Annotated in this window: 55 protein-coding genes and 1 tRNA gene (1 of these 56 only partly in view); 20 read left to right on the top strand and 36 right to left on the bottom strand. The window is 62.2% G+C overall.

Features of this window, described 5'->3' with window-relative positions:
- Positions 1-72: 72 nt before the first annotated feature.
- Positions 73-1,194, bottom strand: a complete 1,122-nt coding sequence (locus tag O3306_RS10280; protein ID WP_272006609.1) for an MmgE/PrpD family protein — start codon at positions 1,192-1,194, stop codon at positions 73-75.
- 119 nt (positions 1,195-1,313) lie between these two features.
- Between O3306_RS10280 and O3306_RS10285 the strand changes: the two genes are divergently transcribed.
- Positions 1,314-1,601 carry a VPLPA-CTERM sorting domain-containing protein gene (locus O3306_RS10285; protein ID WP_272006612.1) on the top strand — a complete coding sequence of 96 codons (288 nt, stop codon included), beginning with the start codon at positions 1,314-1,316 and terminating at the stop codon, positions 1,599-1,601.
- Positions 1,602-1,793: 192 nt separating this feature from the next.
- On the opposite strand, the gene O3306_RS10290 is transcribed toward O3306_RS10285, so the two are convergent.
- Positions 1,794-2,999 carry a methionine gamma-lyase gene (locus O3306_RS10290; protein WP_272006614.1) on the bottom strand — a complete coding sequence of 402 codons (1,206 nt, stop codon included), beginning with the start codon at positions 2,997-2,999 and terminating at the stop codon, positions 1,794-1,796.
- Positions 3,000-3,110: 111 nt separating this feature from the next.
- On the opposite strand from O3306_RS10290, the gene O3306_RS10295 reads away from it, so the two are divergent.
- Entirely contained in the window at positions 3,111-3,569 is a 459-nt protein-coding gene (locus tag O3306_RS10295) for an Lrp/AsnC family transcriptional regulator (RefSeq protein ID WP_272006617.1), read from the top strand.
- 133 nt (positions 3,570-3,702) lie between these two features.
- On the opposite strand, the gene O3306_RS10300 is transcribed toward O3306_RS10295, so the two are convergent.
- A complete protein-coding gene (locus tag O3306_RS10300; RefSeq protein ID WP_272007050.1) occupies positions 3,703-4,254 on the bottom strand; it encodes a 2OG-Fe(II) oxygenase in 552 nt (183 codons plus the stop codon).
- A gap of 165 nt (positions 4,255-4,419) precedes the next feature.
- Between O3306_RS10300 and O3306_RS10305 the strand changes: the two genes are divergently transcribed.
- Entirely contained in the window at positions 4,420-4,782 is a 363-nt protein-coding gene (locus O3306_RS10305; RefSeq protein ID WP_272006620.1) for a hypothetical protein, read from the top strand.
- A gap of 1 nt (position 4,783) precedes the next feature.
- On the opposite strand, the gene O3306_RS10310 is transcribed toward O3306_RS10305, so the two are convergent.
- Together O3306_RS10310 and recJ are read right to left on the bottom strand one after the other, a co-directional pair.
- A tRNA-Glu gene (locus O3306_RS10310) sits at positions 4,784-4,858 on the bottom strand.
- Positions 4,859-4,977: 119 nt separating this feature from the next.
- Positions 4,978-6,723, bottom strand: a complete 1,746-nt coding sequence (gene recJ / locus O3306_RS10315) for a single-stranded-DNA-specific exonuclease RecJ (protein WP_272006623.1) — start codon at positions 6,721-6,723, stop codon at positions 4,978-4,980.
- A 402-nt stretch (positions 6,724-7,125) separates the two neighbouring features.
- Between recJ and O3306_RS10320 the strand changes: the two genes are divergently transcribed.
- The gene (locus O3306_RS10320) at positions 7,126-8,706 is read left to right on the top strand and encodes a hypothetical protein (RefSeq protein ID WP_272006626.1); all 1,581 of its coding nucleotides are present in this window, start codon (positions 7,126-7,128) and stop codon (positions 8,704-8,706) included.
- Positions 8,707-8,893: 187 nt separating this feature from the next.
- On the opposite strand, the gene glpX is transcribed toward O3306_RS10320, so the two are convergent.
- From glpX to O3306_RS10335, 3 genes are all read right to left on the bottom strand, one after another.
- Positions 8,894-9,859, bottom strand: coding sequence for a class II fructose-bisphosphatase (gene glpX / locus O3306_RS10325; RefSeq protein ID WP_272006628.1), 966 nt, complete (start codon positions 9,857-9,859; stop codon positions 8,894-8,896).
- A 100-nt stretch (positions 9,860-9,959) separates the two neighbouring features.
- Positions 9,960-11,246 carry a homoserine dehydrogenase gene (locus O3306_RS10330; protein ID WP_272006630.1) on the bottom strand — a complete coding sequence of 429 codons (1,287 nt, stop codon included), beginning with the start codon at positions 11,244-11,246 and terminating at the stop codon, positions 9,960-9,962.
- Between the two features lie 83 nt (positions 11,247-11,329).
- Positions 11,330-11,629 carry a hypothetical protein gene (locus tag O3306_RS10335; protein WP_272006633.1) on the bottom strand — a complete coding sequence of 100 codons (300 nt, stop codon included), beginning with the start codon at positions 11,627-11,629 and terminating at the stop codon, positions 11,330-11,332.
- Positions 11,630-11,748: 119 nt separating this feature from the next.
- Between O3306_RS10335 and O3306_RS10340 the strand changes: the two genes are divergently transcribed.
- Positions 11,749-12,336, top strand: a complete 588-nt coding sequence (locus tag O3306_RS10340) for a TetR/AcrR family transcriptional regulator (protein WP_272006635.1) — start codon at positions 11,749-11,751, stop codon at positions 12,334-12,336.
- Between the two features lie 137 nt (positions 12,337-12,473).
- Positions 12,474-13,418 (top strand): NAD(P)-dependent oxidoreductase, encoded by a 945-nt coding sequence (locus tag O3306_RS10345; RefSeq protein WP_272006638.1) that lies wholly within the window; start codon positions 12,474-12,476, stop codon positions 13,416-13,418.
- An 80-nt stretch (positions 13,419-13,498) separates the two neighbouring features.
- Here O3306_RS10345 and ribD read toward each other — a convergent pair whose 3' ends face one another.
- Both ribD and nrdR read right to left on the bottom strand, forming a co-directional pair.
- On the bottom strand, positions 13,499-14,593 hold the full coding sequence (ribD, locus tag O3306_RS10350) for a bifunctional diaminohydroxyphosphoribosylaminopyrimidine deaminase/5-amino-6-(5-phosphoribosylamino)uracil reductase RibD (protein WP_272006639.1): 1,095 nt from the start codon (positions 14,591-14,593) through the stop codon (positions 13,499-13,501).
- Positions 14,590-15,072 carry a transcriptional regulator NrdR gene (gene nrdR / locus O3306_RS10355; RefSeq protein WP_272006644.1) on the bottom strand — a complete coding sequence of 161 codons (483 nt, stop codon included), beginning with the start codon at positions 15,070-15,072 and terminating at the stop codon, positions 14,590-14,592. The genes ribD and nrdR overlap by 4 nt, the downstream gene beginning before the upstream one ends.
- Before the next feature lie 179 nt (positions 15,073-15,251).
- Here nrdR and O3306_RS10360 point away from each other — a divergent pair, with 179 nt between their 5' ends.
- Positions 15,252-15,929, top strand: a complete 678-nt coding sequence (locus O3306_RS10360; RefSeq protein WP_272006646.1) for an SDR family oxidoreductase — start codon at positions 15,252-15,254, stop codon at positions 15,927-15,929.
- Here O3306_RS10360 and O3306_RS10365 read toward each other — a convergent pair.
- From O3306_RS10365 to O3306_RS10410, 10 genes are all read right to left on the bottom strand, one after another.
- Positions 15,926-16,348 carry a secondary thiamine-phosphate synthase enzyme YjbQ gene (locus O3306_RS10365; RefSeq protein ID WP_272006648.1) on the bottom strand — a complete coding sequence of 141 codons (423 nt, stop codon included), beginning with the start codon at positions 16,346-16,348 and terminating at the stop codon, positions 15,926-15,928. The genes O3306_RS10360 and O3306_RS10365 overlap by 4 nt on opposite strands.
- 31 nt (positions 16,349-16,379) lie before the next feature.
- Positions 16,380-16,619: a hypothetical protein gene (locus O3306_RS10370; RefSeq protein ID WP_272006650.1), complete on the bottom strand. Its 240-nt coding sequence runs from the start codon at positions 16,617-16,619 to the stop codon at positions 16,380-16,382.
- 198 nt (positions 16,620-16,817) lie between these two features.
- A complete protein-coding gene (gene rpoD / locus O3306_RS10375; protein WP_272006652.1) occupies positions 16,818-18,800 on the bottom strand; it encodes an RNA polymerase sigma factor RpoD in 1,983 nt (660 codons plus the stop codon).
- A gap of 116 nt (positions 18,801-18,916) precedes the next feature.
- A complete protein-coding gene (dnaG, locus tag O3306_RS10380; protein ID WP_272006655.1) occupies positions 18,917-20,878 on the bottom strand; it encodes a DNA primase in 1,962 nt (653 codons plus the stop codon).
- Between the two features lie 151 nt (positions 20,879-21,029).
- Entirely contained in the window at positions 21,030-21,335 is a 306-nt protein-coding gene (locus O3306_RS10385; protein ID WP_272006657.1) for a hypothetical protein, read from the bottom strand.
- 42 nt (positions 21,336-21,377) lie between these two features.
- Complete coding sequence (locus tag O3306_RS10390) at positions 21,378-21,929, bottom strand: sarcosine oxidase subunit gamma (protein WP_272006660.1); 552 nt, start codon at positions 21,927-21,929, stop codon at positions 21,378-21,380.
- Complete coding sequence (locus O3306_RS10395) at positions 21,922-24,846, bottom strand: sarcosine oxidase subunit alpha family protein (protein ID WP_272006661.1); 2,925 nt, start codon at positions 24,844-24,846, stop codon at positions 21,922-21,924. The genes O3306_RS10390 and O3306_RS10395 overlap by 8 nt, the downstream gene beginning before the upstream one ends.
- Positions 24,843-25,115, bottom strand: a complete 273-nt coding sequence (locus O3306_RS10400) for a sarcosine oxidase subunit delta (protein ID WP_272006664.1) — start codon at positions 25,113-25,115, stop codon at positions 24,843-24,845. Before O3306_RS10400 ends, O3306_RS10395 begins: the two co-directional genes overlap by 4 nt.
- Positions 25,116-25,178: 63 nt before the next feature.
- Entirely contained in the window at positions 25,179-26,432 is a 1,254-nt protein-coding gene (locus O3306_RS10405; protein ID WP_272007052.1) for a sarcosine oxidase subunit beta family protein, read from the bottom strand.
- 260 nt (positions 26,433-26,692) lie between these two features.
- Entirely contained in the window at positions 26,693-28,123 is a 1,431-nt protein-coding gene (locus O3306_RS10410) for a Glu/Leu/Phe/Val family dehydrogenase (RefSeq protein WP_272006667.1), read from the bottom strand.
- Positions 28,124-28,445: 322 nt separating this feature from the next.
- Here O3306_RS10410 and O3306_RS10415 point away from each other — a divergent pair, with 322 nt between their 5' ends.
- From O3306_RS10415 to O3306_RS10425, 3 genes are read left to right on the top strand one after another with little or no spacing between them, the layout of a single operon-like run.
- Entirely contained in the window at positions 28,446-30,188 is a 1,743-nt protein-coding gene (locus tag O3306_RS10415; RefSeq protein WP_272006670.1) for a TadE/TadG family type IV pilus assembly protein, read from the top strand.
- On the top strand, positions 30,185-30,721 hold the full coding sequence (locus tag O3306_RS10420) for a TadE/TadG family type IV pilus assembly protein (protein ID WP_272006673.1): 537 nt from the start codon (positions 30,185-30,187) through the stop codon (positions 30,719-30,721). The genes O3306_RS10415 and O3306_RS10420 overlap by 4 nt, the downstream gene beginning before the upstream one ends.
- A complete protein-coding gene (locus O3306_RS10425; RefSeq protein ID WP_272006675.1) occupies positions 30,721-31,284 on the top strand; it encodes a TadE/TadG family type IV pilus assembly protein in 564 nt (187 codons plus the stop codon). The genes O3306_RS10420 and O3306_RS10425 overlap by 1 nt, the downstream gene beginning before the upstream one ends.
- Before the next feature lie 125 nt (positions 31,285-31,409).
- Here O3306_RS10425 and O3306_RS10430 read toward each other — a convergent pair whose 3' ends face one another.
- The 4 genes from O3306_RS10430 to O3306_RS10445 all read right to left on the bottom strand — a co-directional run bounded on the left by O3306_RS10430 (position 31,410) and on the right by O3306_RS10445 (position 36,685).
- On the bottom strand, positions 31,410-31,883 hold the full coding sequence (locus O3306_RS10430; protein WP_272006677.1) for a hypothetical protein: 474 nt from the start codon (positions 31,881-31,883) through the stop codon (positions 31,410-31,412).
- 225 nt (positions 31,884-32,108) lie between these two features.
- Complete coding sequence (locus O3306_RS10435; RefSeq protein WP_272006678.1) at positions 32,109-34,127, bottom strand: capsular polysaccharide biosynthesis protein; 2,019 nt, start codon at positions 34,125-34,127, stop codon at positions 32,109-32,111.
- Positions 34,127-35,275, bottom strand: coding sequence for a polysaccharide biosynthesis/export family protein (locus tag O3306_RS10440; RefSeq protein ID WP_442969991.1), 1,149 nt, complete (start codon positions 35,273-35,275; stop codon positions 34,127-34,129). The genes O3306_RS10435 and O3306_RS10440 overlap by 1 nt, the downstream gene beginning before the upstream one ends.
- Positions 35,276-35,392: 117 nt before the next feature.
- Positions 35,393-36,685, bottom strand: coding sequence for a capsule biosynthesis protein (locus O3306_RS10445; protein WP_272006680.1), 1,293 nt, complete (start codon positions 36,683-36,685; stop codon positions 35,393-35,395).
- A 126-nt stretch (positions 36,686-36,811) separates the two neighbouring features.
- Here O3306_RS10445 and O3306_RS10450 point away from each other — a divergent pair, with 126 nt between their 5' ends.
- A complete protein-coding gene (locus O3306_RS10450) occupies positions 36,812-37,399 on the top strand; it encodes a riboflavin synthase (protein ID WP_272006681.1) in 588 nt (195 codons plus the stop codon).
- A gap of 27 nt (positions 37,400-37,426) precedes the next feature.
- Here the strand turns inward: O3306_RS10450 and O3306_RS10455 are convergent, their stop codons facing one another.
- The 5 genes from O3306_RS10455 to O3306_RS10475 form a co-directional block, all read right to left on the bottom strand.
- Complete coding sequence (locus O3306_RS10455; protein ID WP_272006682.1) at positions 37,427-38,047, bottom strand: DUF3726 domain-containing protein; 621 nt, start codon at positions 38,045-38,047, stop codon at positions 37,427-37,429.
- Positions 38,044-39,741: a hypothetical protein gene (locus O3306_RS10460; RefSeq protein ID WP_272006684.1), complete on the bottom strand. Its 1,698-nt coding sequence runs from the start codon at positions 39,739-39,741 to the stop codon at positions 38,044-38,046. The genes O3306_RS10455 and O3306_RS10460 overlap by 4 nt, the downstream gene beginning before the upstream one ends.
- A gap of 24 nt (positions 39,742-39,765) precedes the next feature.
- Positions 39,766-40,752, bottom strand: coding sequence for a membrane dipeptidase (locus O3306_RS10465; RefSeq protein WP_272006685.1), 987 nt, complete (start codon positions 40,750-40,752; stop codon positions 39,766-39,768).
- Positions 40,749-42,200 carry an aldehyde dehydrogenase family protein gene (locus tag O3306_RS10470; protein WP_272006687.1) on the bottom strand — a complete coding sequence of 484 codons (1,452 nt, stop codon included), beginning with the start codon at positions 42,198-42,200 and terminating at the stop codon, positions 40,749-40,751. Before O3306_RS10470 ends, O3306_RS10465 begins: the two co-directional genes overlap by 4 nt.
- A gap of 90 nt (positions 42,201-42,290) precedes the next feature.
- Positions 42,291-43,166: a LysR family transcriptional regulator gene (locus O3306_RS10475; protein ID WP_272006689.1), complete on the bottom strand. Its 876-nt coding sequence runs from the start codon at positions 43,164-43,166 to the stop codon at positions 42,291-42,293.
- Between the two features lie 186 nt (positions 43,167-43,352).
- On the opposite strand from O3306_RS10475, the gene O3306_RS10480 reads away from it, so the two are divergent.
- The 3 genes from O3306_RS10480 (at position 43,353) to O3306_RS10490 (ending at position 46,198) form a co-directional block, all read left to right on the top strand.
- Positions 43,353-43,664: an ETC complex I subunit gene (locus O3306_RS10480; protein WP_272006690.1), complete on the top strand. Its 312-nt coding sequence runs from the start codon at positions 43,353-43,355 to the stop codon at positions 43,662-43,664.
- Between the two features lie 112 nt (positions 43,665-43,776).
- Positions 43,777-44,745: a polyphosphate kinase 2 gene (ppk2, locus tag O3306_RS10485; RefSeq protein WP_442969992.1), complete on the top strand. Its 969-nt coding sequence runs from the start codon at positions 43,777-43,779 to the stop codon at positions 44,743-44,745.
- Positions 44,746-44,824: 79 nt separating this feature from the next.
- Entirely contained in the window at positions 44,825-46,198 is a 1,374-nt protein-coding gene (locus O3306_RS10490) for an MATE family efflux transporter (RefSeq protein ID WP_272006692.1), read from the top strand.
- 116 nt (positions 46,199-46,314) lie between these two features.
- On the opposite strand, the gene O3306_RS10495 is transcribed toward O3306_RS10490, so the two are convergent.
- From O3306_RS10495 to O3306_RS10505, 3 genes are all read right to left on the bottom strand, one after another.
- Complete coding sequence (locus tag O3306_RS10495; protein WP_272006693.1) at positions 46,315-46,737, bottom strand: hypothetical protein; 423 nt, start codon at positions 46,735-46,737, stop codon at positions 46,315-46,317.
- Between the two features lie 115 nt (positions 46,738-46,852).
- Positions 46,853-48,595, bottom strand: coding sequence for an ASKHA domain-containing protein (locus O3306_RS10500; protein WP_272006695.1), 1,743 nt, complete (start codon positions 48,593-48,595; stop codon positions 46,853-46,855).
- A gap of 302 nt (positions 48,596-48,897) precedes the next feature.
- Complete coding sequence (locus O3306_RS10505; protein WP_272006696.1) at positions 48,898-50,100, bottom strand: pyridoxal phosphate-dependent aminotransferase; 1,203 nt, start codon at positions 50,098-50,100, stop codon at positions 48,898-48,900.
- Between the two features lie 82 nt (positions 50,101-50,182).
- On the opposite strand from O3306_RS10505, the gene O3306_RS10510 reads away from it, so the two are divergent.
- From O3306_RS10510 to O3306_RS10520, 3 genes are all read left to right on the top strand, one after another.
- Entirely contained in the window at positions 50,183-50,587 is a 405-nt protein-coding gene (locus tag O3306_RS10510; RefSeq protein WP_334312349.1) for a helix-turn-helix domain-containing protein, read from the top strand.
- A gap of 34 nt (positions 50,588-50,621) precedes the next feature.
- Positions 50,622-50,846 (top strand): succinate dehydrogenase assembly factor 2, encoded by a 225-nt coding sequence (locus O3306_RS10515; protein WP_272006698.1) that lies wholly within the window; start codon positions 50,622-50,624, stop codon positions 50,844-50,846.
- A gap of 92 nt (positions 50,847-50,938) precedes the next feature.
- The gene (locus O3306_RS10520; protein WP_272006700.1) at positions 50,939-51,439 is read left to right on the top strand and encodes a MarR family winged helix-turn-helix transcriptional regulator; all 501 of its coding nucleotides are present in this window, start codon (positions 50,939-50,941) and stop codon (positions 51,437-51,439) included.
- 5 nt (positions 51,440-51,444) lie between these two features.
- Here O3306_RS10520 and O3306_RS10525 read toward each other — a convergent pair whose 3' ends face one another.
- From O3306_RS10525 to O3306_RS10535, 3 genes are read right to left on the bottom strand one after another with little or no spacing between them, the layout of a single operon-like run.
- On the bottom strand, positions 51,445-52,173 hold the full coding sequence (locus tag O3306_RS10525) for a DUF1194 domain-containing protein (RefSeq protein WP_272006702.1): 729 nt from the start codon (positions 52,171-52,173) through the stop codon (positions 51,445-51,447).
- The gene (locus O3306_RS10530; protein ID WP_272006703.1) at positions 52,170-52,880 is read right to left on the bottom strand and encodes a DUF1194 domain-containing protein; all 711 of its coding nucleotides are present in this window, start codon (positions 52,878-52,880) and stop codon (positions 52,170-52,172) included. The genes O3306_RS10525 and O3306_RS10530 overlap by 4 nt, the downstream gene beginning before the upstream one ends.
- On the bottom strand, positions 52,874-53,302 hold the full coding sequence (locus tag O3306_RS10535) for a VOC family protein (RefSeq protein WP_272006704.1): 429 nt from the start codon (positions 53,300-53,302) through the stop codon (positions 52,874-52,876). Before O3306_RS10535 ends, O3306_RS10530 begins: the two co-directional genes overlap by 7 nt.
- 146 nt (positions 53,303-53,448) lie before the next feature.
- Between O3306_RS10535 and O3306_RS10540 the strand changes: the two genes are divergently transcribed.
- The 3 genes from O3306_RS10540 (at position 53,449) to O3306_RS10550 (ending at position 55,477) form a co-directional block, all read left to right on the top strand.
- On the top strand, positions 53,449-54,282 hold the full coding sequence (locus O3306_RS10540; protein ID WP_272006706.1) for a thymidylate synthase: 834 nt from the start codon (positions 53,449-53,451) through the stop codon (positions 54,280-54,282).
- Positions 54,282-54,761: a dihydrofolate reductase gene (locus tag O3306_RS10545; RefSeq protein WP_272006707.1), complete on the top strand. Its 480-nt coding sequence runs from the start codon at positions 54,282-54,284 to the stop codon at positions 54,759-54,761. Before O3306_RS10540 ends, O3306_RS10545 begins: the two co-directional genes overlap by 1 nt.
- Before the next feature lie 131 nt (positions 54,762-54,892).
- The gene (locus O3306_RS10550) at positions 54,893-55,477 is read left to right on the top strand and encodes an invasion associated locus B family protein (protein WP_272006709.1); all 585 of its coding nucleotides are present in this window, start codon (positions 54,893-54,895) and stop codon (positions 55,475-55,477) included.
- Positions 55,478-55,486: 9 nt separating this feature from the next.
- On the opposite strand, the gene O3306_RS10555 is transcribed toward O3306_RS10550, so the two are convergent.
- Positions 55,487-56,076 carry the 3' portion of an alpha/beta fold hydrolase gene (locus tag O3306_RS10555; protein ID WP_272007062.1) on the bottom strand. 175 nt of this gene lie beyond the right edge of the window, so only the last 590 of its 765 coding nucleotides appear in the window; its start codon lies off the right edge, out of view — the gene reads right to left on this strand; its stop codon occupies positions 55,487-55,489.

The raw sequence follows: 56,076 nt of genomic DNA on the forward strand, positions 1-56,076 counted from the left end.
GAAACGAATTATCAGGGGGGTCACTTTTGGACGCCGATTACCCCAATACAGGGGTCAATCTTGCATGCCGGTTCACACATTCATCTCATTGAGCTCCACGACAGTAATCCTGCGGGCCAGATCAACCACGCTCGCATCGCCAAGGGCAGAGGCCGTCAATGGCATCAAGCTGATTTCGCCGCGCACCGCTGCAAGCGCCATACAGAAGGGTACGCTATATTGAGCGCTTTCCAGGGTTTGCGGATCAGTCTGATTGTTCAAACTTTTGGCCTGGTGGAATGTCTCGACCCGAATGGCGTCAATCCCGGCGGGCTCCAGATCGTGGGCCGCCATTAGATGCATCAAGGCTTCGGTCGCGCTGTGTATCCAGCGACAGCAACTATATTTCTTGAAGTACGTCCGCATGATGGCGGGCTCGGACCGAAGCGCGGCGGTGAGGGAAGCCCCATCGATCCTCTCTTCGATGTCGAGCGCATCCCGACTGCCGGTAAATCCAGCCTCTGCCAAATCAGCAGCGATCATCCCGGCGACCACAGACCATGCCATGCTTTCCTTGACGTTGCTGCCCATTTCAGTGCTGAGCGTCAGGTCGGAAACGCGGGGGCCGTGATAGGCGCAGATCGCCAGAGCATGCTGAATGCGCGCGGAGTCGAGGCCCTTCAAGAGCGCCGCAGCGGCGGTCACACCAAAGGACGTGTAGTTGCCGGAATGGTACGAGGGCCGCTGTTCCGAGGCACCGATACAGACGGCCACTTCATACCCCGCGATGATCGCGCGTAGCAGGGTTTCCTTGTCGCTACCAAGCTCTTGTGCAAGCGCCAACGCGGCTGGAACAATCGCGCCGCCCGGATGGCCCATCGCTTGCCGGTTGCCGTCATCAAGATCAAGGATCGTGGCGGCAATCGAATTGACATAGGCCACACCAATGGGCCCGTATGTTTCGTCCAGAAACCACGGGTGAAGCGCGCCACCGGGGAAATGACGCTTGGCAACTGTGCTGACAGCCTGCGTCGCGGGATGGGTGCGCCCCGCGATGGCGCATCCCATGACGTCGAGAATGCAGCGCTCTGCCTGATGCAGCACGTCCGGATCGAGAGAACAGGACGCCAACCGAAGCACCTCCGAGGCCAAGCGCTCTGTCGCATATCGGTCCCGAGGCTTCGGCTCTTCAAGCTTAAATCCGCGTAAAGTCATGTCGTGATACAACTCGCCAAAATCCACGTGCTCGTTGCCAACATGCTATTCGGGCGATCCGCGCATGAATTTCACAAACTGGCCATTTATTTCAAAAATGGGCCAGAAGGAGAGGCGGAATGCCCAAATCCTACCTGCAGACTCTCGTTATGAATGAGGGACCGGCAGGGGCACGTCAGTCCCACTTCCTCAGCATCAAGACGAACGCCACGCATTACGAGAATACAGGGCGCGCCACCATTTTCGGACGCCACATCGACTATCCGGGCCAGACCTTCCGGCTGGATTACTCAGGTCTGGCCGTGCCCACAGTGGCGCCGGTTCCCCTGCCTGCTTCCATCCTGTTGATGTTTGGCGGGCTGGGCGCGTTGTTCGGCCTGCGTCGAAGAAAATCCGGCAAGACCTGAGCCTGAAGCCGGATTGCCCGCAGAAGATGAGCCATGCGTCTCTTCTTTGGACGCCCGAGAGGAGGGGCGCCTGGGAACCTGAATGGGGCTGACCTGAATTAGCGGACCCGATGGGGAGCGGGTCACCAAGTTCTTCGATCGCGGGCGCATCCGGTGAGATGAGCGGATCGTGACAGCTTCCTGAGGTATTGGTTACGCGGCGGATCGGATTGGGGTCTTGGGTAAAGCTTGTGCCAAGTCATCAAGCACGTCATCGACTCCCTCCAGGCCGATTGACAACCGCACCAGTCCTTCGCTGATACCATGCGCGGCACGTTCTTCGGGCGTGTATGTCGAATGTGTCATGCTCGCAGGGTGCTGAACCAACGTCTCGGCATCACCGAGCGATACGGCTCGCGTGATCAGGTTCAGCCGGTTCATGGTTTCGATCCCGGCCTGCATCCCGCCTTTGAGTTCAAACGCAATCATGCCTCCGAACTGCGCCATCTGCCGTTTCGCCAGATCGTGTTGCGCGAAATCTGGCAGGCCCGGGTAGTAAACCTCAGCTACCGCATCAGACTGCGCCAGCATCTCGGCGACCTGCATGGCGCTGGAACAGTGGCGGTCCATGCGCAGCTCAAGTGTCTTGATCCCGCGCAGGATCAACATGGCATTGAAGGGGGCCATGACCGCCCCGGTCATGTCCTTCATTCCACAAAGGCGGATCTCGCTGACCAGTTCCTCGGATCCGACCAACAGACCCGCAACCACGTCGCCATGCCCGCCCAGGTATTTGGTTGCAGAATGTACGACGATATCTGCGCCGTGTTTGATCGGTTGGGTCAGGTAAGGCGTGGCATAGGTGTTGTCGACGATGACCAACGCGCCACTGGCGTGGGCGATATCGGCAACCGCCTGTATATCCACCAGTCGCATATTGGGGTTGGCGGGAGTCTCGAAGTAGACAACCTTGGTCTTTTGGCTGATCGCAGCTGCAAGGTTTTCTGGCTTCGTCAGATCAACATGGGTGATGGTGATGCCGAACTTGGCCAGTCCGTGCTGCATGAATGAAAATGTGCAGCCATAAAGCGTCTTGTCGAGAATGACCTCGTCACCGGGCGCAAGCAGCGTCCACATCGCAGCACTGATTGCTCCCATGCCCGAGGCCAAACCCAACCCCGCCTCGGCGCCTTCAAGGGCTGCGATACGTTGCTCCAGAAGGGCGGTCGTCGGGTTGGAAATTCGCGAATAGATATGCCCCGCGCGCTCACCTGCAAACATCTCACCGCCCGCCTCGGCGGTCTCGAACGCAAAGGTCGAGGTCAGGTGGAGCGGGGGCGTCAAGGCGCCCTCGTTGTCCATCGGATCATAGCCATGATGGATGGCGATGGTGGAAAAACTATCGGGACGATTGCGCATATCAAGCTCCTGCATCTTTACGGGCACGATATGATGTAAATGAGGCTCTTGGATTGCAAGATAAGGCCGATATGGTTACTATTTTAGCATATTATGCCAAGGATTTGCCAATTGGACCAGAAAGACCGTCAAATCATCCGCGAGCTCCAGCGCAACGGCCGCATGACGAATCAAGACCTTGCCGCTGCGGTGAATCTGTCGCCATCCCCTTGTTTGCGCCGGGTCAAACTGCTTGAGCAAAGCGGGGCGATCATGGGCTATAGCGCCAGCATAAACGCCGAGGCTTATGGCCTGCCGGTCACTGTCTTTGTCCGTGTCAGCCTGAGAGGGCACACCGAGACCGTGGTGCAGCAGTTCGAGCAGGAAATCAGCCGCGTAGATCAGGTGCTCGAATGTTTCGTGATGACAGGAACATCGGATTACCTGCTTCGCGTCGTTGTCGCCGACCTGACGGATTACGAAAATTTCGTTCGCAAGCGGCTTCACCCTATCGGCAGCATAGGGTCGATCGACAGTAGCTTTGTCTATGGGGTCGTGAAAAAGACCAACGTGTTTCCGGTGGTTTCATAAGGGTGTATTGGCCGCTTGGCCGCTACTGCCAACCAATTTCAACCAGCCCTTTTCATGTAATTGAAAACAAATCACCCCATGCCCGTAGAGGACATTTCATAGGTGAGATGCAACTATCCGCTTCGGGCTGAGGTTAGCGGAATGCTGGGCCATGCGCCCAAACAGTCATCGAATAACGTGTACCACTTTTGACTGGCGATACCTGGTGAAGCGTGAAGCTGGGAAAAATACTAACACACCCCTGGGTGCGATTGGCGGTGAGGATTTGAGCGCCAGGCATTATCTCCAGATTGCCGCCTTCGTAGCTATCGGAAGCACTTAACTGCAGCACGAGGGTGAGCTTTCGCTTTCGAGAGACCGGGCCTCCGCCAATATCGGAGTGCCACGCAAAATGTCCGCTATCTGACGCCTTGTAGATTGCCACCTGAGGGCTTTCGGCAAATTCGCGCAGATCGAATCCAAACTGATCTCTGTTTGCTCTCCGAACAAGTTCGATGAGGCGTTCCATCACCCACTCCATGCCAGCCAAGTTATCTGTCCAGACCAACTCTGCCTTGCGAAGATTGTGATTTTTATTGCGGCCAACGAGCAGAGCTTCATCGGTTGGCGCATCGGAAATGGTCGCAATAATCAGCTCGCATTCGCTTTTACTAAACGCATCGGGTATCGCATGTAACGAGAGCATTCCGTCCACCTTTTCGAATTTCAAAAGAGACTTCGTCAGAGCGCACGCAGGGTTGCCGTCAGCCTGCCAACTGTAAGGAGCTCGGTCAAACCTCGTAACATGGTTCGATCGCCAGTGTGCGAAAGATATGGCCAATGAATACTGTGAGGGTTGCACTCTGCACCGATGGCGGATTTCGGGATGCGCAGGGCAGTGAAGCTCCGTTTGGTGGATGGCCGCCAAGCTTCGCGCCTTGCCAGCGTGGCCGCGGTGTCGGTGGGATTCGAGCGTGCCGAAACCCTGCGAAAGTGGCTTTTGGAAAAATCTCCGCACTCGGAATTGCTCGTACACGATGCAACGAATGGGGGAGCAGACGCGCTGCGCGAAACCCCCATGGCAAAAGCGGCAATCGCAATCCTTGAACGGCAAGCATGGCTCGTCAGGATGGCCCCTGAAACAGTGGTGCGCGGGGCAGTCCACGTCAAGGTGGGAGATGCAATGGAGGGAGCTAGTTGTTGTTTAAGAAAGACAATTACTTATTCGAGATAAGTGGCAGCCCGTAGGGGAATCGAACCCCTCTTTCCAGGTTGAAAACCTGGCGTCCTAACCGATAGACGAACGGGCCAGCGCTGTCGTGTGGCGCTTCGTAGGCAAATCCGGTTTCATGTGCAAGAGGAAAGTGCGCGGTAGCCCCGGCAATTTTTCCGATCATCGCCTGACCGGTCTGCGCGGGGGTGTTTGCGCTCATTCCGCGGGGGCGGCGTCCTCCAGCCGCAGTTGCACGCTCTCGCGGCCTTGCCAGCGATTCAACTCCAGCCGCCCGGCAAGGTGGAACCGTGCCCCGCCATGTGCCTCCAGCGCCGGACCCAGCGGGCCATCGAACGCGCCGAAAGAGATGGCGTCCAGTTGCGGCCCCGTATCGCCGCCAAAACGCAACTTCAGGTGTCGCTCGCCCACGCGTTTGGCAAAGGTGATTCGCATGGCGGCGAAGGCATGGCGCGGGGCAGGGGCGCCAGCTCCGAAGGGACCGGCGGCATCGACCTGCGTGATCAGTTCGGGCGTTGCCGCCCCCGGCATCAGCAGCCCGTCGAGCGTGAGATCGGCAATGCCCGCCCGGTCCGCCCCTTGCCGCGCCAGCAGCGCCGACAGGCGGTCCATCGCGGCCTCCAGCTTGTCGCGGGCCACTGTCAGCCCGGCGGCCATCTTGTGCCCGCCACCCTTGAGCAGCAGCCCCTCAGCGGCCAGTCGCTGAATCGCAGCACCCAGATCGACGCCGCTGATCGACCGGCCAGAGCCCTTGCCGGTGTCGCCATCGAATCCGATCACGATGGCGGGGCGGTTGGCGGCCTCCTTGAGGCGGCTGGCGACAATGCCGACGACACCGGGGTGCCAGCCTTCGCCCGCGGCCCAGACAAGCGGCGCGTCAAAGCCTCGCGCCTCGGCCTGATCAAGCGCGGCGGCCTGCACCGAGGCTTCGATTTCGCGGCGTTCGGTGTTCAGATGATCAAGCCGTTCGGCCATCGCGCGCGCCTCAGCCGGATCGAGGCTCGATAGCAGGCGCGCGCCAAGATCGGCCTTGCCGATGCGACCGCCTGCGTTCACCCGTGGCCCAAGCACATAGCCAAGGTGGTAGGCCGCCGGTGCGGTATCCAGCCGCGCCACATCCGCCAGCGCCACCAGCCCCGGCCGGGCGCGCCGGCCCATGATGCGCAGGCCCTGCCGGACAAAGGCGCGATTGACGCCGATCAGTGGCGCGACATCCGCCACCGTCGCCAGCGCCACGAGGTCGAGCATCGCGATCAGGTCCGGCCCGGTCTTGCCCGCCTTGCGCAATTGCCGCCCGGCCTCGACCAGCAGCAGGAACACCACCGCCGCCGCACAGAGATGCGCCAGGTCGCCGCTCTCGTCCTGCCGGTTGGGGTTCACCACGGCCAGCGCATCGGGCAGGGTCTCGGCGCCCAGGTGGTGATCGAGGATGACCACGTCCGCGCCGATGGCCGCCGCGACGGGGCCGTGGCTGAGCGTGCCGCAATCGACGCAGACGATCAGGTCATGGGTCTTGGCAAGGGCCGCCATCGCTTCGTCATTGGGGCCATAGCCTTCGTCGATGCGGTCGGGGATGTAGAGCGTCGCCTGGCGCCCCAACTGCCGAAGCCAGTCGATCAGCAACGCGGCAGAGCTGCCGCCATCCACGTCGTAATCGGCAAAGATCGCGATCCGCTCTGCGGCCGTCACAGCCGCCAGCAGGCGCGCCGCGGCACGTTCCATGTCCTTGAGGCTGCGGGGGTCTGGCAGCAGGTCGCGCAATTGCGGTGCAAGGAAGCTCTCGGCTTCGGAAGGGGCCACGCCTCGCCGGGCCAGCACCTGACAGAGCGGGCGGGGCAGGGCGGTCTGTTGCACCAGCGCCTCTGCCTGCCTGTCCATCTCGAGCGTAGGGCCGGTCCAGCGGCGTCCGGTCAGGGAGTGCTCAACATCCAGAAATGCTGGCACGGCAATCTCCCTTCTTCTGTCCAAAAATATTCCCGCCGGATGAGTATCACCTACCGCTCGGGAAGTCTTGCAGATTTCCTGCACTGATAGACCTACTTCAAGCGCGGTGTGTCGTATTTCTCGTACCGTGCATCAAATGATCGTGCTGACCCAGATTCCGAATCCACAACGGGCACGGAATGCGGCCGCATTTCCTGCGATATGCGTCTGGCTTTCGAATGCGCCGTCAGCTCGTTCCTTGTTTTTTCGCCGGTTTTCTGCTTAGGTAGGGAAAGTCCATTTTTGCAGCAGAGCAATTTGTTTTCAAAAGTGCCCGCCAAATTGTTGCGGGGTATATCGCCTGTCATTTTGTAATGATTGAATTCTTTTTAATAAAGAATGAGGACATTGAAAATGGCCAACATGCGAAAATTATTGCAATTTCTACGTCAGTTAATCCGCGTTTTGGCCCTGTGCGGGATCGCCGGGATCGCGCACGCCGCTGACAATGAAATCATCATCATCATCGGTGACGAGGGCTGGTGCGACGGCGTTGGCCAAGAGGTGATCTATACCCCAGAAGGGGAGTTGAACGATTGCGGGTGTTCGGACGGGTTTGACCAGCTCGACCCACCGGACGAAAACGGCGAGCCTCTTTGCGGCTATGATTTCGGTTCCGACACGCCGGGTCCGGACGGAGATGGATCAGGGCCGGGCGACCCGCCGAGTGGCGGCGGTGATGATGCGCCGGACGCACCCACGCTGGCGCAATGCCAGCAGATGAATACGCAATGTCTGCGCGATGCGACCAATCTGACCCAGCAATGCCGCGACAATCGTACGCGGTTCAACCATAACCAGTTGGCAAATGGCGAAGCCTGCCATGACCAGTCTTTGGACGACCTGCTGGACGGGTTCCGCTATCGTGTTGCCTGGTTGACGATAGCCTGTACCCGAGAAGATTTCTTCGATATCACATCAACCTACACGGACAATTGTCGCCGTCAGGCCATCCGGCGCGGCATGGATCGCTGCCAGTGGGGTATCGACGCACGCTCGCAAAGCAACGGCAGCAGTTCCACCGATACGATTACCTTCAAATCTCCGATATTCAGCGTGAGCGGCAGCGGCACACGCACGACCACGCTGTCGGTCACTACCCCCTTTGGCATGGGGTCCAATCAAGCCTGCATGGCAATGGGCACCAAGGCAGTTGATCAATGCACCGCCGATCTGAATACTTGCACGGCCGAGGCTGAAGCAGGCACAACACCCACCCCGCAGATCGTCACACCAGGAGCGACGACCGATACGACGGCGACAATGTCGACGGGAACGCAACCGGTTGCAGCCGGTCAGGGGAGCAGTGGACCGCAGATCGCGAATGTGGATCAGCCGTTAGCAACTGATGCACCCGATACGCTGGCCCCGCTCAGCCTGAACGAGCGGTTGCGTTCGCAAGTGGATCGCGCCCGGCTGGGGCTGCTGGATGACAACGTGGCCCCAAGCACACGGCTCTATCGTGCGCTACCTCGTCAACGGTTGGAGATCCCGGCGCTTTATACCGAACGGCTGTGGTTTCTGGCCAATTGGTCGCATTTCCTGCGGCGCAATGCGGTGCCGGATGTGGCAATGCGGGCGATGGAGACTGCTCTGCGGGCAGAACAGTTCGCAGTGCAGTCGGAATTTCAGACCGAAACGGGGATTGTTGAGGCGGTTTTTGCCGTGGACATGCGTACCGGGGCGGTGGGCAGTGACGCTTTGCGCGATCTGTTGACCATGTACCGTGCGCGCGGCGGAGTGCGGCGTCAAATGGTGACTGGCCAGGCTCGGGTGCAGGTGGCCGCCAAGGAGGTCTTTGGCGAGACGTTGGGTTCGGAATTCATGGATACGGTCTGGCCGGGCATGTTGACCTTTGGCTTTGCGTCACCATTTGAACTTCGATTGGGGGTCAGACCGGTCGAAGGCGGAGAACTGGCGCCGACCGGACCGGTCAATCAATAGGCGGCAAAGGCTGCCCGGTTTTCCAGGATGGGGAAACCACGCCACCTCTGTTTCGGCGACCCGCCCGGCCAGAAGCTGCCCGAGCGCATCACCTTGGAACGGTTTCGGTTGATCGGCGCAATCAGCCGACCGATGGTCTCATTCCAGACGCAAGACCGGAGCAAGCGGGACCAACCAAGGTCGCTGCCTACTTCACCGGGTTGCGATAAAGCATGCGGCGCACTGAACCGGTCTTGGACCGCATCAGCACAGTTTCGGTCTCGACATAGCCGGGGCGGCGCTTGATGCCTGCAACGAGCGAGCCATCGGTCACGCCGGTCGCGGCAAAGATCACATCGCGGGTGACCATTTCATCGCGGTTGTAGACGCGGTCGAAATCGGTGATGCCTGCCTTGGTGGCGCGGCCGCGTTCGTCGTCATTGCGAAACAGCAGCCGTCCCCAGATCTGACCGCCCATGCATTTCAGCGCGGAGGCTGCCAGAACGCCTTCGGGCGCGCCGCCGGAGCCCATGTACATGTCGATACCGGTCAGGCGCGCTTCGGCGCAGTGGATCACGCCGGCCACGTCGCCGTCGGGGATCAGATAGACCGCAGCACCGGTGCCGCGCAGCTCGGCGATCATCGCCTCGTGGCGGGGGCGCTCCAGCACGCAGACGGTGATTTCCGACGGGGCGCAGCCACGGGCGGCGGCCAGCGCCTCGACCCGTTCACGCGGGGACATGTCCAGCGACACCACGTCCTTGGGATAGCCGGGGCCGATGGCCAGCTTGTCCATGTAGACGTCCGGTGCGTGCAGCAGGCTGCCGCGCGGCGCCATGGCGATCACGGTCAGCGCGTTGGGCATCGCCTTGGCGGTCAGCGTCGTGCCTTCCAGCGGGTCCAGCGCAATATCGACGCCGGGGCCGTCGCCGTTGCCCACCTCTTCGCCGATGAACAGCATCGGTGCTTCGTCGCGTTCGCCTTCGCCGATCACCACGACACCCTTGATGGCCAGCTGGTTGAGCTGCTCGCGCATCGCGTTGACGGCGGCCTGGTCGGCGGCCTTTTCGTCGCCGCGTCCGATCAGATCGGCGCAGGCCAGGGCGGCGGCCTCGGAAACGCGGGCCAGCCCCAGCGAGAGCATACGGTCGTTGAAATCAGGTTCGGCGGTCATCTGGGGTCTTCCTTCTGGGAGGTTCGGGGCAGGTGCCCGCAGGCATAATCAGCTTTATCGGCACATTTTGGGCCGCACAAGGGGCGGGACTGTGGCAGTTTCAGACGCTCTCGATGCGCAGGGCGACGGGTTCGGCGGTCATGACGTCGAGCCGCGACATGGCTGCAAGGGCAATGTCGAGTGCCGCGCGGGTGGTCTTGTGGGTGACCATCAGCACGGGTGCGGCGCTTTCGTTGTGCTGGTATTGACGCATGCGGTCGATCGACACGCCGGCCTCGCCCAGCACTGCGGCGACCTTGGCCATCGCGCCGGGCTTATCCTCCAGCGCGAGGCGCAGATAGTAGGGCGCAGGTGTGACGGCGCGGGCAGGCTTGGCGCGTTCCAGCCCGGTGGCAGGTTGGCCGAACACCGGCATGCGGAAGCCGCGTGCGATATCCATCACGTCGCCCATTACGGCGCTGGCGGTGGGGCCCATGCCGGCGCCCGGACCGCGCAGCACGATCTGTTCTACATTGTCGCCTTCCAGCACGCACATGTTGGTGCCGCCTTCGAGCTGTCCCAGCGGGCTGTTGTCCGGCACGAGGCAGGGCGACATGCGCTGTTCCAGCCCGCGCCCGGTCATCTGGCAGACGCCCAGCAGCTTGATCCGGTAGCCCATGTCGGCGGCATGGTGAATGTCCTCGATGGTGATCTTTTCGATCCCCTCCAGCTCTACCGCGTCGAAATCGACCTGCGTGCCAAAGGCGATGGCGGCCAGCAGCGACAGCTTGTGCCCGGCGTCGATCCCGCCCACATCGAGGGTCGGATCGGCCTCCAGATAGCCCAGCTGGTTGGCCTCTTCAAAAACTTCGGCATAGGGGAGGCCCGCCGATTGCATCCGCGTGAGGATATAGTTGCAGGTGCCGTTCATCACGCCCATGACGCGGGTGATGTCGTTGCCCGCCAGCCCCTCGGTCAGCGCCTTGATCACCGGGATGCCGCCCGCCACGGCGGCCTCGAAACGGATGACGCGGCCCGCCGCCTCGGCGGCCAGTGCCAGGGCGTGGCCGTGATGGGCCAGCAGCGCCTTGTTGGCGGTGACCACGTCCTTGCCGGCCGCGATGGCGGCTTCGGTGGCAGCCTTGGCCGGGCCGTCGGAGCCGCCCATCAGTTCGACGAATACGTCCACATCGTCACGCTGTGCCAGCGCGACCGGGTCATCTTCCCATGCGTATCCCGACAGGTTGACGCCGCGATCCTTGTCGCGCGAGCGCGCACTGACGGCGGTGATCTCGATCGGGCGGCCTGCGCGCGCCGCCAACAGATTGGCCTTTTGCCGGATGATCCGTACGGTGCCGGTGCCGACCGTGCCCAAGCCGGCAATCCCGAGGCGTAAAGGATCAGTCATGGGCGTATCTCCGCTAAAAAAGGGTGTCTGGCGCGATGTACATGGATCGCGGCGGCCATGCAACGCGGGTTTTGCCGCCGCGCTCAGGAGGCGATGCCGTCCCGCATTCGGGCGCGGGTGTCTCCGTCTATCACGGTGCGGCGCAGGCGGGCTGCGCGCGCCTTGAGTCGCGCCACCCGCGCTTCCACGGTTTGCGCGGTGCCCGGCGTGATGCGTCCCGGGCCGGTGCGGATATCCAGCGTATCGAGCGGCACCAGATCGGGGTAGGGCGCATCGCGGATGTCGTCGCTGACGACGGCGTCAAGCTCGGGGAACTGGCTGCAGGCAGACAGAGCGGCCACGAGGATCATCGTGATGGACAGGGTGACGGGCGCAAGGCGCATAGGGTAGGTCCCGGATCAAGGCGGCGGTTCAGGGCGGCGTGGAACAGTCTTGCCATTCTTTTGCAGGTCTGGGCAAGCGGGGGCTTTTAAATGAACAAATGTTCAGTTAAAAGTCGCGCATGGCCCGTACCATAGGTTCCCACTCCGGCACGACCCGCCCACGCATCCGTGCAGCCGCCCTGCGGCTCTTTGCGCGGCACGGCTATGCGGCGGTGTCGATGCGCAAGATTGCCGCCGAAGTGGGCGTGCAGGCCGGGGCACTCTATAACTATACCCCGGACAAGCAAAGTCTCCTTGTCGATCTGATGCAGGGGCATATGCGTGATCTGCTGGCGGCCTGGAATGACGTACCCCAAGGTGAGACACCGCTTGATGCCCTGGAGGCCTTTACCCGGTTTCATATCCGATTCCATTCGGGGCGGCCCGATGAGGTCTTTGTCTCCTACATGGAATTGCGCAACCTGGAGCCGGAAAACTTTGCGGTGATCGAAGGTCTGCGCCGCGACTACGAAGAGCAGCTTGAAACGATCATCCGGCAGGGAATCGCGACAGGCGATTTTGTCGCGACAGAGCCGAAGGTAACGTCGATGGCCGTGATCGCCATGCTGACCGGGGTAAACACCTGGTTCCGGCAGGACGGGCGGCTGAGCCTGGACGATGTCGAGGCGCTTTATTGGGAGATGGTGCGCAAGGCGGTGGCGGCCTGAGCGCGCGGCTTCTCGGCCCTGGTGGGCATCCTCGCTAATTCGCGCGATTGCGCAGGAGGTCGCAAATATAGGCGACATGCCGCAATCCGCACGTCAATTTGGCCGAATTGAAACCCAAAGAGGCGGGGCAAACCAACATGAAAATCGGATTTATCGGACTGGGTAATGTCGGCGGCAAGCTGTCGGGCAGCCTGTTGCGCAATGGTGCGGATCTGGTCGTGCATGACCTTGACGCGGCACTGGTTGCCGGCTTCGTGGAGCGCGGCGCCGTTGCAGGCGGCAGCCCGGCTGCGATGATGGCGGCCTGCGACGCGGTGATCACCTGCCTGCCAAGTCCTGCCGCCAGCGCTGCCGTGATGCAGGAGATGCTGCCAGAGGTCGGCCCGGGCAAGATCTGGATGGAGATGTCGACCACCGACGCAGACGAGGTGAAACGCCTTGGCGGCGAGGTCATCGCGCGCGGCGGCGCGGCCGTGGATTGCCCGGTTTCCGGCGGATGCCACCGGGCAGACACGGGCAATATCAGCATCTACGCAGGCTGCGACCGGGCCACGTTCGAGCGTATCCTGCCGCTTCTGACCATCATGGGGCGCCGGGTGCTGCATACCGGCGATCTGGGCAGTGCCAGCGTGCTGAAGGTGATGACCAACTACCTGGCCACCGCCAATCTGCTGACCCTGTGCGAGGCGCTGACGGTGATGAAGGCGGCGGGGCTGGACCTGGCGACAACCTATGAGGCGATCAAGATATCTTCGGGCACCTCGTTCGTGCACGAGACCGAGAGCCAGTTGATATTGTCAGGCTCGCGGGACGTGAATTTTACCATGGATCTAGTGCAGAAGGATATCGGCCTGTTTCAGAAGCTGGCCGATGCGCACGACGTGCCGTTGGAAATCTCGCCTCTGGTCATCGACATCATGTCTGACGGCCAAAAGCGCTATGGAGAACGCGCGCAATCCGACCAGATCATTCAGCGGTTGGAAGAGGCGACCGGGCTGGACATTCGCGCGCCCGGTTTCCCGACCGAGCTGATCGACGACGAGCCGGAAGAGCGGGGCGCGGAAGTCGTGCTGCGGCGGTAAAGTTTCTTGCGCTTTTCCTGAAACAGGGAAAGCGCAGATCGCTGCAGGCGGGGGGGGATGGTGAAAGCGGGGCGAGCGCGTCAGATGCTGCGCCAAATATGCATGATATCGGCGCCCACCGGCCGCACCTCGTCCAGCGTGAAACGCGGCGCCTCATCCAGTCGCGCGATCCCCAGCGCGCCGATGCCGGGCAGACCTTCGGCGCCGATGGCCAGCCCGGCGGTAAAGCCGATCAGCCGGTCCACGAGGCCCGCGCTGAGCAGCGATGCCGCCAGCGCGCCGCCACCTTCGCAGAACACCCGGGTCAATCCGGCCTCGCCAAGTGCGCGCAGCACCGATGTGATATCCAGTTGCCGCCCTGTCAGCCCACAAGGCAGCAAGCGGGCGCCAAGGCCTGTCCATGCTTCGATCAGCGCGCGGTCGGCGTCCGGCCCGTGGCAGAGCCAGACCGGCACCTCTTGGGCGGTACGCGCCAGTTGCGACATCAACGGGATATCGAGCCGCCGCGAGACGACGACGCGCACCGGTTGATGCGCCACGCCCATGTCCCGCACCGTGAGGCCGGGATCGTCGGCCCGTGCCGTGCCCGCACCGACCATGACCGCATCATGGCGCGCGCGCAGCCCGTGCACGGCGCGCCGCGCGTCCGCACCGGTGATCCACTGGCTATGACCGCTGGCGGTGGCAATACGCCCGTCAAAGGAGGTGGCGAGTTTCAGGGTCACCTCGGGGCGGCCCAGTTCGGTGCGGCAGAGGAAGCCGGCCAGATCGCGCCCCGCCTCGTCGGCCAGGACATCGGTGGTCACTGAGATACCCGCCGCGCGCAGCATGTTGAAGCCGCGTCCCGATACGCGCGGGTCGCTGTCGGCAAAGGGGGCAACCACCCGCGCCACGCCTGCGGCGATCAACGCCTCGGCACAGGGTGGGGTGTGGCCATGATGCGCGCAAGGCTCCAGCGTCACGTAGGCGGTGCTGCCACGCGCGGCGTCGCCTGCCTGCGCCAAGGCTTGCGCCTCGGCATGGGGTCGCCCGCCCGGAGCGGTCCAGCCGCGCCCGACAATGCGGCCCTCGCGCACCAGAACGCAGCCCACAGCAGGGTTGGGCCAAGTATTGCCCTGTCCCCTGCGGCCCAGCATCAGGGCCATGCGCATATAGCGATTGTCGGTCTGGCTCACGCGTCTTTCTTGTCTTCGCCAGCCGCCGTGTCAGGGCGCAATTCGCTCACGAACTTGTCGAAATCATCCGCCGCCTGGAAATTCTTGTAGACGCTGGCAAAGCGCACATAGGCCACGGTGTCGATCCGCGCCAGGCTTTCCATCACGATCTCGCCCACGGTCTTGGACTGGATGTCGGTTTCGCCCATGCTCTCCAGACGCCGGACGATGCCGGAAATCATCTGTTCCACGCGCTCGGGCTCTACAGGGCGTTTCTGCAGGGCGATGCGGATCGAGCGTTCCAGCTTGTCGCGGTCGAAATCCTCGCGGCGGCCATTGGTCTTGACCACGACCAGATCACGCAGCTGAACCCGCTCATACGTGGTGAACCGTCCGCCGCATCCGGGGCAGAACCTCCTGCGCCGGATCGAGACATGCTCTTCCGCGGGGCGGGAATCTTTTACCTGTGTTTCAATGTTTCCGCAAAACGGGCAGCGCATAGGCCGTGTCCCCTTCTTTTCTCTGCCTCTAGCATGATGGGTCTGTCGCCCAACTTATCCACAGCCACTATAGGGGAGCCGCAAGGTTTTGGGTAGATGGAATTTCGACCCCCAAGATACATGCCGTGGACCTTTTCGCGCCCGCGCGTGTTACCTTGCCATATGCAAAAGGAGCCATCATGACCGACAAAGTTTTGTTCATCACCGGTGCGTCGTCCGGGATCGGCGCGGCCACTGCCCGGCAGGCGGCCAGTGCAGGCTGGCGCGTCGCGCTTTTTGCCCGCAACCACGACAAGCTGCGCGATTTGTCCGAGGAAATTGGCAAGGACAGCGCGCTGGCGCTGGGCGGCGACGTGACAGATCTTGATAGTTTGCACGGGGCAATCGGCAAGACGGTCGCGCATTTCGGGGGCGTGAACGCGGTTTTTGCGAATGCGGGCACCGGGCTGGACACGCCGGGTATCGAACATGGCGACCCCGAGGAATGGCGCGGCATGATCGGGGTCAATATCCTTGGCCCGTTGTTGACGCTCAAGGCCGCCTACGGCGCGCTCAAGGTGTCAAAGGGGCATTTTGTCGTGACCGGATCGGCGGCGGGGCGCAGGCATATTCCGGGCTCTGTCTATGGCGCGTCGAAATGGTTCGTGCATGGGCTGGCCGGAAATGTTGCCGAGGAAATGCGCGCATGGGGCGGGCGGGCCACGGTGATCGCGCCGGGCATGGTCGATACGCCGTTTTTTGAGCAACCCAAACCAGACAAGCTGAAGCCTGACGATGTGGCGCGTGCGGTGCTTTACGCGCTGGAGCAGCCACGCCACGCGAATGTGCAGGAAATCTTTGTGATGCCCACCGGTTAACCCGGTGTTCGATCTGCCATGAAATGCGCCGCGACGCTTCTGCGATGCGGCGCGTTTCTGTGTTCAAACAGGTAGATTCCCTGCCATGTGCCCAGCCGCATGCGCCCGTCTGCGACAGGGATGCTCAGGCTGACCGGCAGCATGGCCGCCTTGATATGCGCGGGCATGTCGTCCGGTCCTTCGTAGGTATGGGTGAGATACGCCATTGAGGGGTCAGTGGTCGGTGGCACCAACCGGGCGAAATAGGCCTGCAGATCGGTCTGCACCTCGGGATCTGCGTTTTCCTGAATGAGCAGCGAACAGGACGTGTGCTGCACGAACAGGGTCAGCAACCCATCGCCGCGCAGCCAGCTGGCGACATCTGCGGTACACTCGTAGAGGCCGGGGCCTCTGGTCGGAATGGTGAATGTTGTCTGCATCGCTGGAAGGTGCAGCACGAAAGCGCGGTGTTCAAGCGTCGATGACGCATACCGTTTCGGGCAGGTCACCATTGACCAGAAAGCCGGGCAACCATGTTCCATCGTCGGTCACGACCGGCCGTTCGTCCAGTTCGGCCAGCGTGGCGCGGCATTCGGCGAGTTCCGTGGCGGGGACGCGGATTTCGAAAGTGTTGGATGCGGCGTCATCAACGGTCAGTGCAAGACCGGCAATCGGCGCGCAGAGGGCAGCGATGAGCGCGAGGCGTGACATTGTGTTCTCCGTTTTGCGTTACCTGTTCAACGCGGGCGAAGGGCAAAAGGTTTCGTGCCGGTTTGCATAACTGTCCTGTGGGGCTCGCAATTTTCCCTGACCTCAGTGCGAAATCGCTACGGTGCACAAAAAAAACGGGCCGGAAATACATTCCGGCCCGATCCTCTGCAATTGTCGTAGCGCCTCGCGGCGCGCGCGTTACTGATCCAGGAAACTGCGTAGCTTGCGTGAGCGGCTGGGGTGCTTGAGCTTGCGCAGCGCCTTGGCCTCGATCTGGCGGATACGTTCGCGGGTTACGCTGAACTGCTGGCCGACTTCTTCGAGCGTGTGGTCGGTGTTCATCCCGATGCCGAAGCGCATGCGCAGCACGCGTTCTTCGCGCGGGGTGAGGGACGACAGCACGCGCGTTGTGGTTTCCTTCAGGTTGTCCTGAATGGCGGAATCCAGCGGCAGGACGGCGTTCTTGTCCTCGATGAAATCGCCAAGCTGGCTGTCTTCCTCGTCGCCGATGGGCGTTTCCAGCGAAATCGGCTCCTTGGCGATTTTCATCACCTTGCGGACCTTCTCCAAAGGCATCTGGAGCTTCTCGGCCAGTTCCTCGGGCGTCGGTTCGCGACCGATCTCGTGCAGCATCTGGCGGCCCGTGCGGACCAGCTTGTTGATCGTCTCGATCATGTGGACCGGGATACGGATCGTACGCGCCTGATCGGCAATGGAGCGAGTGATCGCCTGACGGATCCACCAAGTCGCATAGGTGCTGAACTTATAGCCGCGACGATACTCGAACTTGTCCACGGCCTTCATCAGGCCGATGTTGCCTTCCTGGATTAGGTCGAGGAATTGCAGGCCGCGGTTGGTGTATTTCTTGGCGATCGAGATCACGAGGCGCAGGTTGGCTTCGACCATTTCCTTTTTCGCCTGGCGCGCTTCGCTTTCGCCCTTTTGCACCTGGTTCACGATGCGGCGGAATTCGGAAATGTCGAGACCGACATACTGCCCGACCTGAGCCATGTCGGCGCGCAGCTCTGCCACCTTTTCGGGCGAGCGTTCCATGAACATCTGCCAGCCGCGCCCGGGTTTGGCCGCCATATCGTCCAGCCATGTCGGGTCAAGCTCGCGGCCGCGATATTCTTCGATGAATTCGCGGCGGTTGATACGTGCCTGGTCGGCCAGCTTCACCATCGCGCTGTCGATCATCATGATCCGGTGGTTGATGCCATAAAGCTGGTCGATCAGCGCTTCGATCCGGTTGTTGTGCAGGTGAAGCGAATTCACCAGCTCGACGATCTCGGAGCGCAGGACCTGGTAAGTGTCCTCCTGCTTGGACGAGAAGGAGCCGTCTTCATTGAGCGTTGCGGAAATGCGGCTGTCCTGCATTTCGCTCAGCTTGATGTAGTCGTCGGCAATCCGGTCCAGCGTTTCCAGCACGGTGGGCTTGAGCGCCGCTTCCATCGCGGCAAGGCTCATGTTGGCCTGTTCGTCCTCATCGTCGTCATCGTCGTCGGCGATGGGATTGCCGTCTGCGTCCAGCTCCTGGGTGTTGCCTTCTGACTTGGTCGAAGACGGCGGAGTGGAGACGTTGGCTGCCTCGACCACGGGTTCGCCATCGTCGCCCATCTGGTTGCCGAAGGTCGTTTCCAGGTCGATCACGTCGCGCAGCAGGATATCCTCGCCCAGCAATTCGTCGCGCCAGATGGTGATCGCCTGAAAGGTCAGCGGGCTTTCGCACAGGCCCGCGATCATCGTGTTGCGGCCGGCCTCGATCCGTTTGGCGATGGCAATCTCGCCTTCGCGGCTGAGCAACTCGACGCTGCCCATCTCGCGCAGATACATGCGCACCGGGTCATCGGTGCGGTCGAGTTTCTCTTCCTTGCCGGAGCCGAGGATGATCTCGCCGCGCTTGCCGGTTTCGGCAAGTGCAGTCGATCTCTGCTCTTCTTCCTCGATCTCGTCGGCCTCGATGATGTTGATGCCCATCTCGGACAGCATCGACATCACATCTTCGATCTGTTCGGAGTTCACCTGATCCGGCGGCAGCGCCTTGTTCAGTTGATCATAGGTGATGAAGCCTTTTTCGCGTGCCTCCGCGATCATTTTCTTGATCGCGGTCTGGCTCATATCAAGAGACATTTCCGCGTCCTGGTCGTCTGGCTTCTGGTCGTCGGTGTCCTTGGCGGCCATGAAATTCTCCTGAGAGGTGGGGCACGGGTGATTCGCTGAAAACGAATCATCCGCTTCGCTGGCTGATTCGCAACCCGTTTACCCTGATTTTCTTAACTATTCTTCCCCAAGTGGCCTCAACGGCGCGTTTTGGAGAAGCTTATCTTGTCGAGCAGCGCGTCAAACTCCTCGCGTTCCCCGCGATTGATTCGCGCGCCGTTCTCCGCAAGGTCGTATTCGGCCTGGTCCTCCTGCTGGCTGCGCACGGCGCGATTGCGCGCTTCCGCCGCTTGTCCCAAACGCCACGTTACGGCTTCGTCGGCGAGGCCCATCAGATCTTCGGCTGCATCCATGATCTCGGCTTGTAATCCTCGTCTGGCGGCAATCTTGGCCAGTTCCTCGGCAACGGTCATGCGCGCAAGCGCCACGTCCCCGGGATGACGGACCGGTGTACTGATCGCGACATGGGGTAACTTCATAAGATTTTCAAGGGCATCGGTGCCCACTGCACGATTGATTTCGGCATCTACCGCGCTTTTGCCATCCGCCGCGTGACGCAACAGGAGATCACGCAATTTCGCATGCAGTTGGTCGTGGCATTCCATCTCTTGCAGCGGGGTTTCGAAATCGTGGCAGATATCGGGCGTGGCGATCAGCGCGGCAAGGATGACCGCCTCTCGCTTGTGGTCCTGAACGCCGTCCCTGGATGTCGCCAGCAGCGACTGTTTCGTGCTTGGCCGTGCGGCCATATCGGGTTTGCCCCAGCTTCCCTTGCCGCCCTTGCCGCTTTTGCCGCCACCGGAGGGGGCGCGGCGCGGTGAAAAAAGCTGCCAGCGCAGCTCCTTGATTGCCTGACCGTAATGGCCCTGGAGCGAGCGATCGCGGATCAGGGCGATCTTCTCGCGCAGCACCTTGTCGAGCGCCGCTTTGCGCTCGGGGCTGTCAAACACACGCCCTTCCGTCTCGCGCTGCCACAAGAGCTGAACCATCGGCAGCGCGCTTTCCAGCAGCTTTTGCACCGCGCCCTTGCCTTCGGCGCGCAGGATGTCGTCGGGGTCCTTGCCTTCGGGCATCAATGCAAAGCGCAGTGATTTGCCGGCCTCCAGCAGCGGCAAGGCAAGGTCGATCACCCGGTGCGCGGCGGCCAGCCCGGCCCGGTCGCCATCCAGCGCCATGATCGGCTCGTCCGCGACGCGCCACAGAAGTTGCAGCTGTGGTTCGGTAATCGCCGTGCCCAGAGGGGCCACTGCCGCGCCAAAGCCTGCCTGCGTCAGGGCGATCACGTCCATGTATCCCTCGGCCACGATCAGCGGCGCGCCTTTGCCTGTCGCCTCGCGGGCGGGCGCGTAATTGTAGAGCGTGCGGGATTTGTCAAACAGCTCGGTCTCGGGCGAGTTGAGGTATTTGGCGTTGTCGTTCGGGTCCATCGCGCGCCCGCCAAAGGCGATGCAGCGCCCACGCGCGTCGCGGATCGGGAACATGATGCGGTTTCGGAACACGTCGTAGGGCTTGCCGCCCTTGGTGCTGGGGCGGGCCAGACCGCAGTCGATGATCAGATCGGGGGCAACCCCCTTGCCGGTCAGGTGATCCCAGAGATGTTGCCAGCCATCGGGGGCGAACCCGATCTCGAACTGGTCCTGCGTGGCCGCGTCCAGACCGCGCCGCTCCAGATAATCGCGCGCGGCAGCACCGGCGCCGGTTTTCAGGGACAGGCGGAAATGCTGTACCGCCTGTTCCATCACCTCGGTCAGTTGCGTGCGCTTGTCGGCCTTGGCCTGTGCCTGCGGGTCGCGTTCGGGCATCGGCATGCCTGCCTCGGTGGCGAGGATGCGCACCGCCTCCATGAACTCCACGTTCTCGGTCTCGCGGACGAACCCGATCGCGTCGCCCTTGGCGTGGCAGCCAAAGCAGTAATAGAATCCCTTTTGGTCATCGACGTGAAAACTGGCGGTTTTTTCGTGGTGAAACGGGCAGGGGGCCCACATGTCGCCCTTGCCCGGATTGGACTTGCGATTGTCCCACATCACCTTGCGCCCGACCACATGGGTCAGCGAGATGCGCGTGCGTAATTCATCAAGGAAGCCGGGAGGTAAGGACATGAAACCAATATGGGCTGAGTCGGAACCTTATCCAAGGCGCGGCAGTCACCAGAAGTGCCGGGGGACGCGATTACCGTAACCGGCGGGTAGGGATTTTCCATGGCGCGCGCGCTTCGCGAGAAGCCGCGCGGCCGGTTTGTCGCAAAACGCTTCAGTTATGTTCGAGGCAGGCTTCCTCGAACGCGGTGGAAGCCTCCACGGTCAATTGATCCTCGGGCAGTGTATAGACCCATTCGACCAGCATCGGCACGGCCGGGTCGTATTTGTCGTCGATCCCGCCCTCGTCAGAGGTCAGGAATGCGATGGCGCCTTCCTGCGTGTTGCCGCCCGTGCGCGCGTTCACCGCATCCGCGACGATGCCCGCGGTGGCGGCGCAGTTGGCGGTCTTGTCATCGGCGGCGCTCGCGCCTGCGGGCAGGACAAGAACGAGAGAGAGAATGGCGGCGGTGCGGAACATGGCGATACCTTGGCTGGTTTGGCGTTTCAGTTTGCCATCCTGTCAGACCCCGCCACGCGCCGCAACGCCCTGCATCGCGGTTTTCAGCTCATGGGCGAGTGTCTGCGCAAAGCTGCGAAAAACCATGATCTGCCAGGCTTGCGCGCTGATCCGCGTCAATGATGCGTGCATGTGCATCAGATCGGTGCGCGCTGTGTGGCCGGCGCGGAAATGGCCATCGCGCAGATCCAGAGGCACCAGTCGCGCCAGCACATCCGCAGAACCCGGCCCGGTCAAGCGAATGACGGCCCAGGCATCGGATTGATCGGTGAGCGCCGCATGCTCGGACAGCGCGGCGTCCGGCGCCGGCCCCAGCAGCAGCGCCTGCCGCTGGCCGAACCAGATCGCGCGGTTGCCGTCCTTGCCGGTGGCGCGGTTCGGCGCGGGCAGGGCCATGCCGTGCGCGGCCTTCAGCGCGTCCGACAGCGCGTCGTCCCGACCCTTGTAGGGGCTGAGCGACGTGATCGTGCCGGCGTCCACCTCGGTCAGGCGCATCGCGCCGACCTCAATGGGCAAGAGACCCGCGCAGGGAGTAATGGGGTACAGATCAATCACGGACACGTCCTCCGTCAGGGTCGAATTGCACCGGGTCCTGCACCTTGACCAGCGTTTCGACGCCGCGCAGGTGGTCGACCATGCGCAAGACCTCGCCATGACGGCTGAGACCGTCCTTGAGGAAGCCGAGGCCAAGGAAACAGCCGAAGGTCGGTGAGAAGCCGACAGAGGTGATGTAGCCCTGGTCGTTGACGCGCACAGCCTCCTCTCCTTGATTGAACAGATGCGCGCCGCTGGTCAGTTCCTTGACTGCGCCGACCGGCGTCAGCCCGACCAGTTGCTCGCGCCCCTCCTCGACCAGGCCAGGACGTGCCGCTGCCGCCTTGCCGATACAGTCCTTTTTGGCGCTGATCATCCGGGCCATGCCGATATCGCCCGCCGTGACGCGGCCGTGGATTTCGGCATGGGTGATGAACCCTTTTTCGATGCGCAGCACATTCAGGGCCTCCATCCCGTAGGGCCCGCCGCCCAACGCCTCGGCCCGGGTCAGCAATTCGCGGAAGAGCGCGTCGCCGTAGCATGCGGGCACGGCCAGCTCGTAGGCATGTTCGCCCGAGAATGAGATACGAAAGAGCCGTGCGGCAACCTCATCCACCGTCACGTCGCCGTAGCCCATGAAGGGCAGATCACCCACGGGTGCGTCCAGCAGATCGTCGAGCAGCGCACGGGATTTCGGACCGGCGATGGCAAACTGCGCCCATTGCTCGGTCACCGAGATGAACCGCACGTCGAGATGCGGCACAAGGCATTGATGGACGAATTCCAGATGCCGCATGACCTGACCTGCCGCCGCCGTCGTGGTGGTGATCAGGTAATGCGCCTCGCCCAGTCGCGCGCAGGTGCCGTCATCCATGACATGGCCATCCTCGCGCAGCATCAGCCCGTAGCGCACGCGGCCCACCTTCAGCGTCGACATCATGTTGGTGTAGACCAGATCAAGCAGGGCTGCGGCATCCGGGCCCTGAATGTCGATCTTGCCCAGAGTCGAAACATCGGCGACGCCCACCGTGTTGCGCACCATGTTCACTTCGCGATCACAGGATTGCCGCCAATGGGTCTCGCCCGGCTGCGGGAAATAGCTGGGGCGGTACCACAGTCCGGCCTCGATCATCGGCGCGCCGCGTTCCTTGCTGGCGGCGTGGCTGGTCGTGAACCGTTCGGGCGCAAAGCCCTTGCCCTGCGCGCCGGACCCCATCGCCGCGATCGGGACCGGCACATAAGGCGGGCGAAAGGTCGTGGTGCCGGTCTCGGGGATGCCGCGCCCGGTGGCGTCGGCCAGAACCGCCAATGCGACCACGTTGGAGCTTTTGCCCTGATCGGTGGCCATGCCCTGGGTCGTGTAGCGTTTCATATGCTCCACCGAGCGGAAATTCTCGGTTGCCGCCTGTTTCACATCCTTGACCGTCACATCGTTCTGGAAATCGAGCCAGGCCCGGCCCTTGCCCGGCACCGCCCAGAGCGGGGTAATGTCATAGGCGCTGTCTTCTGCCTTGGGGATCTCGACATGCGGCAGCGTGAGGCCGAAGCCCTCCAGCACTTCCGCCGCCGCCCTTGCGCCAGCTTCCAGACAGGCGCGGGTGGAAAAATCGCCTTGGCAGGCTCCCGCCGTGACCATTCCCGGTATTGCGCCCTCGGTGGGGGTGAAGGCCGCGATATCGCGGTTCCAGGCGGGCCGCCCGTTCATGTGGCAGGTCAGGTGCACCGACGGGTTCCAGCCGCCCGACATGGCGAGACAATCGGCCTGCACCTTGTCCTGTCCCGAGGCGCGGCTGATGGTGATCGCCTCCAACCCTTTGCGCCCGGTGGCATCCGACACCTGCGCGCCTGCATAGAACGGCACGTCGAGGTCGGTCGTCGAGTGATGGCGCGCGTCGATCAAGGCGCTGACATGCACCCCCGCTGCGATCAGGTCCGCCGCCGTGCGATGCGCGTCGTCGGTATTGCCGAAAACCGCCACGTTGCGCCCGGGCACGACGTCCCAGCGGTTGAGATAGGCGCGCACCGCGCTGGCCATCATGATGCCGGGCCGGTCATTGTTCTGGAACGCCACGGGGCGCTCCAGGGCGCCCGCCGCGAGGATGCAGCGTTTGGCCACGATCCGCCAGAAACACGCGAGCGGGGCACCGGGCCGCATGGCCATGTCGGGCGCGATCCGCTCCAGCGCGCCATAGGTGCCGCCATCATAGGCCCCGGTGACGGTGGTCCGGGCCATGATCCGCACATTGGGAAGCGCCGCCAGGTCATCGGCCAGATCTGCGGCCCAGTCTGCCCCCGGCATGCCGTCCACCTCCAGCGTCTCGGCATTCAGACGCCCGCCGGGCCGCGTATCCTCATCGACGAGGATCACATCGGCCCCGGCTTCGGCGGCCACCTGTGCCGCCATCAGCCCCGCCGGGCCCGCACCGATCACCAGCAGATCGCAATGCGCCCAGGCGCGTTCATATTTCTCGGTAATCGCCTCGCCTGAAAGGGCTCCAAGCCCGGCCGCGTTACGGATGACCGGCTCGTAGACCGCTTCCCAGAATTTGCGCGGCCACATGAAGGTCTTGTAATAGAATCCCGCCCCAAGGAACGGTGCGGCCAGGTCGTTCACCGCCATCACGTCCCAGTCCAGCGAGGGCCAGCGGTTCTGGCTGCGGGCGATCAGCCCTTCGTGCAATTCCAGCGTGGTGGCGCGCACATTCGGTTCCTGCGCCGGGCCAAGCCCGGTCGTGACCAGCGCATTGGGCTCCTCGCTGCCTGCTGTCAGCACGCCGCGCGGGCGGTGATACTTGAACGACCGGCCCATCAGACGGATGTCATTGGCCAGAAGCGCCGAGGCCAGCGTGTCGCCCGCGAACCCCTGATAGCGATGCCCGTCGAAGGTGAAGCTGACCGGGCGGGTGCGGTCGATCTGGCCCTTGCCCTCGATCCTCATGGCTGGGCCTCGCGAACATCGCTGGCCAGTTCGGTGTGGTAAACCTCATGCGTGACGGTGTTGCGCGTGACCACGACCCAGGCCGCGCAGCCGCTTTCGTGATACCACAGGTCGCGCGTCTCGCCCGCCAGGTTGTCACGGTTGTGCAGGTAGTCGTCCCAGGCCTCGGGGCCGGCATCGGCGGCGGGCCGGTTCAATGCCACCGCATCGCCGACATAATAGAATTCGCGGCGGTCACGTTCCCCGCAAATCGGGCAGCTGATCCTCATATTGCCGCGTCCCCCGCTTTCATCTTTCCAAAAATACCTAAAATCCCGCCCTTGCCACGCATATCAATGCAGATTGTGCTGGCTGCCGGTGCCTTCTTCATCCATCAGGCCGCGCCCGGTGCGGAACCGGTCCAGCCGGAACCGCGCGGCGGGCTCATGGTGCGTGTCCGTGGCGACAAGATGAGCCATCGACCAGCCCGATCCCGGCACCGCCTTGAAACCGCCGTAACACCACCCGCAGTCGATATAGAGCCCGTCCGTGTCGGTCTTGTCGATGATCGGGCTGCCGTCGGGCGTCATGTCCATGATCCCGCCCCAGCTGCGCAGTACGCGCGCCTTGCCGATCATCGGCATCAGGGTCATGCCTGCCTCCATCACATGCTCCATCATCGGCAGGTTGCCACGCGCCGCGTAGGACGCGTAGAAATCCAGATCACCGCCAAAGACCAGCCCGCCCTTGTCCGACTGGCTGATATAGAAATGACCCATGCCGAAGCTCACCACATGGTCAATGCAGGGCTTCAGCCCCTCCGTGACAAATGCTTGCAATACGTGGCTCTCGATCGGCAGGCGCATGCCCGCCATCGCCGCCACCTGGCCCGAGCGCCCGGCGACGATGATTGCCACCTTTTTCGCGCGGATCGCACCGCGCGTGGTCTGCACGCCTTTGACCGCGCCGCCCTCGATGTCGATGCCGGTCACTTCGCAATTCTGGATCAGGTCCACGCCCCGGTCGCTGGCGCCGCGCGCATAGCCCCATGCGACCGCGTCATGCCGTGCCGTGCCCGCGCGCCGCTGCAAAATGCCGCCATGGATCGGAAAGCGTGCACTGTCGAAATCGAGATAGGGTAGCATCCGCTTCAGGTCGGCGCGCCCGAGCAATTCGGCATCGTCGCCCTGATTGATGATCGCGTTGCCACGCCGCACGGCCGCATCGCGTTGCCCGTCGGAATGAAACAGCGATATCTGGCCGCGTTGCGAGTGCATGACGTTATAGTTGAGGTCCGCCTCCATCCCTTCCCACAGTTTCAGCGAGTGCGAATAGAATTCCGAATTGCCGGGCAGGAAATAATTGGCGCGTACGATGGTGGTGTTGCGCCCGACATTGCCGCCACCGAGATAGCCCTTTTCGAGTACCGCAACATTGGTGATGCCGTGGTTCTTGGCCAGGTAATAGGCGGTCGCCAGACCGTGCCCGCCGCCACCGATGATGACGACGTCATAGGCATCCTTGGGCGCCGCGTCGCGCCAATGCGCGCCCCAGCCCCGGTTGCCGGTCAGGCCTTCTTTCAGAACACGCCAGCCAGAAAACCCCAAGTGTCTACTCCTCATCCGATCTCGTCCGCGACTTGACCAATTTGCGCGCCAAAAGGCAACCGGCAAGCGTGCTTCAATCATTGCTGAAGCGATGAAAATTTCTGTTCGCGTTCACCGGCCTGACTGCCGCGGTCTCGCCTGTCCCGCGACTGCGGTGGCTGGGTGGTGGCAAGCCGCATACGTCGTGTCATCCGCGGCCAAAGAAACAGCCGCCCCGTATCAACGGGGCGGCTAGTAACAGCATAGCAGGGCCCTGAAAGTCAGAGGCCGAGGGCGCGGTAGCTCGATGCGACCTTTCCGATCGACACCAGATAGGCGGCGGTGCGCAGATCGGTGACATCCTCGCGCCCGTGCCATGTTTCGCGCATGGACTGGTAGGCCGCACGCATCGTGTCATCCAGCCCTGAACGCACCAGCTCCAGCTCTCCGGCGCCGCGCAGATATTGCTTCTTGAACCCCGGTGTCAGGGTCCAGCCCAGTTCCTTGTCGGCGCTCAGCTGCTCCAGTTCGTCCACCAGCAACTGGTGGCGCGCTTCCTCCTGGCGGCGGCCCATCCGGCCAAAGCGGATATGGCTGAGGTTCTTGACCCATTCGAAATAGGACACGGTGACACCGCCTGCGTTGGCGAACATGTCGGGGATGATCACGCAGCCCTTTTCGCGCAGGATTTCGTCAGCGCCCGCCGTTACCGGCCCGTTGGCCGCTTCGATGATCAGCGGTGCCTGAATGTTTGCGGCGTTGCCCATGTGGATCACGCCCTCCATCGCAGCGGGGATCAGGATATCGCACGCATTTTCCAGCACGCTTGCGCCATTCTCGACATACTTGCCGTGAGGATACCCGGAGACACCACCGTGTTTGCCGATCCAGTTCCGCACCGCTTCGACGTTGATCCCCTTTTCGTCGATCAGTGCGCCGTCATGTTCGACGATCGCAGTGATCAGGCAGCCATCCTCTTCGCTCAGGAACTTGGCCGCGTGGTAGCCCACGTTGCCGAGGCCCTGCACGATGACCTTCTTGCCGTCGAGCGAGCCGCCCAGGTTGGCCGCCTTGATATCTTCGGGGTGCCGGAAGAATTCCTGAAGCGCATATTGCACACCACGGCCCGTTGCTTCGGTCCGACCCTGAATGCCGCCTGCATTCACCGGTTTGCCGGTGACACAGGCGCGGCTGTTGATGTCGGTGGTGTTCATGCGTTTGTACTGGTCGGCGATCCAGGCCATTTCGCGTTCGCCGGTCCCCATGTCGGGGGCGGGCACGTTCTGGCTGGGATGGATCAGGTCGCGTTTGATCAGCTCATAGGCAAAGCGGCGCGTGATCCGCTCCAGCTCGTCAGTATCCCATTCGCGCGGGTCGATCCGCAATCCACCCTTGGAGCCGCCGAACGGTGCGTCGACCAATGCGCATTTGTAGGTCATCAGCGCCGCGAGCGCCTCGACCTCGTCCTGATTGACACCCATCGCGTAACGGATGCCGCCCTTGACCGGCTCCATATGTTCGGAATGGACAGAGCGGTAGCCGGTAAAGGTGTGGATCTGTCCGCGCAGGCGCACGCCGAACCGAACCGTGTAGGTCGCGTTGCAGACCCGGATCTTTTCTTCCAGTCCCGGCGGAAGGTCCATGAGCGCCACCGCGCGGCTGAACATCAGATCGACACTGTCGCGAAAACTCGGTTCTTTTATGCTGGCCATTTGGTTCCTCCATGCACGTTGGTCCGTTCCGTATGGACCTGGGTGCTTCAGATGCAGATTGCGAGCACATGGTTAAACCCTGAGGGGTTAATGTCCAGTGGTCCCTGCGGCGGGTGCATCACAAACCCGTTGTTGCCGCATTTAGCGCGAGGCTTGTTTCGTGTCGGGAAACAATCGGGGGCATTGCGGCAAAATGTTGAGAAATAACATAGTTTTAGGCCATGTTTCCCCCGTTTCGGCCCTATTTTCGCCACAGTGATCTGCGAGAAATACGGCGATTAAATCCGAGTCGTGTAGTGACGATGGTTCGCGAGGTAGACAGGTGAAACATAAACTTTCCAAGTTCCGATCGCTCGGCGACGGTGCCGACCGGCGCCCAGCCGAAACTTCGATCAATCGCCGGTCATGGTTGCATCGATTTGCCCGCGACGAAGACGGCGCGGTGATCGTATTCGGGTTTTTCATCCTGCTGATGATGCTCGTCGCAGGTGGCATTGCAATTGACATATCGCGCCACGAGATGGAGCGCGCACGCCTTCAGAATACGCTGGACAGCGCCGTTCTGGCCGCGGCCGGCGCGCCCTTCGGTACCGATCCAAAGGCGATCGTCGAAGATTACTTTGCCAAGGCGCAGATATCGGAATACCTGGGCGAAATCAAAGATGACGACATCGAGACGACGCTGAACACCAGCCGGGTCACGGCCAGGGCGTCTATGACGATGGACACCTATCTGATGAAGCTGAGCGGCATCAAGACGCTCACCGCGGCAGGCAACTCGACCGCTGTACGGCGTGTGCCCAAGCTTGAAGTGGCTCTGGTGCTTGACGTGTCGGGTTCGATGGGCAGCAACAGAAAGCTGATCAATCTGAAGGCCGCTGCGAAAACCTTTGTCACGTCGATCCTGAACAGCTCCGAGCTGGGTGACACCGTGATCTCGATCGTGCCGTTCAGCTGGAACGTCGCCCCGGGCGAAGGCATCTTCAATGCGCTGTCCGTCAACGAGGTCCAAAACTATTCGACTTGTCTGCGGTTTGACTCAGATGATTACGACGAGGCTGCGATCGACCCTGATTCAACCTATGACCAGCAGATCTATACGTCGCTTTATGGCGGGTTCGACAATCTTACCGCGAGCTGGCGGTCGTGCTTTACCGAAGATCGGGCCGAGATCATGCCCTATTCGTTCAACGAAGCCGATCTGCACGCCAAGATCGAATCCCTGGATGCGGACGGCAACACGTCCGGTCACCTGGGCATGAAGTGGGGCGCGGCGCTGCTTGATCCCAAGTTCCAGGCTGTCGCGACTTCGCTGATCGACGCTGAATTGATCGACGATTCCCTGACAGAGATCCCGGCAAGCTACACCGAGTCGGAAACGCTCAAGGTCATCGTGATGATGGGCGACGGTCAGAACACCACATCGTATTTCTTCGATGACAACGGGAGCTACCGTGGCCCCAATTCCGACCTCCACCAAGTGCGGTGGCAGGAGATGGAGTTCAAATACGCCTATCACATCTACAAGCACACGATAAAATATGACGAAAGCAAGTGCTCGAAATCCAAATGGAACTGCATCTACGAGGCATCTGGCGAGGAAAAGTCTGCAGATTTCCTGCATGACCGGTATGACAACCGTTACTGGAACATCCAGCAGGGCAAGTGGATCAGCGAGTATGATTTCAACCGCCTGGACGAAACGCTTGAAGGTTTCATCAGCAGCGAGGCGCTGGACTGGGAAGAGGCATGGGGTCGCATGTCGCCGGACTACTACTATGACATCACCGGCAACTCGGGTCCCTGGAATGACTATGTCAGTTCGAACCGTGAAGACGGGTCTGACAAGGATGGCAATATGCGCAAGATCTGTACGGCCACCAAGAACAAGGGTGTCGTGGTTTACACGATCGGTTTCGAAATCAGCCGCGGGGGCACCGCCGAGAGAGAACTTAAAGCCTGCGCCTCATCCACGGCTCACTATTACCGGGCCGAGGGCGTGAACATCAACGACGCGTTCAACTCTATCGCTTCGAACGTTGTGAACCTGAGGTTGACCCAATGACCGGTTTCATTCGCAGAATGCTCGGCGCCTTTCGCCGGGAGGAGAGTGGCAGCGCTTCGGTCGAGTTTGTCCTGGTCTTTCCGGTATTCCTCGCGCTGATCATCATGTCGCTCGAACTCAGCATGATCACCCTGCGCCACGTGATGCTGGAACGCGGATTGGATATCGCGGTACGTGAGATCCGCCTGGGCACCGGTACGTCACCGACCCATGACGCGATCAAGGATCGTATCTGCGAAGAGGCGCTAATCATCAACGAGTGCTCTGACAGCCTGCGCCTGGAAATGGTGCCGTCTGACATGCGCAACCTGGTGACGCTCGGTGGCGAGGTGATGTGTACCGAACGCGAGGAACAGGGCGAACCGGTTCTCAGCTTCACGCCGGGCCAGCAGAACCAGCTGATGTTCCTGCGCGCCTGCCTGAAATACGATCCGATCTTCCCGGCCTGGCATCTGGCGAGCCGTCTGGAGAGCGATCCCAGCGGCCAGCTTTCCATCGTCTCGATGTCGGCCTTTGTACAGGAGCCGCTCTGATGTTCATGCTTCCTCTTACTCAATGGCTCAAGCGTTTTCGCGATGACGAGACTGGCACCGTGACCATCGAGGCGGTGGTGGTTCTGCCCTTGCTTTTCTGGGGCCTCGCAGCGACATACGAATTGTTCGAGCTTCATCGCTACAATTCTGCCCGCGACAAGGCAGGCTATGTGGTAGCTGACATGCTGTCGCGGGAAATGCAGTCGGTCACGCCGACCTATATCGACAACACCAAGACGGTGTTCGACACCATCTCCAACGATAACGGTGAAAACCAGATCCGCGTTTCGGTGGTGCATTATGACAATGATAGTGACGAATTCTCGGTGCGCTGGTCGCAGGTCCGTGGCCCCGGCACGCTGGAGGTTCTCACCGACCAAGATGTGCGCAACGCGCATGATAGCCTGCCGAACATGAACGACGGGGAAGAGGTCATCGTCGTGGAAAGCCAGTCGAAATATCCGGCGCTGTTCAATATCGGATTGAGCGATGATCTGATGATCGAAAACCGGATCCTGACCAGCCCGCGCTTTGCACCGCAGATTATCTGGGAAGACGACTAGAGCAATTCCGCGAAGTACCCGTACGTTTGGTGCGGCTCATCAGAACAGAACTGCAAAACGCCCGCAACGTCCCAGGACAGCGGGCGTTTCGCTGTTTCCCGTGAGCCACGAAGGAAAGAAACCCCTTAGCCGCGTTCAGCGATGATAGCCGACAGGATTTCGGCCATGGCCTTGGTTTGCGGCGCGGAGGCCACGCCGCCGACACCGATCCTGCGGCCGGTGCGCCACCACATTCCGGGCTCCCATCTTCGCGGTGCCTTCTGCGATACGCGCAGCAGGAACCCGTTTGATGGCTTGAACGCAAACAGCCCCCGATCGACGGCTTCGATCTGCGCCACGTCGGCCAGCACTTCGCCATCTCCGGTGCGTAACTCGGTTTCGGTCAGTTCCAGCGTTAACCGCGTGGACCGGCGCAACCGGTTCGTCAGCCACAACACGACGAGACCAAAGGCGATCAGAAATGCCTGCAATCCCAACTCTGCGGGCGGGCGGGCCAGTGCGAGGTAGAGAACGATCACGCCGAGAGACAGCAAAGTTCCCACCGCAAAATAGCGCCGCGGCGCAGAGGCTTGAACCACCATCAGGACTTTGTCTTGCATCACCCGCACCTTCCCCGCGATTTTTCGGACCCAGGGAAAGCGGAAAAAGGACCACACCCCGTCGTTGTCATGTGCGTTTGTCATCAAACCGGTCGCCCGGATCAAATGCAAACGCTTCAGGATCCTTCTTGACCGCGGGGGATAGCGCGAACTGCGCGTCAATGCGAGGGCAAAGCATGGCCCGTGCGGGCTGCCCGGCTGGTTTGCCGCGAGGGCAGGGACGGATCACCGCCAGAGCGCGGCGCGCGAGGCAAGCAGGCCCTGCAACTTTGCCAGCAGCCGGTTGGCGTAGCCGGGATGCGGAACGGTGCCCGAGGCGAGCCGGTCAATTACCACCTCGACGGGGCAAGGCTGTTGCGTGACGGGATCGAAGTAGCGCGGATAGTCGATAAGTGCGGCATGCACGAGGCCCGCGATGTCGGGACGCGCGCTGCGGCGTGCGGGCGTCCGCCCCAGATCGGTGGTCAGGCCCCAGCCTGCGTAAAACGGGGCGCCGGTGGTGGTCACGGGGACCCCGCGCAACAGCGCCTCGAACCCCATGAGAGAGGTCATGGTCCACAGCGCATCGACTTCGGACAGCAATGCCGCGGGGTCGCTGCGTGGCAGTACCGCGTCCGCCAGTGCCGCCAATTCCGCGTCGGGCACCGCACCGTTGCGCAGCCCCGCTTCCACATCCGGGTGCGGCTTGTACAGGATCACGGCGTCGGGATTGGCAGCGCGTGCGGCCTGCAAGAGGCCCAGATTGGTTGCGACCTCGCCCGCACCCAGACGGATCGACGCATCATCCTCGACCTGGCCGGGGACCAGAATGCGGTGGCCTGCGGGCAGGTTCGGCGCGGCGCCGCCCAGATTGTACTTGCTCAGCCCAAGCGTGATGAGCCGCGAAATCAGCGCCTCGGCCCGGGCCCGTTGATCGGGGCGCAGGGTGGCACGGCGGGCAATCCACGTCTCCAGATCGCTGGGCCGGGTCGGATCGTAGTAGATGCCCTGCGTGTCGCATACCAGGCTGAGCGGCGGGATCAGCTCGGCCCCGAGGCCACGCGAGCGCAGAAACCCGTCCTCGACGCGCACCGCGCCTTCGTGGGCAGAGTCGGCTCGCCCGGCCCAGACCATGTCGCGGCGGGGCGCGTGGGCGGGTCGGTCGAACGTCATGCGTTCATGCTGGCTAAAGAAGCGCTGAAGCGGGCGGCGTTTCCACAGGCGCATGCCGTGCGCGGACCAGCCGTGGCGATCCTCGCGCCAGGCCCGGACCTGTGCTTCGAGGATCGAAATCGCATCCTCGATCTCGCATCGCCGGTCGCGGTGCGGGTCATACCAGACCGGGTAGACGATCATCGCGGCGGCAAAGAGCTGCGCGCGGCTGAGGGTGCGGCCACGCCGTGCGATGCCCAGGGGATGCCGGTCCTCGGTCAGGTTCCATCCCGCATAAAAGGGCTGTCCGAACACTTGCGGCCGGTGCCCGGAATAGATCGCCTCGAAGCCGAGTTGTGAGGATACGGTATAGACAGCCGTCGCCCCCTCCAGCAGTGCCCAGGGGCTGACCGGATCGCCAAGCAGCGAAACGCGGTCCGTCACATCGTCGGGCCCGAAATACCCGGAGCGGTGGCCATTCGCAGTTTCGGGATGGGTCTTGATCAAGATGCGGGCGCCGGGATTGTCCTCCTGCGCATAGTACAGCATCTCGCGAAAAGTGTTCGCGTCGGCGCCGCCATGGGTGATGCTCGCGTCGCCGCGTGTCTGGTCGATCACCAGAACGTAGCCCGGCGCAGGGCAGGGCGCGGCGGGATCGTAGGCGTTGTATTTGCTCAGATGCGCCTCTTGCAGGCGGGCAATCGCGCCGCGGGCACGGTCCAGCAGCGCGGTATCATCAAGCGGATGGGTGGCCAGCAACGTCTCGAGATCGGACGGCGTGCTGTGATCGAAATGCACGCCGCTGCGGTTGATCGTCAGGCCCAGCGGCGGTGCACCTGCGCGGCCCGGATAGACGGATCGCAGGAAGGCATCCTCGACTCGCAGGATCTGCGCGCCGGTCTTTGCTGCAACCGCCTCACCACGCGCGGCATAAGGGCTGCGGCCCCAGACGGCGATCAGGTCGTCCGGCCCGGGCTTGCCCATGTGCAGGTCATACCCTGCAAGCGCAAGGATGCGCCGCACCCGCGGCTGGCGCAGAAAGCCGAGATTGAAATAATAAGCCCGCCGGGGCGCGTCTGCTTCGGCGGGCGAATTGTCATCTCTCGAGGTCATTAGCCGCCGAGGGCCGTTGTCGCGGTGGAGACAGTACTGACCGCTCCGAGCGCTCCGGTCATGGCGCTGATCACCTTGCTCCACTGGGCGAATGGTGCCTCAGTCACATAGAGCGTGTCCTGATCGCGGATCGAAAAATCGCGCGCCATGAACATGCCGTTCGGCTTGGTCAGGTCGAGCACGTAGATCATCCGCTGGTCGCCGATCAGATCGTTGCGGCCCAGCACCTGGTTGGCGATTTCCGCTGGCTCGTTGCGCAAGACAAAGACGCCGGTGGGATCGGATGTCGAGGAGATGAGGCCGCCGACCGTCGCGATGGCCTCGATGGCGCTCAGCGTCTGGGTTTCAAAGGTAACGCGGGCTTGCGCGCCAGTGGCACCCAGCGCGGTAAAGGCGCGGCTGTCCTGTTCGACAAGGATGCGGTCGCCGCCCCGCAGGGCAATGTCGAATTCGGCATGTTTGTAGAGGTCCTGGAACCAGACCTTGCTGCGTTCTTCGCCACGGATCACGGTGATCTGCGCCACTTCGGCGGGAATGGTCAGCCCGCCTGCCGCCGATAGCATCGCGGCCAGCGTGCGCGTCGGGCGCTCGATGGGATAGACGCCCTGCGCCCCGATTGCGCCGACCAGTGTCACGGTAGAGCCATCTCCGGCCAGGCGGCGGACCTGCACCTGTGGGTCAGGCGTCTGCTCGTCCAGCTTGGCGGTGATGATGCGGCGGATGCCTTCGGGCGTGTTGCCTGCGGCGCGGATGCGGCCTGCGTAGGGAACAAAGATGAAGCCGCTGCCGTCGACCTGCACCTCTTCGAGGATGGTCTGGTTGGTGGCCTCGCCCGCCAGCAGCCCGTCATCGACGTTTTCCCAGATGGTCAGCCCAAGCGTGTCGCCGGGGCGGATCGTGTCAGAGCCAATGCGCCCGGCATTCTTGAACTTTTCAGAGAAACCCAGAGCAGGTTGCACGGCGGTGGCGCGTGTCACCCGGTCATTGACCGATACGACAAATGCATCGCCCGCGCGCTGCACAGAACCGGAATAGATCTGGCGTTTGTTTGGACCGACCTGCGGGAGGGTGCTGCAGGAGGCGACCATCATCAACGCAATGGACACCAAGGCGACGCCACGCGCCCACAGTTTTGTAGGGGTTTTCACTGCTCGGTCTCCTCGACCTATGTTACTGCCTCAGTACTTTTTTTATTTTTGTACTTTTACTTTGCGCCGAATCTACCTGATGTGGCTGCATAAATCCAGCGCTACCAGTTGTGTCCTTCAAGTCACCAGCCGCAACTGTTGCCGTGGTGCCGCTGTCCCGCTCTTGAGTGCATCATAGGGATCGTCCGCGCTGAGCATCATGTCGACAGCCTGTCGCAGCAACTGACGGCGGCCCCGTGCCGAATAGAACCCCCCCGCGATCTGGCTGGTTTCAAGCAGATAGCGGCGGTAATCGGCATAGGCCTTGCGGTCCGGGCGCTCGGCCCCGGCAAAGAAATCGGCCAATGGTTTGGTCGAGACAAATTCCGGCTTGGCATAGACGGCCTCGCCAAAGGTCTTGAGTGGAATGCCGCGCCAGAGCACCTGTTGGCCTGCGGTCGAATTCACAGTGACCGCACTGCGTGCCTCGTCCAGCAGTTGCGCCAGCTTGCCGCCGCGCACGTAATGAACGCGGTCGGCCACGCCGTAAGCCCGCGCCAAGCGCCGCAGGTCGCGCCGTACCGGCACGCGGCCATCCTCCAACGGGTGCGCCTTGACCACCAGATGATGATGCGTCGGTGCGCCACGGGCGAAACCGTCGATGACGGTTTCCAGAAAATCGCTCATCGTGTCGAACGGCGAATGCATCTGAAAGCTGCTGTCATGTTCCAGTTGCAAAAGCGCCAGATGATAGGGAAAGCCGCCATGCCGGATGCGCCATGTCGCAACGCGCCGGTCGATGGCCTGGAACGGCATCAACAGCAGACGCTGGACATAGAGCGCGAATTCCTTGCGCACGGTGATCGAGCGATGGGGCCGGAAATTGCGGTAGGCCTGATTGGCCAGCAAGACGCAGCCATGATAGAGCGCGCCGTAGAAGATATGATGCCGCATGTCGCCCCAACTGGCGGGCGGCAGAGCGGTGTCCATGTCCGACAGTTCCAGATCGGTGCGCATCTCTTCGACCGATTTTTCCATCAGCCGTGAATTGCCGTTACTGCCGCCGCGTTCATAGGTGACCCAGTAGGGGCGCATGTAGCCTTCTTCAAAGACATGCACGGTCAGGCCCATCTCTTGCGCGATGCGTACCGCTTCGGCGTGTATCGGGCGGGTGTCGCCGTAAAGGACAAGATCGGTGATCGCCTTGGCCCTGATCGTCTCGGCCAGCATTTCGGGCCATTCATCAGGGGTGCCGCGAAAGGGAATGTAGCTGCGACGCTCGGGCCAGAAGAAACGGTCACCGGCGTTGAAGCCGACGCGCCAGACATCGGCACCGGCCCGGCGCAGCATCCGCGCCAGTCTGGAGAAATACGGTCCGTGCGGTCCCTGCAAGAACAGGAACACACGGGGAGAACCGGCTTTTTCGCTCATTGTTCTATTTCACTTGACTGCCTGATGCCTTGATTACGTGCGGAGTTTGGCAAAAATAAGACCTTTGCCTTGTTTTGCTCAAGCGTGCCCGTTACCTCGGGCGGCAGGCGAGATAGGAGACAGGCCATGTTCACAGGTATCATCACCGATCAGGGCGATGTGCGGCAACTGGATCAGCGCGGCGACCTGCGCGCGCGTATCGGCTGCGGCTATGATACGTCGCGGATCGATATCGGCGCTTCAATTGCCTGCGATGGCGTGTGCCTGACGGTGATCGAGCTGGGCAGTGACTGGTTCGACGTGGAAATTTCGGCTGAAACTGTCTCCAGAACCAACCTGTCGGACTGGCGCGTCGGGCGCCGCGTCAACCTGGAACGCGCGCTGAAGGTCGGCGACGAGTTGGGCGGTCACATCGTGTCCGGCCATGTCGATGGTGTGGCCGAGGTGGTCGGGATCGAAGCCGAAGGCGACAGCACCCGCGTGACGCTGCGCGCGCCCGAAGCACTGGCGCGGTTTATTGCTCCCAAGGGATCGGTCGCGCTGAACGGGACGTCGCTGACGGTGAACGAGGTCGATGGATGCGATTTCGGTATCAATTTCATCCCGCACACCAAGGACGTGACGACCTGGGGTCAGGTGGCGCTGGGCGATGCGGTCAACCTGGAGATCGACACGCTGGCGCGTTATGTCGCGCGGTTGCAGGACTGGGCCTAATCGCGCGCCGCGCGTTCTGCATTAGCCTCAATCGTTGTCTGACAGGCCCGCACCCGCGCCCGACAGGCGGCTAGCCTCGGTGTCCGGGGCATAGGTGCGATGGGCGTAGGCGGCCAGCAGATCGCTTGTGGCCGCGGGCATCACGTAGCGCAACTGGCACGCAAGCAGCGGCAGGTCGGGGCCGGTTCCGGCACTGACGCGGACATCCGCCGGGCCGGTCAGGGATACTGACGCCCCGCGCGCGTCGGCGGCAAAGGCGAAGGCCCCCTCTGGCCAGTCCACGCGCAGCGCCGTACCGGTCTGCGCGGCGATGGCCGCGACGAAAGGCACCAGCAACAGCGGTTCGGCCACTTGGCGGAGCGTCACCCCGTCGCCATAGGCGACAGCTTCGGCGCGGTCTGCCAGCGCCGCACCGGCGATCAGCGGGCAGAGCGGCCCGGCCTCTGCCGTCCAGACCGCGCCCTTGATCAACGGCGTGCCGCATGAGCCGCGTTCCAGACGGGTGGCCAGCGTCTCGGGGCCCGGCAGCGATACCGAGGCAAGCCAGCGGACCGCGCGCCCGGCTTCTTCGGCCAAGCCCCAGCTGAAACCCGCGCCGCGCGCGGCCTTGCGCGCCAGAGCTTCGACCTCGTTCATCGACCAGCTCAATGGCCTGCTCCCAGCGGTGGCAATGTCCAGTCATCGGCGTCGGTCTGACCCAGTTCGGCAGGGAAGGGCGCGTGTTTGTACATGTTGATGCGCACCCAACGATCCGAGCGCGGATCGAAATGGCACGCGCCGAAAAAGCTGAGCTTGGCGCGCAGCATGTCTATGGGCAGCAGCTTCGCGCTGATCGTGTTGTCGCGGATCTCGGCATAGGGCAGGGCGGCTGCAATCTGCGCCCGGCGCACAATGTGGCGGTGTTCGGGGTGGCGCAGGGTAAAGGCGGCGACGGTTGCCTCATCGAAATTGCACAGATCGGCATACATGCGCGCCGCATCGCGTCCGGGGCAGAGCGGCTGCTCATAGGGCGCAATCGGTTCGGCATGGCGTTCGCCCAGCCGTGGCTCCAGCTTGGCCTCGGAGACGTACCAGACGCGGGCATCGGCGGCGGGATTGGTCCAGTCGGTGTCGAGCGCCCAGCCATACACCTCTTGGGTGATCGCCCGCAGCCTCTGGACGCTCATGGCACCGTCGATGCGCCATTGTGCGGCCTCGTCCGCCGCCATGCCGGGGCCAAGATCGTCCACCAGATGCCCGTATGGTTCCAGCAGCAGCGAGACGAGTTGTTCCTGCCCCTCAAGGCCAAGCGTGCCTTCGGCCCAATGCCACAGGCGGTCCCAGGGGGCGTAGGTCGTCAGATCGGCGGTTTGAAGATGGGCATCCAGCGCGGCCAGATCGGCGCGCAGGGCTGTCAGCTTGGCGATCTGCGCCGGATGCGCCGATTGCCATTCCTCCGCGTTCCGGTGGGCACGGCGCACGAGGCTGCGCAGGCTGTCGGCCTCGTCGCTGCGCACGGAGGGCAGCGACCGCACCCGCGCCAGAGCGGTCTCGCGGGCGTTGATCCAGCCATGCAGCAAGGCCGGGTGATTGAGCAGGAATGGCGCCATGCCAAGCCCCGTGGAATTACCGATGCCGAACTTGCGGCGCAATGCGGGATCAATCGGCACAGCGGTTTCGGGGCCGCGCTGACGGGCCATGAATTCGACCAGGTCCATCACGAAGGCGCGGATCAGGTAGACATGCAGCATCTCGACCTGAAAGGGCGCCTTGAATTCGGGCCGGTTGCAGGTGGCCTCGCGGTCCGCCGCGCCGAACTTGCCAGAGCCGTAGACCGCCGTGGTGCGCATCAGGTAGCCCACGTCGCGGATTTTTTCCGCATCGGGCTGTTGCCCCGTGGCAAGGCGGCTCACCACATGGTCCCACAGGCGCACCGACCGATTGGCGCGGGCCAGTGACAGCTCGCGCTCGGACACGCGGCCGGCCTCCTGCAGGGGGACATTCTGCGCCAGCCGGTCCAGATCGGCGGCGTCAGGTATCCCGTCAAACAGCGTGAATGTCGCGTCCCAGGCGGTCGCGATCACCCGGTCCGAGCGCATCTCGGGGGGCAGGTCATGCGCGAAGGCGACGAGGGAATAGCTGTTTTGCGGCCCATGAGCGGTATAGACCGCGCGGCCTACACCGTTTGCGTCGATCTCGAAGAGCCGCACCTCGAAGCGCCAGTTTTCGGATTTGAAGCGGCGCAGAAGCTGGCGCATGAACGAAAGGCGGCACTGGTGGAAGGAGCCCATGCGCGCCAGCTGCATCACGGTGGCGGGATCGCGCGGCGCGATGCCGGGTGATTGCGTTGCCTCGTGCTGCATGTCAGCTCCTCCTTGGCTTGGGCGTCATCCTGCGTCGGACGGCGTGAAATTTTCCTCGAAAAAGCGCAGCCAGTTGCCGCCCATCAGCCCGGCGACTTCTGCGTCATCAAAGCCGATCTTGCGCAGGCCGCTTTCGATATTGCCGAAATCGCGGTTATCGGTGAACCAGCCCGGTTGCGGCGGGAAGCCGGGGGCGGCAGCAGAGCCTTCGCCGTAGTCCACGCTCTTGGTCCAGCGCCCGGTGCGCATCCATTCCACCACACTGTCGGGCTGATCCTGACACAGGTCGCTGCCGATGCCGAAATGCTCTGCCCCGTAGCGTTCGGCAGCGCTGGCGATCATGGTGCAGAAGCTCTCCAGCGTGCAGTCGGATTTGTCCTTGAGGTGGTGAGGATAGAGCGAGAAGCCCATCATGCCACCGCGTTCGGTGACCGCGCGCACTACATCATCGCGTTTGTTGCGCAGGGCTGGCTGCCAATCGTGCAGGTTGGCGTGGGTGATGGTGATAGGCCGCGCCGACAGCTCTGCGGCCTCAATGGTCGAGCGATCTGCCGAATGGCTCATGTCGATGACCAGCCCGACGCGGTTCATCTCCTTGATGACCTCGCGGCCCATGCGGGTGATGCCCGGATCTTCGGCCTCGTAACAGCCCGTGGCCAGAAGCGACTGGTTGTTATAGCTCAGCTGCATGAACCGCGCACCAAGATCGTGCAGCACCTCGACCAGACCGATATCGTCCTCGATCGGGCTGGGGTTCTGAAAGCCGAAGAAGATGGCGGTTCGGCCGGTCTCGTGCGCGGTGCGCACATCGCCTGCCCACCGCCCCTTCATGATCAGGTCGGGATATTGTTCGAACCAGCGGTTCCATTTCTCGATGTTCAGCACGGTTTCGCGGAAATTCTCGTGATAGCTGATCGTCACGTGTACCGCGTCCAGGCCGCCCTGCCGCATCTGGCGAAATATCTTTTCCGACCAGTTGGCATATTGCAGGCAGTCGATGCGGTAGGTCATGCCGGATCGCCCGCCGCGATATAGGCAGTCTTGACCACGGTGTAGAATTCGCGCGCGGTCTGGCCCTGTTCGCGCGGCCCGTAAGAGCTGTCGCCTCGCCCGCCGAAGGGGACGTGATAGTCGGTGCCGGCGGTCGGCAGGTTGACCGTGACGACGCCGGTGCGCGCGTTGCGGCGGAAATGCGTGGCGCGTGCGAGGCTGCGGGTGACGATGCCCGAGGTCAGGCCGAAATTGGTGTCGTTGACGGTGTGCAGGGCTTCGTCATAGCTGCCCACTTTGATCACGGCGGCCAGTGGCGCGAACATTTCCTCGCGGTTGATGCGCATGGCGTTGGTGGTGTTCAGGAAGACGCCGGGCGTCATGTAATAGCCTTCTGTCTCGCGCTCGACCCGGACGCCGCCGCAGGCCAGTTCGGCGCCTTCGGATTTTCCCAGTTCAACATATTTCAGGTTCTCTGAAAGTTGGGCCTCGCTGACCACTGGGCCGATCTGTGTGCCTTCTGCCAGCGCGTGGCCGACCTTCATCGCCTGCGCGCCCTTGACCAGTTTTTCGACGAAGGCGTCATGCACGGCCTCGTGCACGATCAGGCGCGAGGAGGCGGTGCATTTCTGACCCGATCCACCGAAGGCGCCGCCAAGTGCGAGGGTCACCGCCAGATCGAGATCGGCGTCATCCATCACGGCGAGCGCGTTCTTGCTGCCCATTTCCATCTGTACGCGGGTGAAATTCTGGATCGCGGCAGAGGCGATGCCGCGGCCCACGGGCACGGAGCCGGTGAAGGAGATGGCATCGACCTGCGGGCTTTCGACCAGACGCTGGCCCACGTCGCGACCTGCCCCCATCACCAGATTGAACAGCCCTTTGGGGATGTCCTGACGGCTAATGATTTCCGTGAGCGCCACTGCAGAGGCGGGTGTGACGTTCGCCGGCTTCCACAGCACCGCGTTGCCATATGCCAGGGCGGGTGCGATTTTCCAGCTGGCGGTGGCGGTGGGGAAGTTCCACGGGCTGATAACGGCGACCACACCCACCGGTTCGCGGCGCACGTCGATCTCGACGCCGGGGCGCACGCTGTCGGCATTCTCGCCCAACTGGCGCAGGCATTCGGCGGCGTAGTAGGTGAAAAACTGTCCGGCGCGGTAAACCTCGCCCTTGCCCTCGGCCAGCGGCTTGCCCTCTTCGCGGCTCAGCAGGGTGCCCAGCTCTTCGGCGCGCGCCATCAACTCGGTGCCGATCGCCATCAGTACGGCCTGCTTGCGTTCCATCCCGTAGCCGGCCCATTCGGTCTGCGCGCGGCGGGCGGCGGCCAGGGCCTGATCCAGCTGGTCTGCGCTGGCTTGCGCATAGATGCCGACGAGGTCGCTCAGGTCAGACGGGTTGCGGTTCTCGATCTCGGACGCGCCAGCGCACCAGTCACCAGCGATGTAGTTCTTCTGAAGATCGGCCATGAGTCGTTTCCTTTCGCGCGCATTGAGGGGGCAGGGTGCATCTAGCCAGAGGGCGCAACTTGAGGCAAACGAAAACTTGTTGAAAATAATTCAGTTTCCCTGAAGTTTCGAGGGCGGCAGGATTTCCGCATTCCGGACCGCCTGGGCCAATGCAGCGGCGGCGGGAGTCATGGCGCTGTGCGCGGGGGTGAGCATCCAGACATCGCGTCGGGTGGTGGTGTCGGCAAGTGGCAGGAACTCAAGGTCCATGAATTCGGGCAGCACTGCCAGTTCGGGCAGGATGGTGATGCCAGCACCGGCGCGCACGAGGCTGAGGATGGATGCGGTGTTATGCACCATCAGGCGAGAGGAGCGCAGAATGGGCTGGAATGCCGGATCGCTGATCTGCTGACAGAGGCCGTTGGCAATGAAGTCGAGCGCCTCCAGATCGCTCCATCCCATGTGGGTCCAGTGCTGTGCCAGTGGGTGCCCGACCGGGCACACGACGCCGAAAGCGTCGGAAAAGATCAACTCGCGATCAAAACCGGGGAAGGGCGCGAGGGTCGCCATGCCGATGTCGGCGTTGCCTTGCTCCAGATCGCGCTGCACTGATGCGCTGTCGGTGTCTCGCATCTCGATGCGGACACCGGGGCGGTCCTGCATATAGCGTTCCAGGATTGGCGGCATGATGGTTTGTGCGACCGAGGGTGTGACCGACAGGCGCACATGGCCCTCCTCGGCGCGGGCCAGCGCCTCGATCGCGGCCACTGTCCGGTCGAAATGGCCCAGTTCCTGCGCGGCCTTTTCGGCGATCTGGGCGCCCAGCGGCGTCAGGCGTGATTTGCGGGCGCTTTCGAACAGGGGGGCGTCGACATGATCTTCAAACTGGCGCAGCATCATCGAAACGGCCGACGGGGTGCGACCCAGGGCTGCTGCCGCATCGGCCAGGCTGCCGGCATCCGCGACGGCCCGAAAATACCGGAGCATTTCGATCTTGATGGTCAAGATTCAACCTCACTTGAATTGCATGGGAGTTACTTCACCCATCCTGACATTCTACGCGACGCGCAGGCAAGGGGGCATGCGGCGGCATGACCTGCCAGCGCGCTGCGATGACACCTTGCCCAAGTGCCGTGAATTTGGGATAAACGCCTGAGCTAAAAGGAGACGCGCATGCCTGCCCGTATTTACAAACCCGCCCGTAGCGCAATGTCTTCGGGCACGGCAAAAACCCGTAAATGGGTTCTGGAATTCGTCAACGATACGGCGCGCGAGGTCGATCCGCTGATGGGCTGGACGTCGTCCTCGGACACACAGGCGCAGGTGCGGCTGACCTTTCCGACCAAGGAGGCCGCGCTCGAATACGCGCGCGAGCATGGCATCGACGCTGTTGTGCAGGATCCCAAACCCCGCAAGACCAATGTCCGCCCCGGTGGCTATGGCGACAATTTTGCCACCAACCGCCGGGCCGTCTGGACGCATTGACGCCGCGCCCGGTGAGGCGTTTCGGGCGCTTTCCATTCCCTTGACCCTGATCAAGACATGCAGCGTGAGATAGCGCTAGCATGGTCGTGTATCAGCAGGGAGGACACGCGGGATGGTAAACAGGAGCGAAACTGCCCCCACGGGCAAACCAATGAAGGCCGGGCAGGTCACGACAGAGGCGGATGGTGCTGCGGAGCTGGCGCTGTCAGCGTCGAAAACCTCCCCCGACACTGCGGATGAGCTGCGCCATTCATTCGAGAATGGTGAATATCCTTACAAGGACAAGCTGGGCCGCGCGCCCTACGAGGCGCAAAAGGCCCTTCTTCAGACCGAGTTGCTGAAGGTGCAGCACTGGGTCAAGGACACCGATCAGAAGATCGTCTTGCTGTTCGAGGGGCGCGATGCCGCGGGCAAGGGCGGCACGATCAAGCGATTTACCGAGCATCTGAACCCGCGCGAGGCCCGTGTCGTGGCGCTGACCAAGCCGACCGACAAGGAACGCGGGCAGTGGTTCTTTCAGCGCTATATCGAGCATCTGCCAACGACCGGAGAAATGGTGTTCTATGACCGGTCCTGGTACAACCGTGCCGGGGTCGAGCGGGTCATGGGCTTTTGCGAGCCGAACGAATACCTCGAATTCATGCGCCAGACACCAGAACTGGAGCGAATGCTGGTGCGTTCGGGGATACGGCTGTTCAAATACTGGTTCTCGGTCACGCAAGAGATGCAGAAGCGCCGTTTTGCCAGCCGCGCGACCGATCCGCTGAAGCAATGGAAGCTGAGCCCGATCGACAAGCAGAGCCTCGACAAATGGCAGGATTACACCGAGGCCAAGGAGGCAATGTTTTTCTATACCGACACGGCGGATGCGCCATGGACGGTGATCAAGTCGGATGACAAGAAACGCGCACGGTTGAACTGCATGCTGCATTTCCTCAGCATGCTCGATTATCCGGACAAGGACCCCGAGATCGCGGTCGCGCCTGACCCGCTGATCGTGTGCAACGCGCAGCACGTCATTCACAATGCGTCGCACATATTTGGCAAATCGCTGCATCCCGAAGGGCGCGCGCCGCGCTGAGGGCGACGCGCTCTCTCAATCGACATATTCGCCCAAAGGACAGCTTGCCGTGCGGACGCGCGCGACATAGGGGTAGGGCATGAGACAACATGGACAAAATCGCCACCACGCCAAGCGCCTGCTAACGTTGGGACTTCCGTTGGTCGGCAGCCATCTGGCGCAGTTCGCCATCACGCTCACGGATGCGCTGATGCTGGGGTGGTACAACGTCGATGCGCTGGCTGCCGAAGTGCTGGGTGGGACGCTGTTTTTCGTGATCTTTATCATGGGATCGGGCTTTGCCTTTGCGGTGATGCCGATGGTTGCCTCCGCGCAGGCCTCGGGGCAGGAAACGCAGGTGCGCCGTGTCACGCGCATGGGGTGCTGGGCATCCATTGCATTCGGCGTGGTGATTTTGCCACTGACGTATTTTTCAGAATCGCTTTTCCTGGCGCTGGGCCAGGACGTCGGGATTTCGGCCATGGCCGGACAATACCTCAGCATCGTCGGTTTCGTGATAATCCCGGCCTTGTTGGTGATGGTGTTCAAATCCTGTCTTGCGGCGCTGGAGCGCACCCATGTCGTTCTGTGGGTCACGCTGGGGGCGGTGGCGCTGAACGTGGTGGTGAATTACCTGCTGATTTTCGGCAATATGGGTTTTCCCGAGCTGGGTATCGTAGGCGCTGCCATCGCGTCGGCAACGGTGACGACCGCATCCCTGCTGGGGCTGGCGATCTATGTCGCTTTCGCCTTGCCCGAACATGCAATGTTCACCCGCGTCTGGCGCCCCGACTGGGAAGCGTTGCGCGATGTGTTTCGCCTTGGCTGGCCGATCGGCATGACCAATCTGGCCGAAGTAGGCCTCTTTGCCGCGTCTTCGATCATGATGGGCTGGCTGGGCACGGTGCAACTGGCGGCGCATGGGATTGCGCTTCAGATCGCGTCCATCACGTTCATGATCCATCTGGGCCTGTCGAACGCCGCGACCGTGCGGGCGGGGCAGGCTTACGGTACCGGCGACACGCGCAGCCTGAAAGACGGCGCCAAGGTTGCGGTGGCCATGTCTCTCGGGGTTGCGGCGCTGACGATGATCGTGTTTTTCACGGTGCCCGAATTCCTGATCGGCACCTTCATGAGCCCAACCGAGCCGCAGCGCGGCGCGGTGATCGCGATCGGTGTCTGGCTGTTGGCGGCGGCGGCGCTGTTTCAACTGGTGGATGCCGGGCAGGTCATGGCGCTGGGCCTGTTGCGCGGGGTGCAGGACACCCGCGTGCCGATGATTATCGCCGCCTTCAGCTATTGGGGTATCGGCATTCCGGTCAGCTATGTCTTTGGCTTCACGCTGGGCTATGGGGGCGTGGGCATATGGCTGGGCCTTGCGCTGGGGCTGGCCTTTGCGGCGGTGTTCATGCTGGCGCGGTTCTGGCTCTGGCTGCAGCGGCATGCAAAGGGTGGGCCGGCAACCGGGGTCTGAAGGCCCAAAATTGGTTGCTGATCGGGCGCCGGCCACGGCGTCCATGGCGCGCAGCGGGTCTGGCCGCGTTGCCGGATTGCGGAATATGCCGACCCGTGTGATCGGGTGCGCGCGCCCTAATCGTCATCCGCGTCGTCGTCGCCTTTCAGCAGCATGTCGGCCTTCTTGCGGACCAGCACCGTGCGCAGATCGTGCATCGCCAGCAGCAATGCATCTGTCACCGCCTCAAGCTGCTCATCGGTGGCGCGCGATTGCGCCCAGTGGGTGGTGGTGTTCAGGTAATCGACGGCCCTGTGGATGTCGTCGATATCGCGGTATTCCTGCAATTCCCGACGTTCCGCCATCCATTCCTGAATGACTTCGGTATCGCGCTCTGACAGTTCCCGGTCGCCATGCGGCTTGATCTGGCCGTTGCGGATGTTGACCACCGCAATTTGGTCCATGTCGATCCGGCGCTGCCGGTTCTCGGTATCGACGCGGAACACGAAGGCACCGTTTTCGCGTACCCTGAAATAATATTCCGGTAGCTCTCCGGCCATATGCGCCCCTACGAAACATTGATATGGGTTTACGGTTTTATCCGGACATAACAGGCGGGTGGCTTTTAGGAAAGTGTGCAGAGCATCCGGGGGGTAATCTCTGCGTTTCAGGCGATCAGGAGGCCTGATGCCGGGTGCGCTGGCGGCTGGAGCGTTTGCGAAAATCGAGATCAGGCAATGCCAGATGGGTCGCAAGGCAGGGAAAGGGATCAGCCGCATTCGGAATGTCGGAGGCGTTCAGGAAATATTTCTGGAAGCTCGGATGTGTCGCCGTCTCGATATTTCGGATGGTCCGCACCGCGCCCTCGATCCGGTGGCGTGCGCTCACATCAAGAAGCGCCATGCATGCGCCGCTGCCTGCGGCATTGCCAACGGCGGTCACCTTGTCGAAGGCGCAATCGGGGATCAGCCCCAGCACGATTGCGTGTTTCGGCGAGATGTGGCTGCCGAATGCACCGGCAAGAACGATCCTGTCGACCGTCTGCACGGCGGATTCGTCCATCAGCAGGCGAATGCTGGCATAGAGCGCGGCCTTTGCCATCTGCACCTCGCGAACATCGTTATTGGTAAAGCAGATGTTGGCGGCGTCGTACAAGGACACCGAATATGTCCGACCATCCAGAAAGCACTGCGCGCATCCGGTTTCCTCGGGGCTTCCGATGCGCCCTGTCTGGTCGATGAGACCTGCCATGCGCATTTCCGCGACAAGCTCGATCACACCCGAACCGCAGATGCCCGTAACGCCGATGTCGCTGATGGAAGCCGCGAAGGCCGGATCGTCTGACCAGACTTCGGATCCGATGACCCTGAAGCGGATCCGCTTGCTGACAGGATCAATGCGGACGGTCTCGATCGCGCCGGGGGCCGCGCGCTGCCCGTGGGTTATCTCGGCCCCTTCGAGGGCCGGACCGGTCGGAGACGAGGAGGCAACAATGCCAGAGGCGTTGCCCAGGAAAATCTCTGCATTGGTGCCGATATCGACAATCAGGCTGAGGGCCTTGCTGGCCTCGGGGGTCTCACTCAGCAATACCGCAGCGGCATCTGCGCCGACATGGTTGCCAACAGCCGGCAGCAGATAGACCTGCGCGCGCGCATGGATGGGTAGCCCCACGTCGCGGGCGGCAACACGAAGGGCATTCGAGGTGGCAAAGGTAAACGGCGCCTGGCCCAGTTCCACCGGATCGAACCCCAGATATAGGTGATGCATGATCGGGTTGCACACGACTGTGGCATCCAGCACGTGATCCGCAGGGACACCACAATTTGCGGTCAAATGCCCGACCAGTTGGCGCACCCCGTCCCGAACCGCAGCGGTCATGTCCAGATGCGTGCCGGGATGCATCATCGAATGGCTGACCCGTGTCATGACATCCGCACCATAAGTGACCTGCGGATTGACGATTTCGGCGGCGGCAAGAACATCGCCGGTTGCGAGGTCACACAGATAGGCCATGATCGTGGTCGATCCAATGTCGACGGCAATCCCGCAGGCGACGGGTGCCGTCGTGCCCGGCCAAATGTCGATAAGTTCGGGATTGCGGCGCTGGTCGCCCAGCCGGATCACGCAGGTCACGCGCCAGCCATTGGCGCGCAGCTTTGCTTGCAGGGATGCCAGAACTTCAATCCCGACATCCGGCTCAAGACCGGAGCTTTGAGCGAGTGCCGCTGTCAGGCGTTCAAGGTCGCCGAGCGTGTGCGTATTATCAGGGGGTGGGACCACCACTTCGATCAGCCTGATCGACGGGTTGACGGGAAATTGCTTCCTTTCAACCTGTTTGCAGACAACGCCCTGTGTCGCCGGGACAAGTCTGGGCTGCTTTTTCAGTGGCAACCGGGCCATTTCCGAGGCGTCTTCCATCTCCGTCTTCCCTGTTTTGCAGCGGGTCAGGAAGCGACCCCTCTGGCCGGTCCCCCGTGGGAGCCGAAAATTCGGGCCTGACGCGCCGTGGTTGGCGGCGCGCGCATTGATACTGTCATAGATGATTAATAGGTATTGTAAATGCCAATTATGGCGCGCTGCGTCTAACAGGGGGCGCGTATGCCCGTTGCCGTGAGTAAGCGTTTGCAGGATCTGGTGTCATCCCTGCTGGCCTTCTGGCCCGAGGGGCAGGGATACCGGAGCGTTGAAAGCGCTCCGGTTGGATGTAGGTGGCTCGCGCCCTATCGTAGTGCTGCGCAGAACGCCTGAATGCGCGTGCAGGCGTCTTCCAGCGCCGCATCGGAGGTCGCATAGCTGACACGGAAGTTCGGAGAGAGCCCGAATGCCGCGCCGAAGACAACCGCGACGCCGGTTTCCTCCAGTAGCGCGGTGGCAAATGCTTCGTCATCGCTGATCACGGTGCCGCCCTTGCTGGTCTTGCCGATCAGCCCTGCGATTGAGGGATAGACATAGAATGCGCCATCCGGCGTCGGACACTGGATACCCTCTGCCTCGTTGAGCATCCTGACCACCAGATCGCGGCGGCGTTTGAACACGGCGTTGTTTTTGGGGATGAAATCCTGGGTGCCGTTCAGCGCCTCGACCGCGGCCCACTGGCTGATGGTGCAGGGGTTGGATGTGCTCTGGCTCTGGATCTTGCGCATCGCACCGATCAGCCACTCGGGCCCGGCCGCATAGCCGATACGCCAGCCGGTCATCGCATAGGCCTTGGACACGCCGTTGCAGGTCAATGTACGGTCATAAAGCTGTGGCTCGACCTGCGCCGGGGTGCAGAACTCGAAATCGCCATAGGCGAGGTGCTCGTACATGTCGTCGGTCATCACCATGACATGCGGATGCCGCAGCAACACGTCGGTCAGCGCCTTCAGTTCTTCCCAGCTATAGCCCGCGCCGGTGGGGTTCGATGGCGAGTTGAAGATGAACCATTTGGTTTTGGGGGTGATCGCCGCCTCAAGCTGATCGGCGGTCAGCTTGTAGCCGGTCTGCATGGATGCCTCGGCAATGACCGGCTCGCCGCCTGCCAGCAGCACCATGTCGGGGTAGCTGACCCAGTAGGGGGCGGGGATCACGACCTCGTCGCCCGGATTGAGCGTGGCCATCAGCGCGTTGTAAAGGATCTGTTTGCCACCGGTGCCGATGCTGACCTGTGCGGGCGTATACTCCAGCGCGTTGTCGCGTTTCAGCTTGGCGCAGACGGCCTGTTTCAGTTCGATGATGCCGTCGGGGGCAGTATAGCGCGTCTTGCCTTCCTGGATCGCACGGATACCGGCGGCCGCGATGTTCTCGGGCGTGTCGAAATCGGGCTCACCGGCACCGAGGCCGATGACGTCGCGACCGGCCTCTTTCAGCTCTCTCGCCTTGGTGCTGACGGCGATGGTTGGCGATGGCTTGACGCGCGATAGTGTCGCGGAAAGGGCATTCATGACGGGCTCCGGTTTGAATCATGGCTCGCAATGTCTTAGGTTGCGCTGGAAGGTGGATCAAGGATGATCGCCAGAAAGGACGATGATGACTGCAATAGCACTCGATGGTTGGTATCACCCGGATGCAACCACATTCGGCGACCGCTTGGCGGGCGCCCGTGAACAGGCCGGAATGACCCAAGGGGAACTGGCAAAGCGTCTGGGCGTCAAGAAGAAGACGATGGAAGATTGGGAGAATGATCATTCCGAGCCGCGGGCCAACCGTTTGTCGATGATGGCCGGTTTGTTGAACGTATCGATCAGTTGGCTGCTGACCGGGCAGGGCGACGGCCCCAGCGAACCCGAGGGGGCGGTATTGTCGCGCACCGCGTCGGGACTTTTGAGCGAAGTGCGCGAGATCAGCGTGCAGATGCGTCTGGCCTCCGAGCGGCTTGTTCGGGTCGAGAAAGAGCTGCAAGCTCTCATGCGAGAGCCCGAGATTGCCTGAGGAAACCCGCGCGATCAGGTTGCGGCGACTGGGCATGCGTTCGATCCGTCGCGGGACCAAGGAAATGGATATCGTGCTGTCGCGTTACGCGGCGGCACGGCTGGAGTCGTTGAGCTCCGAGATGCTGGATCTCTACGAGGCATTTCTGGAGGAAAACGATCAGGATCTCTATCAATGGGTTTCGGGGCAGGTTGCCCCACCCGAGCGGTTCCGGGAGTTGAACGACGACATCATCCGGTACGGCGCGGCGGCAAAATAGGTCGCATTTTAGGTTCTGACGTCAGGGTTTAACCGATTGTTGGGCATTTTCGATCAGGGTCACTCTCCAAGCGGTTTCGCACGGAGATGACAATGAGCTTGCACGACACCCTGACGCCCCCCGGCAACGAACATGTGTTCATGACCGGCTATCTGGATGCCCTTGCACTGGTTGAACGGCTGCACCGGTTGTTGCTCGACGTGATCAAGGATGAATTCGAGCGCGTCGGCATTCTGGACATCAATGCGGTTCAGGCGCTGCTGATGTTCAACATCGGTGATAACGAAGTGACCGCTGGCGAGCTTAAATCGCGCGGCTACTATCAGGGCAGCAACGTCAGCTACAATCTCAAGAAACTGGTCGAGATGGGCTATATGCACCATCAGCGCTGCGAGATTGATCGTCGCTCGGTTCGGGTCCGCCTGACCCAGAAGGGGCGCGAGATACGCGATATCATTGCCGGCCTGTTCGAGCGGCACGCCGAGGGGTTGCAGGGCAAGGGGGTGCTGGGCACTGACGGCATAGACCAGATCGCCACCGCCCTGCGCCGGGTCGAGCGGTACTGGAGCGATCAGATCCGCTACATTTACTGATGTCCCTACGGTGCGGCACGCGGATTTTTCTGCGCGGTGAGCTTCGAGACGGTCATCGCCTGGACTTCGCGCAGCAGCTTGCGCGTCATGGCCTTTTCGAAGTCGTCAAAATCCGCCGTGGTTTCGATAAAGCTTCCGGGGCCGCGAATCACCTGGCTCAGGTAATAGTGTGCCAGCGTTTTCGCTTGGCTGAGATCCTTGTCGGTGTTGTCGCGTCCAGAGGGGTTGACCACCAGCCCGTTGATCTTGATCCGCCCGTCGCGCGGAAAACTGCCGGGATGTGGCCCCGCATTGGACGGCCCATCGCCCGAGATATCCAGCGTATGCTGCCAGCATTCTGCGCGTTGGTTCAGCAGCGCCGCGCCAAAGTCGATCGCCGCGCCGATGGCGGTGGACGGGTCGTCGAACCTGAGCGTGCTGGACCGAAGCCGCGCTGCCACCAGCGCGGTATCCTGGCGAGTGCGAAGCGTTGTCCAGTCCAGCAACAGATATTGCTGCGAGGGCGCGCCCCATTGAAAGATGGCAAGCTCCACATGCGCGCGGGGCTGGGCAAACAGCGCGGCCTGCACCGCCTCCGCTTCCAGTGCGGCGGCCACCCCATCAAGCTGCAGCCGGTACTCACGGGCATCGACCGAACCGGAAACATCCAGCCCCAGCACCAGCGCAAGGCGGCAGGCCGCCCCGGCGGGCGCGGCACAAAGGCAGAGCCCGCACAGAAGGGGGATCAGCCTCATCCGTGCGGCCCGGCCTCCGCGATGCCGGGCGGGTTATGCACCGCGCCCAGCATGATGTCGCTGATTTCGCGGAGCAGTTTGCGGGTCATCGCATTGCGGAAATCGGCGAATCCGTTCGCCGTCTCAAGGAATGCGCCGGGGCCGTGCAGGACTTCGCTGAGATAGAAAGCGAACACATCGGGGTCGTCTCCGAGTATCACCAGCCCGTTCACCACCACATCGCGAAACGGAAAGTGCCGGTAGGCATTGCCGGGGCGAAAGCCGTAATTGTTCACCCCGTCGCCGGACATGTCGATCACGCGCCGGGTGCAGGCAGGGCTGCGTTCCATCACCGACGCGCCGTAGGCCAGTGCCTGTCCGACCGAGGTGGGGAAATTGTCATGACTGCGTTTCATTTGCCCCAGCGCCAGCACCGCGCGGTCGATGTCGCCGTGACTGCGCAGCAAGGTCCAGTCGAGATGCAGTTTCTGTTGGTAGTGACCGGACCATTCATAGACCGCCAGCGCCACATCGCCCGGCGCGCCTTCCAGGATGGCGGCCCGGACGTCAGCCGAATCGAGCGCCGCCGCCAACCCCAGCCGTTGCAGGTCATATTCGGCCGCATCCACCGAGGCCGACACATCCAGCGCCAGGATCAGCGCAAGCCGACACTCGGCCTGCGCCACTCCGGACCAGAGCAGCCCCAGAAGGCATGCAAGCCTTACCAATGCCCGGTGTTTTGCATGCTTGCCCACGGTTCTTGCGGGGGCAGCGCGTCGCCTTCCTGCAGCAGCTCGATCGAAATGTTGTCAGGGCTGCGCACGAAGGCCATATACCCGTCGCGCGGCGGTCTGTTGATGGTCACGCCATTGTCCATAAGATGCTGGCACATCTCGTAGATGTTGCTGACCTCGTATGCCAGATGGCCGAAATGGCGGCTGTCGTCGGGCAGTGCATCGTCGCCGTCCCAATTGTAAGTCAGTTCGACCGGGCATTCCTCTTGCCCATCGGGGGCCATGAAAATAAGGGTGAACCGCCCGCCTTCATTTTCCATGCGGCGGGTCTCTTTCAGCCCCAGAAGGTTATAAAAGGCGATGGATGCCTCGAGATCTTTGACGCGCACCATGGTGTGCAAGTATCGAACTTTCATCGGTGGTACTCCTGTTTTGCGTGTTGCCTCTGAGTCTAGGGGCAATTGCGGTGCCGTCTACCCCCGGTTACCGGCATGATCAAACTTGTGATCCTGCAAGCCGCCGGGTAACTCTGGACCAAAGCGCAGAGCCTCGGGGGGCAAGAGTGCAGCAATATCACGACGTATTGAGAACTGTTCTGACCGAGGGCGTGCGGTCCAGCGACCGTACCGGCACTGGCACCATATCGCATTTTGGCGTGCAGAGCCGCTACCGGATGGCTGATGGGTTTCCGCTGGTGACGACGAAAAAGTTGCATCTGCGCTCGATCATACATGAATTGCTGTGGTTCCTGTCGGGGGACACCAATATCGGCTACCTCAAGGATAACGGCGTTTCTATCTGGGATGAATGGGCCGATGAGAACGGTGATCTCGGCCCGGTTTACGGCGCGCAATGGCGGCGCTTTCCGGCGCTGGGTGCGGCGGCGGGCGTGGTGGACGGCGGGCCGGTGTTTCGCGCCCGTACCATTGACCAGATCGAGGATCTGCTGACACTGATACGGAAAAGCCCGGACAGCCGCCGGATGATTGTGTCGGCATGGAACCCCGGCGATGTGCCGCAGATGGCGCTGCCGCCGTGCCATACGATGTGGCAGGTGCGGATCACGGGCGGCAAGCTGCATCTGCAACTCTACCAGCGCTCGGCCGACATGTTCCTTGGCGTGCCGTTCAACATCGCCTCCTATGCGCTCTTGCTGCATATGCTGGCGCATGTAACCGGGTATGAACCAGGCGATTTCGTGCATACGCTGGGCGACGCGCATATCTATCTCAACCATATGGAACAGGTGGAAAAACAATTGGCGCGTACGCCCAAGCCGCTGCCGCAACTGCGGATTACTCGCGATGTCAGTTCGCTGTTTGATTTTCGTTACGACGATTTCGAGATCACCGGGTATGATCCCGATCCGGGCATTCGTGCCCCGGTGGCGGTCTGATGCTGTCGCTCGTCGTCGCCCGCGACCGGAACGGGGCCATCGGCAAGGACGGGGATATCCCCTGGCATGCGCCAGAGGACTTGGCGTTCTTTCAGCGCGAAACCACTGGCGGCGCGATCATCATGGGACGCAATACATGGGAGAGCCTGCCCTACAAGCCATTGAAAAACCGTCTGAACATCGTCGTATCGTCACGTGATATCGACGGTGCTGAGCGGTTTGGTTCGGTGCGCGAAGCGCTGGAATTCGCCGTGTCAAAGGGGCATGCACGCCTTTACGGGATCGGCGGTGCGGGCATTTACCGGGAGATGATCGGGAGCGCGGACCGGCTTCTGATCACCGAGGTCGATCTGGAAGTGGACGCCCCCGATACGTTTTTCCCGCAACTCGAAGCCTCCGATTGGATCGAGACATCGCGGCAGGTGCTGCGCGCGGGCGATCCGCGCTGTACATTGGTCGAACTGATGCGGGCCCGTTGATGACGCGATATCGCCCACATGCGTTCATGCCCGGTTGCGCTCGGACCCGTGTTCCATTTAAATCGCCATCTCGCAGCGGCGCAGGCGCTGTCGCGCGCCATTCCCGATAGACAAGCGAAAGTGAGCCCAGAATGTTTTCCATCGCCAAATCCATCCTCCGGGGACCTGTCGGCATCTGGCTGATCTGTGCAGGTCTTGCTGCATCGGCCAGCGCGCAAGAGGCGGAGCAGCCGAAGCGGACAACAGAAGTCTTCGGTGACTGGGTCGTGGAATGTGTTGCACCTCCGGCCAAAGAGGGCAGCACGGAAAAGCCGCGCGAACAGTGCGAAATGCGAACACAGGTCACGGTGCGCGGTGACGACGATGTGGAACGTCCGCTCATCCAGATGGGAATCGGCCAGCTGGGGTTGGACAAGGATTTCTGGATCGTGGTTCAGACGCCGCTCAAAGTGTTGTTGCAGGAAGGCGTGGAAATCGTCCTGAACGCTGCCGAAGGCGATGACCCAGATGCGGGCGAAGCGCTTGCTCAGTCGCATTTTCTGTACTGCCAGCAGACCCATTGCGTTTCGCAGGGGTTGATGAAGCCGGCGGAATTGGATGCGCTGGCAGGGGCCGACGGCGCGCGGGTGATTTTCGTCGCGTTTCCCGAGAAAAAGCTGGAAATTCCGGTATCGCTTGACGGAATGTCGGCAGCCTTGGCGGCGTTGAAAAAATAACCCGCGAAATCAGCCGGCACGATCCAGCCAGGCCCGCACCGTCGCCTCGAATGCGCGCGGTTCTTCCGCGTGCAACCAGTGACCGGCCCCGGGCAGTTTGACGAATCGAGCCTTGGGGAAGAGGCGCTTGATCTCGGGTCGGTGTTCGGGTTGCACGTAGTCGGATTGACCGCCGGTCAGAAACAGCGCCGGTCGTTCGAATGAGGTGTCGATTTGGGGAAATCCCATGATGTCCGGCATCGCCGCCCCCAACGCATCGAGGTTGAGTCGCCAGCGCCCCGCGGCAACGTCCAGCGATTGCAGGAAAAACGGGATGAGCGCCGGGTCGTCGATCAGCGGTGCCATCCGCTCGGCCGCGTCCGAGCGTTTCTCAAGCCCGGACAAATCGACGGATTTGAGCGCATCAACATAGCGGATCTGGCTGTGTTCATATGGCACCGGCGCGATGTCCGCGACGATCAGGCGCCCCACCAGATCGGGGTGTTGCAGGGCCAGCGTCATGGCGGCCTTGCCGCCCATGGAATGCCCCAGAACGTCGAACGGCCCGTCCTGCACGGCCAGCACCTCGGCCAGGTCAGCGGCCATTTCGGGATAGGTGT

Origin of the sequence: Roseovarius sp. ZX-A-9, assembly GCF_028369135.1 — a bacterium.
In the GTDB taxonomy this organism is placed as follows: domain Bacteria; phylum Pseudomonadota; class Alphaproteobacteria; order Rhodobacterales; family Rhodobacteraceae; genus Roseovarius.

Excerpts from the sequence above, each read along its gene's own strand:
- O3306_RS10450 (WP_272006681.1), top strand. The coding sequence starts at position 36,812 with ATGTTCACAGGTATCATCACCGATCAGGGCGATGTGCGGCAACTGGAT.
- O3306_RS10290 (WP_272006614.1), bottom strand. The coding sequence starts at position 2,999 with ATGCGCAATCGTCCCGATAGTTTTTCCACCATCGCCATCCATCATGGC.
- O3306_RS10470 (WP_272006687.1), bottom strand. The coding sequence starts at position 42,200 with ATGGCCGATCTTCAGAAGAACTACATCGCTGGTGACTGGTGCGCTGGC.
- O3306_RS10300 (WP_272007050.1), bottom strand. The coding sequence starts at position 4,254 with ATGCTCTCGTTACATGCGATACCCGATGCGTTTAGTAAAAGCGAATGC.
- O3306_RS10320 (WP_272006626.1), top strand. The coding sequence starts at position 7,126 with ATGCGAAAATTATTGCAATTTCTACGTCAGTTAATCCGCGTTTTGGCC.
- O3306_RS10545 (WP_272006707.1), top strand. The coding sequence starts at position 54,282 with ATGCTGTCGCTCGTCGTCGCCCGCGACCGGAACGGGGCCATCGGCAAG.
- nrdR (WP_272006644.1), bottom strand. The coding sequence starts at position 15,072 with ATGCGCTGCCCGTTTTGCGGAAACATTGAAACACAGGTAAAAGATTCC.
- O3306_RS10305 (WP_272006620.1), top strand. The coding sequence starts at position 4,420 with ATGGCGGATTTCGGGATGCGCAGGGCAGTGAAGCTCCGTTTGGTGGAT.
- O3306_RS10480 (WP_272006690.1), top strand. The coding sequence starts at position 43,353 with ATGCCTGCCCGTATTTACAAACCCGCCCGTAGCGCAATGTCTTCGGGC.
- O3306_RS10420 (WP_272006673.1), top strand. The coding sequence starts at position 30,185 with ATGACCGGTTTCATTCGCAGAATGCTCGGCGCCTTTCGCCGGGAGGAG.
- O3306_RS10520 (WP_272006700.1), top strand. The coding sequence starts at position 50,939 with ATGAGCTTGCACGACACCCTGACGCCCCCCGGCAACGAACATGTGTTC.
- O3306_RS10340 (WP_272006635.1), top strand. The coding sequence starts at position 11,749 with ATGGCCCGTACCATAGGTTCCCACTCCGGCACGACCCGCCCACGCATC.
- O3306_RS10430 (WP_272006677.1), bottom strand. The coding sequence starts at position 31,883 with ATGCAAGACAAAGTCCTGATGGTGGTTCAAGCCTCTGCGCCGCGGCGC.
- ppk2 (WP_442969992.1), top strand. The coding sequence starts at position 43,777 with ATGGTAAACAGGAGCGAAACTGCCCCCACGGGCAAACCAATGAAGGCC.
- O3306_RS10425 (WP_272006675.1), top strand. The coding sequence starts at position 30,721 with ATGTTCATGCTTCCTCTTACTCAATGGCTCAAGCGTTTTCGCGATGAC.
- O3306_RS10525 (WP_272006702.1), bottom strand. The coding sequence starts at position 52,173 with ATGAGGCTGATCCCCCTTCTGTGCGGGCTCTGCCTTTGTGCCGCGCCC.
- O3306_RS10475 (WP_272006689.1), bottom strand. The coding sequence starts at position 43,166 with ATGCTCCGGTATTTTCGGGCCGTCGCGGATGCCGGCAGCCTGGCCGAT.
- O3306_RS10385 (WP_272006657.1), bottom strand. The coding sequence starts at position 21,335 with ATGTTCCGCACCGCCGCCATTCTCTCTCTCGTTCTTGTCCTGCCCGCA.
- O3306_RS10490 (WP_272006692.1), top strand. The coding sequence starts at position 44,825 with ATGAGACAACATGGACAAAATCGCCACCACGCCAAGCGCCTGCTAACG.
- O3306_RS10395 (WP_272006661.1), bottom strand. The coding sequence starts at position 24,846 with ATGAGGATCGAGGGCAAGGGCCAGATCGACCGCACCCGCCCGGTCAGC.
- O3306_RS10535 (WP_272006704.1), bottom strand. The coding sequence starts at position 53,302 with ATGAAAGTTCGATACTTGCACACCATGGTGCGCGTCAAAGATCTCGAG.
- O3306_RS10400 (WP_272006664.1), bottom strand. The coding sequence starts at position 25,115 with ATGAGGATCAGCTGCCCGATTTGCGGGGAACGTGACCGCCGCGAATTC.
- O3306_RS10495 (WP_272006693.1), bottom strand. The coding sequence starts at position 46,737 with ATGGCCGGAGAGCTACCGGAATATTATTTCAGGGTACGCGAAAACGGT.
- O3306_RS10445 (WP_272006680.1), bottom strand. The coding sequence starts at position 36,685 with ATGAGCGAAAAAGCCGGTTCTCCCCGTGTGTTCCTGTTCTTGCAGGGA.
- O3306_RS10280 (WP_272006609.1), bottom strand. The coding sequence starts at position 1,194 with ATGACTTTACGCGGATTTAAGCTTGAAGAGCCGAAGCCTCGGGACCGA.
- O3306_RS10435 (WP_272006678.1), bottom strand. The coding sequence starts at position 34,127 with ATGACCTCGAGAGATGACAATTCGCCCGCCGAAGCAGACGCGCCCCGG.
- O3306_RS10500 (WP_272006695.1), bottom strand. The coding sequence starts at position 48,595 with ATGGAAGACGCCTCGGAAATGGCCCGGTTGCCACTGAAAAAGCAGCCC.
- O3306_RS10370 (WP_272006650.1), bottom strand. The coding sequence starts at position 16,619 with ATGTCACGCCTCGCGCTCATCGCTGCCCTCTGCGCGCCGATTGCCGGT.
- rpoD (WP_272006652.1), bottom strand. The coding sequence starts at position 18,800 with ATGGCCGCCAAGGACACCGACGACCAGAAGCCAGACGACCAGGACGCG.
- O3306_RS10510 (WP_334312349.1), top strand. The coding sequence starts at position 50,183 with ATGATGACTGCAATAGCACTCGATGGTTGGTATCACCCGGATGCAACC.
- glpX (WP_272006628.1), bottom strand. The coding sequence starts at position 9,859 with ATGACCGCCGAACCTGATTTCAACGACCGTATGCTCTCGCTGGGGCTG.
- O3306_RS10345 (WP_272006638.1), top strand. The coding sequence starts at position 12,474 with ATGAAAATCGGATTTATCGGACTGGGTAATGTCGGCGGCAAGCTGTCG.
- O3306_RS10465 (WP_272006685.1), bottom strand. The coding sequence starts at position 40,752 with ATGACCTACCGCATCGACTGCCTGCAATATGCCAACTGGTCGGAAAAG.
- dnaG (WP_272006655.1), bottom strand. The coding sequence starts at position 20,878 with ATGTCCTTACCTCCCGGCTTCCTTGATGAATTACGCACGCGCATCTCG.
- O3306_RS10515 (WP_272006698.1), top strand. The coding sequence starts at position 50,622 with ATGCGTTCGATCCGTCGCGGGACCAAGGAAATGGATATCGTGCTGTCG.
- O3306_RS10505 (WP_272006696.1), bottom strand. The coding sequence starts at position 50,100 with ATGAATGCCCTTTCCGCGACACTATCGCGCGTCAAGCCATCGCCAACC.
- O3306_RS10550 (WP_272006709.1), top strand. The coding sequence starts at position 54,893 with ATGTTTTCCATCGCCAAATCCATCCTCCGGGGACCTGTCGGCATCTGG.
- O3306_RS10285 (WP_272006612.1), top strand. The coding sequence starts at position 1,314 with ATGCCCAAATCCTACCTGCAGACTCTCGTTATGAATGAGGGACCGGCA.
- O3306_RS10365 (WP_272006648.1), bottom strand. The coding sequence starts at position 16,348 with ATGCAGACAACATTCACCATTCCGACCAGAGGCCCCGGCCTCTACGAG.
- O3306_RS10410 (WP_272006667.1), bottom strand. The coding sequence starts at position 28,123 with ATGGCCAGCATAAAAGAACCGAGTTTTCGCGACAGTGTCGATCTGATG.
- O3306_RS10460 (WP_272006684.1), bottom strand. The coding sequence starts at position 39,741 with ATGCAGCACGAGGCAACGCAATCACCCGGCATCGCGCCGCGCGATCCC.
- O3306_RS10335 (WP_272006633.1), bottom strand. The coding sequence starts at position 11,629 with ATGCGCCTTGCGCCCGTCACCCTGTCCATCACGATGATCCTCGTGGCC.
- O3306_RS10330 (WP_272006630.1), bottom strand. The coding sequence starts at position 11,246 with ATGACTGATCCTTTACGCCTCGGGATTGCCGGCTTGGGCACGGTCGGC.
- O3306_RS10360 (WP_272006646.1), top strand. The coding sequence starts at position 15,252 with ATGACCGACAAAGTTTTGTTCATCACCGGTGCGTCGTCCGGGATCGGC.